Source organism: Pseudomonas sp. FG13 (assembly GCF_057809755.1).
On the sequence record NZ_JBMDKO010000034.1, the window covers coordinates 1 to 57,671 of the forward strand.

49 protein-coding genes, 2 tRNA genes, 2 pseudogenes and 1 riboswitch (1 of these 54 running past the window's edge) are annotated in these 57,671 nt (G+C 61.0%); of the genes and pseudogenes, 27 read left to right on the forward strand and 26 right to left on the reverse strand.

The window, feature by feature from the left end:
• From ACODTO_RS21920 to ACODTO_RS21945, 6 genes and pseudogenes are all read right to left on the reverse strand, one after another.
• Positions 1–721, reverse strand: a pseudogene (locus ACODTO_RS21920) (hypothetical protein); the annotation flags it as partial.
• 85 nt (positions 722–806) lie between these two features.
• Positions 807–2,432: a hypothetical protein gene (locus ACODTO_RS21925; RefSeq protein ID WP_489107039.1), complete on the reverse strand. Its 1,626-nt coding sequence runs from the start codon at positions 2,430–2,432 to the stop codon at positions 807–809.
• A gap of 17 nt (positions 2,433–2,449) precedes the next feature.
• Positions 2,450–4,093, reverse strand: coding sequence for a hypothetical protein (locus tag ACODTO_RS21930; protein WP_489107040.1), 1,644 nt, complete (start codon positions 4,091–4,093; stop codon positions 2,450–2,452).
• Between the two features lie 14 nt (positions 4,094–4,107).
• Positions 4,108–6,201 (reverse strand): RCC1 domain-containing protein, encoded by a 2,094-nt coding sequence (locus tag ACODTO_RS21935; RefSeq protein WP_489107041.1) that lies wholly within the window; start codon positions 6,199–6,201, stop codon positions 4,108–4,110.
• Positions 6,202–6,228: 27 nt separating this feature from the next.
• A complete protein-coding gene (locus ACODTO_RS21940; RefSeq protein ID WP_139649651.1) occupies positions 6,229–7,149 on the reverse strand; it encodes an immunoglobulin-like domain-containing protein in 921 nt (306 codons plus the stop codon).
• Positions 7,150–7,220: 71 nt separating this feature from the next.
• Entirely contained in the window at positions 7,221–9,710 is a 2,490-nt protein-coding gene (locus ACODTO_RS21945) for an RCC1 domain-containing protein (RefSeq protein WP_489107042.1), read from the reverse strand.
• Between the two features lie 297 nt (positions 9,711–10,007).
• On the opposite strand from ACODTO_RS21945, the gene ACODTO_RS21950 reads away from it, so the two are divergent.
• The 3 genes from ACODTO_RS21950 to ACODTO_RS21960 are packed head-to-tail and all read left to right on the forward strand — an operon-like array spanning position 10,008 to position 14,188.
• Positions 10,008–10,448 (forward strand): hypothetical protein, encoded by a 441-nt coding sequence (locus tag ACODTO_RS21950; RefSeq protein ID WP_489107043.1) that lies wholly within the window; start codon positions 10,008–10,010, stop codon positions 10,446–10,448.
• A gap of 30 nt (positions 10,449–10,478) precedes the next feature.
• Complete coding sequence (locus ACODTO_RS21955) at positions 10,479–13,409, forward strand: DUF4132 domain-containing protein (protein ID WP_489107044.1); 2,931 nt, start codon at positions 10,479–10,481, stop codon at positions 13,407–13,409.
• The gene (locus ACODTO_RS21960) at positions 13,409–14,188 is read left to right on the forward strand and encodes a LysE family translocator (RefSeq protein WP_489107045.1); all 780 of its coding nucleotides are present in this window, start codon (positions 13,409–13,411) and stop codon (positions 14,186–14,188) included. The genes ACODTO_RS21955 and ACODTO_RS21960 overlap by 1 nt, the downstream gene beginning before the upstream one ends.
• Before the next feature lie 112 nt (positions 14,189–14,300).
• Here the strand turns inward: ACODTO_RS21960 and ACODTO_RS21965 are convergent.
• From ACODTO_RS21965 to dapA, 5 genes are all read right to left on the reverse strand, one after another.
• A tRNA-Ser gene (locus tag ACODTO_RS21965) sits at positions 14,301–14,390 on the reverse strand.
• Between the two features lie 83 nt (positions 14,391–14,473).
• On the reverse strand, positions 14,474–15,187 hold the full coding sequence (gene purC / locus ACODTO_RS21970; protein ID WP_016963914.1) for a phosphoribosylaminoimidazolesuccinocarboxamide synthase: 714 nt from the start codon (positions 15,185–15,187) through the stop codon (positions 14,474–14,476).
• Positions 15,188–15,215: 28 nt separating this feature from the next.
• The gene (locus ACODTO_RS21975; RefSeq protein ID WP_139649661.1) at positions 15,216–15,974 is read right to left on the reverse strand and encodes an MBL fold metallo-hydrolase; all 759 of its coding nucleotides are present in this window, start codon (positions 15,972–15,974) and stop codon (positions 15,216–15,218) included.
• Between the two features lie 4 nt (positions 15,975–15,978).
• Positions 15,979–17,094 carry an NlpB/DapX family lipoprotein gene (gene bamC / locus ACODTO_RS21980; protein WP_139649663.1) on the reverse strand — a complete coding sequence of 372 codons (1,116 nt, stop codon included), beginning with the start codon at positions 17,092–17,094 and terminating at the stop codon, positions 15,979–15,981.
• A gap of 17 nt (positions 17,095–17,111) precedes the next feature.
• Complete coding sequence (gene dapA, locus ACODTO_RS21985; protein WP_489107046.1) at positions 17,112–17,990, reverse strand: 4-hydroxy-tetrahydrodipicolinate synthase; 879 nt, start codon at positions 17,988–17,990, stop codon at positions 17,112–17,114.
• Between the two features lie 315 nt (positions 17,991–18,305).
• On the opposite strand from dapA, the gene ACODTO_RS21990 reads away from it, so the two are divergent.
• Positions 18,306–18,866: a glycine cleavage system transcriptional repressor gene (locus tag ACODTO_RS21990; RefSeq protein ID WP_041020812.1), complete on the forward strand. Its 561-nt coding sequence runs from the start codon at positions 18,306–18,308 to the stop codon at positions 18,864–18,866.
• A gap of 10 nt (positions 18,867–18,876) precedes the next feature.
• Positions 18,877–19,350 carry a peroxiredoxin gene (locus tag ACODTO_RS21995; protein WP_175386890.1) on the forward strand — a complete coding sequence of 158 codons (474 nt, stop codon included), beginning with the start codon at positions 18,877–18,879 and terminating at the stop codon, positions 19,348–19,350.
• Positions 19,351–19,469: 119 nt separating this feature from the next.
• Here the strand turns inward: ACODTO_RS21995 and ACODTO_RS22000 are convergent, their stop codons facing one another.
• Both ACODTO_RS22000 and ACODTO_RS22005 read right to left on the reverse strand, forming a co-directional pair.
• Positions 19,470–20,540 carry an AI-2E family transporter gene (locus ACODTO_RS22000; protein ID WP_041020814.1) on the reverse strand — a complete coding sequence of 357 codons (1,071 nt, stop codon included), beginning with the start codon at positions 20,538–20,540 and terminating at the stop codon, positions 19,470–19,472.
• Positions 20,541–20,570: 30 nt separating this feature from the next.
• Positions 20,571–20,810: a sulfurtransferase TusA family protein gene (locus ACODTO_RS22005; RefSeq protein ID WP_139649671.1), complete on the reverse strand. Its 240-nt coding sequence runs from the start codon at positions 20,808–20,810 to the stop codon at positions 20,571–20,573.
• A gap of 98 nt (positions 20,811–20,908) precedes the next feature.
• Here ACODTO_RS22005 and ACODTO_RS22010 point away from each other — a divergent pair, with 98 nt between their 5' ends.
• Positions 20,909–22,342 (forward strand): M48 family metalloprotease, encoded by a 1,434-nt coding sequence (locus ACODTO_RS22010; RefSeq protein ID WP_175362514.1) that lies wholly within the window; start codon positions 20,909–20,911, stop codon positions 22,340–22,342.
• Positions 22,343–22,555: 213 nt separating this feature from the next.
• Here the strand turns inward: ACODTO_RS22010 and ACODTO_RS22015 are convergent, their stop codons facing one another.
• From ACODTO_RS22015 to rpoE, 4 genes are all read right to left on the reverse strand, one after another.
• Positions 22,556–23,986, reverse strand: a complete 1,431-nt coding sequence (locus ACODTO_RS22015; protein ID WP_139649674.1) for a DegQ family serine endoprotease — start codon at positions 23,984–23,986, stop codon at positions 22,556–22,558.
• A 208-nt stretch (positions 23,987–24,194) separates the two neighbouring features.
• The gene (locus tag ACODTO_RS22020; RefSeq protein WP_139649676.1) at positions 24,195–25,139 is read right to left on the reverse strand and encodes a MucB/RseB C-terminal domain-containing protein; all 945 of its coding nucleotides are present in this window, start codon (positions 25,137–25,139) and stop codon (positions 24,195–24,197) included.
• A 9-nt stretch (positions 25,140–25,148) separates the two neighbouring features.
• Complete coding sequence (locus ACODTO_RS22025; RefSeq protein WP_139649678.1) at positions 25,149–25,736, reverse strand: sigma-E factor negative regulatory protein; 588 nt, start codon at positions 25,734–25,736, stop codon at positions 25,149–25,151.
• A 31-nt stretch (positions 25,737–25,767) separates the two neighbouring features.
• Positions 25,768–26,349 (reverse strand): RNA polymerase sigma factor RpoE/AlgU, encoded by a 582-nt coding sequence (rpoE, locus tag ACODTO_RS22030; RefSeq protein WP_003172477.1) that lies wholly within the window; start codon positions 26,347–26,349, stop codon positions 25,768–25,770.
• 560 nt (positions 26,350–26,909) lie between these two features.
• Here rpoE and nadB point away from each other — a divergent pair.
• Positions 26,910–28,526: an L-aspartate oxidase gene (nadB, locus tag ACODTO_RS22035; RefSeq protein WP_139649680.1), complete on the forward strand. Its 1,617-nt coding sequence runs from the start codon at positions 26,910–26,912 to the stop codon at positions 28,524–28,526.
• Here the strand turns inward: nadB and ACODTO_RS22040 are convergent.
• Together ACODTO_RS22040 and ACODTO_RS22045 are read right to left on the reverse strand one after the other, a co-directional pair.
• On the reverse strand, positions 28,495–28,947 hold the full coding sequence (locus ACODTO_RS22040; RefSeq protein WP_175386900.1) for a protein YgfX: 453 nt from the start codon (positions 28,945–28,947) through the stop codon (positions 28,495–28,497). The two genes, nadB and ACODTO_RS22040, sit on opposite strands and share 32 nt — an antisense overlap.
• On the reverse strand, positions 28,931–29,185 hold the full coding sequence (locus tag ACODTO_RS22045) for an FAD assembly factor SdhE (RefSeq protein WP_003184348.1): 255 nt from the start codon (positions 29,183–29,185) through the stop codon (positions 28,931–28,933). Before ACODTO_RS22045 ends, ACODTO_RS22040 begins: the two co-directional genes overlap by 17 nt.
• Positions 29,186–29,334: 149 nt before the next feature.
• Between ACODTO_RS22045 and ygfZ the strand changes: the two genes are divergently transcribed.
• Together ygfZ and ACODTO_RS22055 are read left to right on the forward strand one after the other, a co-directional pair.
• Positions 29,335–30,276: a CAF17-like 4Fe-4S cluster assembly/insertion protein YgfZ gene (ygfZ, locus tag ACODTO_RS22050; RefSeq protein ID WP_139649684.1), complete on the forward strand. Its 942-nt coding sequence runs from the start codon at positions 29,335–29,337 to the stop codon at positions 30,274–30,276.
• A gap of 34 nt (positions 30,277–30,310) precedes the next feature.
• Positions 30,311–31,132 carry an HDOD domain-containing protein gene (locus ACODTO_RS22055; RefSeq protein WP_139649686.1) on the forward strand — a complete coding sequence of 274 codons (822 nt, stop codon included), beginning with the start codon at positions 30,311–30,313 and terminating at the stop codon, positions 31,130–31,132.
• A gap of 174 nt (positions 31,133–31,306) precedes the next feature.
• Here the strand turns inward: ACODTO_RS22055 and ACODTO_RS22060 are convergent, their stop codons facing one another.
• Entirely contained in the window at positions 31,307–32,698 is a 1,392-nt protein-coding gene (locus ACODTO_RS22060) for a sensor histidine kinase (RefSeq protein ID WP_139649688.1), read from the reverse strand.
• Complete coding sequence (locus ACODTO_RS22065; protein WP_139649690.1) at positions 32,691–33,362, reverse strand: response regulator; 672 nt, start codon at positions 33,360–33,362, stop codon at positions 32,691–32,693. The genes ACODTO_RS22060 and ACODTO_RS22065 overlap by 8 nt, the downstream gene beginning before the upstream one ends.
• Positions 33,363–33,803: 441 nt before the next feature.
• Between ACODTO_RS22065 and ACODTO_RS22070 the strand changes: the two genes are divergently transcribed.
• The 4 genes from ACODTO_RS22070 to ACODTO_RS22085 are packed head-to-tail and all read left to right on the forward strand — an operon-like array spanning position 33,804 to position 37,844.
• Positions 33,804–34,781, forward strand: a complete 978-nt coding sequence (locus tag ACODTO_RS22070; RefSeq protein ID WP_047701776.1) for a Bug family tripartite tricarboxylate transporter substrate binding protein — start codon at positions 33,804–33,806, stop codon at positions 34,779–34,781.
• A 55-nt stretch (positions 34,782–34,836) separates the two neighbouring features.
• Positions 34,837–35,298, forward strand: coding sequence for a tripartite tricarboxylate transporter TctB family protein (locus ACODTO_RS22075; protein ID WP_024781296.1), 462 nt, complete (start codon positions 34,837–34,839; stop codon positions 35,296–35,298).
• Position 35,299: 1 nt separating this feature from the next.
• Positions 35,300–36,814, forward strand: a complete 1,515-nt coding sequence (locus tag ACODTO_RS22080) for a tripartite tricarboxylate transporter permease (protein ID WP_139649692.1) — start codon at positions 35,300–35,302, stop codon at positions 36,812–36,814.
• Positions 36,807–37,844: an AbrB family transcriptional regulator gene (locus tag ACODTO_RS22085; RefSeq protein ID WP_175364047.1), complete on the forward strand. Its 1,038-nt coding sequence runs from the start codon at positions 36,807–36,809 to the stop codon at positions 37,842–37,844. Before ACODTO_RS22080 ends, ACODTO_RS22085 begins: the two co-directional genes overlap by 8 nt.
• A gap of 114 nt (positions 37,845–37,958) precedes the next feature.
• Here ACODTO_RS22085 and ung read toward each other — a convergent pair whose 3' ends face one another.
• Entirely contained in the window at positions 37,959–38,654 is a 696-nt protein-coding gene (ung, locus tag ACODTO_RS22090; RefSeq protein ID WP_162843645.1) for a uracil-DNA glycosylase, read from the reverse strand.
• A 127-nt stretch (positions 38,655–38,781) separates the two neighbouring features.
• On the opposite strand from ung, the gene ACODTO_RS22095 reads away from it, so the two are divergent.
• Positions 38,782–39,894 carry an enoyl-CoA hydratase/isomerase family protein gene (locus tag ACODTO_RS22095; protein ID WP_139649698.1) on the forward strand — a complete coding sequence of 371 codons (1,113 nt, stop codon included), beginning with the start codon at positions 38,782–38,784 and terminating at the stop codon, positions 39,892–39,894.
• A 167-nt stretch (positions 39,895–40,061) separates the two neighbouring features.
• Here ACODTO_RS22095 and ACODTO_RS22100 read toward each other — a convergent pair whose 3' ends face one another.
• The gene (locus ACODTO_RS22100; RefSeq protein WP_139649699.1) at positions 40,062–40,445 is read right to left on the reverse strand and encodes a hypothetical protein; all 384 of its coding nucleotides are present in this window, start codon (positions 40,443–40,445) and stop codon (positions 40,062–40,064) included.
• Between the two features lie 303 nt (positions 40,446–40,748).
• A riboswitch (guanidine-I (ykkC/yxkD leader) is annotated at positions 40,749–40,850 on the forward strand.
• Between the two features lie 60 nt (positions 40,851–40,910).
• Here ACODTO_RS22100 and ACODTO_RS22105 point away from each other — a divergent pair.
• From ACODTO_RS22105 to ACODTO_RS22160, 12 genes and pseudogenes are all read left to right on the forward strand, one after another.
• The gene (locus ACODTO_RS22105; protein WP_175364049.1) at positions 40,911–41,978 is read left to right on the forward strand and encodes a putative urea ABC transporter substrate-binding protein; all 1,068 of its coding nucleotides are present in this window, start codon (positions 40,911–40,913) and stop codon (positions 41,976–41,978) included.
• Positions 41,979–41,993: 15 nt separating this feature from the next.
• Complete coding sequence (locus tag ACODTO_RS22110; protein WP_041021088.1) at positions 41,994–42,809, forward strand: ABC transporter permease; 816 nt, start codon at positions 41,994–41,996, stop codon at positions 42,807–42,809.
• Positions 42,806–43,594, forward strand: a complete 789-nt coding sequence (locus ACODTO_RS22115) for an ABC transporter ATP-binding protein (RefSeq protein ID WP_041021089.1) — start codon at positions 42,806–42,808, stop codon at positions 43,592–43,594. The genes ACODTO_RS22110 and ACODTO_RS22115 overlap by 4 nt, the downstream gene beginning before the upstream one ends.
• 14 nt (positions 43,595–43,608) lie before the next feature.
• Positions 43,609–44,334: an urea amidolyase associated protein UAAP1 gene (locus ACODTO_RS22120; protein ID WP_139649705.1), complete on the forward strand. Its 726-nt coding sequence runs from the start codon at positions 43,609–43,611 to the stop codon at positions 44,332–44,334.
• An 11-nt stretch (positions 44,335–44,345) separates the two neighbouring features.
• On the forward strand, positions 44,346–44,987 hold the full coding sequence (locus tag ACODTO_RS22125) for an urea amidolyase associated protein UAAP2 (RefSeq protein WP_175364051.1): 642 nt from the start codon (positions 44,346–44,348) through the stop codon (positions 44,985–44,987).
• A gap of 298 nt (positions 44,988–45,285) precedes the next feature.
• Positions 45,286–48,927, forward strand: a complete 3,642-nt coding sequence (gene uca / locus ACODTO_RS22130; protein WP_489107047.1) for an urea carboxylase — start codon at positions 45,286–45,288, stop codon at positions 48,925–48,927.
• A gap of 22 nt (positions 48,928–48,949) precedes the next feature.
• Positions 48,950–50,728, forward strand: a complete 1,779-nt coding sequence (atzF, locus tag ACODTO_RS22135) for an allophanate hydrolase (RefSeq protein WP_489107048.1) — start codon at positions 48,950–48,952, stop codon at positions 50,726–50,728.
• Between the two features lie 257 nt (positions 50,729–50,985).
• Positions 50,986–51,597, forward strand: a pseudogene (locus ACODTO_RS22140) (GGDEF domain-containing protein); the annotation flags it as partial.
• Entirely contained in the window at positions 51,590–51,808 is a 219-nt protein-coding gene (locus ACODTO_RS22145) for a cysteine-rich CWC family protein (protein WP_139649717.1), read from the forward strand. The pseudogene ACODTO_RS22140 and the gene ACODTO_RS22145, both read left to right, overlap by 8 nt.
• A 35-nt stretch (positions 51,809–51,843) precedes the next feature.
• The gene (locus ACODTO_RS22150; RefSeq protein ID WP_489107049.1) at positions 51,844–52,536 is read left to right on the forward strand and encodes a pseudouridine synthase; all 693 of its coding nucleotides are present in this window, start codon (positions 51,844–51,846) and stop codon (positions 52,534–52,536) included.
• A gap of 310 nt (positions 52,537–52,846) precedes the next feature.
• The gene (locus ACODTO_RS22155; RefSeq protein ID WP_139649721.1) at positions 52,847–53,731 is read left to right on the forward strand and encodes an alpha/beta fold hydrolase; all 885 of its coding nucleotides are present in this window, start codon (positions 52,847–52,849) and stop codon (positions 53,729–53,731) included.
• Between the two features lie 154 nt (positions 53,732–53,885).
• Positions 53,886–53,959: transfer RNA gene (locus tag ACODTO_RS22160), tRNA-Gly, on the forward strand.
• A gap of 153 nt (positions 53,960–54,112) precedes the next feature.
• Here ACODTO_RS22160 and ACODTO_RS22165 read toward each other — a convergent pair.
• On the reverse strand, positions 54,113–54,892 hold the full coding sequence (locus ACODTO_RS22165) for an SDR family NAD(P)-dependent oxidoreductase (RefSeq protein WP_139649723.1): 780 nt from the start codon (positions 54,890–54,892) through the stop codon (positions 54,113–54,115).
• A 254-nt stretch (positions 54,893–55,146) separates the two neighbouring features.
• A complete protein-coding gene (locus tag ACODTO_RS22170; protein WP_139649725.1) occupies positions 55,147–55,623 on the reverse strand; it encodes an Lrp/AsnC family transcriptional regulator in 477 nt (158 codons plus the stop codon).
• A 141-nt stretch (positions 55,624–55,764) separates the two neighbouring features.
• On the opposite strand from ACODTO_RS22170, the gene ACODTO_RS22175 reads away from it, so the two are divergent.
• The gene (locus ACODTO_RS22175) at positions 55,765–56,394 is read left to right on the forward strand and encodes a LysE family translocator (RefSeq protein WP_464710626.1); all 630 of its coding nucleotides are present in this window, start codon (positions 55,765–55,767) and stop codon (positions 56,392–56,394) included.
• A 134-nt stretch (positions 56,395–56,528) separates the two neighbouring features.
• Here the strand turns inward: ACODTO_RS22175 and ACODTO_RS22180 are convergent.
• The coding region annotated (locus tag ACODTO_RS22180) for a beta strand repeat-containing protein (RefSeq protein WP_489107050.1) crosses the window boundary (this coding region is incomplete at its 5' end): on the reverse strand, positions 56,529–57,671 show 1,143 of its 2,340 nt. The annotated region continues 1,197 nt past the right edge of the window.

A 57,671-nucleotide genomic window follows, 5' to 3' on the forward strand; every position in this document is an offset into this window, starting at 1 on the left:
GCTGGTTGCGTTGGGCCACCCGCAGTCCGCCGGACCGGGATGTGTCGTAGAACAACGCTTGCACGGGTACCTGCCCCGGCACCCCGGCGTTCCAGTTACGGATCTGCAACTGGTTGGGCTGGGTCACCCAACTGCCGCCCAATTGCTCATGGGCCAACAGGCTGGCACGAAACTGCGCCGCGATCCGGCTGCTCAGCGAGCATTGCAAAGCCGGTTGCTGGCCTTGCTGCTGGAAGTGCGTCAACCAGCCCGCCGCATCACTCACGCCCAATGCCGCGCAGGACCCCGGATCATCCGCCGTACCTCCGGTTCCACATCCATAATTGCCTTGAATCGACGCCACCAGCGGATAGGCGCAGAGCACGTCCACCGATTTGCCCTGGCTGATGGCCGTGAACGGATCACTGAAGACCATGCCGCTGTCCTGGGTCAGGCTATGGATGCCCTGGTCGCTGCGAAGATAGGAGAAACTGCGGGCGCCCAGGGCGATGGCGCTGTCTGTATGTTCCCAGAACCGGATCGGCAATCCACTCATCAGGCCACTGACCAGCACGCCGCTACAGAAATACGCGGCCTGGTTGCCGGGGCACGCCTGAGGGGTGTTGCTATAGCGGGTATTGAGCAACTGAGCGACTTCCGGTCCGGTTGCTGCGTGGGCCGTTACTCCCAACAGGATCAAGACCAGATACAGGAACTTGCCAAACAGAAGACGCCGTTTCATGAAACCTCCTTGGCACGGGATTCATCAAGTCATGCAAAGCCCTGAACAGGGACAGGTGGGATCGCGACTGAATGAAGCGACGTTGTTATGGGTCTAGATACCGTTCCAGTTTCGGACCAAAGCGCTGTCTACCCATGACCGCTACCCGAGGTGCCGGGCAACTGCTCTCCAGGCATTGATCTTCGGGAGTGAACCTGAATACCTGGCCATCCGGTGCGTCCAGGCGCAATTCGACGATGGGTAAGAATCGCCCCGTTGCCTTGAAATAATCATCCTGCAGGTAACGAGAACCCACGGGACCGTCGCCAGGAAAAAGCGCCTCGCCATAGAACACGGCATCGATCGGTAATTGCTCGGGAATGTCTTGCGGCCAGGTCCTGACCATGAATTCGTTCCAATCCCAGTCTCCCAGACGTACACGAATGTCGAGCGTCAGCTGGATCTGCTCCGGGGTCGTTGAAAAACTGCAGGATACGTAGGGATTGCCGGCATAACGGGCCATCCAGATATCTACATTGTCGATACCCATTTGCAGACAGACGCCATGGGATGAACACGCCTCCGCCAGGTTGGAGGTTCCGGCATCGACAGGGTAAGCGCAGCCCATGGTCAATGGATAAGCGGCGGGGGCCGACCATTCCTTGAAGATAAATCCCTGACGCCAGACCGGTTTCAGGACTTGTGAATCGACCCTGATAAAGGTGGTGGATACCCCATTGTTGCCCTGGGAGATGGGACTGGGATTCCAGGATCGGTAGGCCTCGGTTGCATCAGTCCCTCTCAATACCACTCCATTGCAATAAAACGAAGCTCTATTCCCCGGACAGACAGTTGCCGTATCGAAATAACGGGCATTCAACCGCTGGGCCACTTCGTAACCGACATACAACTGATCCTGCAAATTGAAACCGAACACGGCCCCCTCGGCGCCCGCCAGATCCAATCGCAGAATCGGCAGCCATTGACCCGTAGCCGCGTGATAGTCGCGCTGGTTGCGTTGGGCCACCCGCAGTCCGCCGGACCGGGATGTGTCGTAGAACAATGCTTGCACGGGCACCTGCCCCGGCACCTCGGCGTTCCAGTTACGGATCTGCAATTGGTTGGGCTGGGTCACCCAACTGCCGCCCAATTGCTCATGGGCCAACAGGCTGGCACGAAACTGCGCCGCGATCCGGCTGCTCAGCGAGCATTGCAAAGCCGGTTGCTGGCCTTGCTGCTGGAAGTGCGTCAACCAGCCCGCCGCATCACTCACGCCCAATGCCGCGCAGGACCCCGGATCATCCGCCGTACCTCCGGTTCCGCATCCATAATTGCCTTGAATCGACGCCACCAGCGGATAGGCGCAGAGCACGTCCACCGATTTGCCCTGGCTGATGGCCGTGAACGGATCACTGAAGACCATGCCGCTGTCCTGGGTCAGGCTACGGATGCCCTGGTCGCTGCGAAGATAGGAGAAACTGCGGGCGCCCAGGGCGATGGCGCTGTCTGTATGTTCCCAGAACCGGATCGGCAATCCACTCATCAGGCCACTGACCAGCACGCCGCTACAGAAATACGCGGCCTGGTTGCCGGGGCACGCCTGCGGGGTGCTGCTATAGCGGGTATTGAGCAGTTGAGCGACTTCCGGTCCCGTGACGGCCTGGGCCGTCAATACAAACAGGAACGCTATCAGAGTCAGGATCTTGCCAGGCCAGAATGAAGGCGTTTGCATCGCGGCCGTCCGTGTAGTCATTGTCCGTGCTCGCGAAACCAGGACTCCATACTCTGGACTCCCGCAGCTTGTGGGGGAGGTGGACAACTGTCAGCCAGGCACTGGTCATCCGGTGTAAAACTGAATACCAGGTCATCCGTTGCCCTCAGGTCCAATTGCACAATGGGCCAGAAGCGCCCCGTCATCTTGAAATAGTCATCCTGGAGATACCGCGCACCGGCCAAACTATCATTGGGGTAATAGGCCTCGTGGCTGTAAAAAACCGCATCGATCGGTAACTGCTCGGGAATATCCTGCGGCCAGGTCAACAAGATGAATTCGTTCCAATCGTAAGGTGGCATCGTGGCTGTCTTGCGCACCTCCATCAGCAATTGAAGGTCATCGGCCGTGGGGGCAAAACTGCAGGATTCGTAGGGTCGCGTTTGATATAGCTGCATCCAGGTTTCTAGGCTGTTGACCCCCAAGTCGGCACAGCGGCCATAACCCGCGCAGGGATCAGGCATCAGCCCTGTGTGGCCATCGTACGGATAACCACAACGCAAGGTCGTAGGATGGATCGCCGGAGCGGCGACTTCCTTGAAGAGAAAACCTTGGGGCCAGACAGGCCGTGGCACCCGGGAATCCGCGCGTAAGAACGTGGTGGAAACACCACCGTTGGCGATGGAGTAATGGCTGGGGTTCCATGAGTGATAAAGCGCGGTGGCATCGGTTCCTCTCAATAGGACGCCATTGCAATAGAATGAGGGCCGGCCATCCGCACACGTGATCGCCGTATCGAAGTAACGGGCGCTGAGTCGCCGGGCGACTTCATAACCGAGGTACAACTGATCCTGCAAATTGAAGCCGAACACGGCGCCATCGACGCCCGCCAGGTCCAGTCGCAGAATCGGCAGCCATTGGCCTGTAGCCGCGTGATAGTCGCGCTGGTTATGCTGGGCCACGCGCAATCCACCAGGCCGGGTCGTGTCGTAGAACAACGCCTGCACAGGTACCTGTGCCGGAGCCTGGGCATCCCAGTTGCGGATCTGCACCTGATTGGGCTGGGTCACCCAACTGCCGCCCAATTGCTCATGGGCCAACAGGCTGGCACGAAACTGCGTCGCGATCCGGCTGCTCAACGAGCATTGCAAAGCCGGTTGCTGGCCTTGCTGCTGGAAGTGCGTCAACCAGCCCGCCGCATCGCTCACGCCCAACGCCGCGCAAGAACCGGGGTCGTCCAGAGAGCCTCCAGTTCCACATCCATAATTGCCGTGAATCGAAGTCACCAGCGGATAGGCACACAACACATCCAGCGATTTTCCCTGGCTGATGGCCGTGAACGGATCGCTGAACACCATGCCGCCGTCCTGCGTCAGGCTGCGGATGCCCTGGTCGCGGCGCAGGTAGGAAAAACTGCGGGCACCCAGGGCAATGGCGTTGTCGGTATGCTCCCAGAACCTGATCGGCAATCCACCCATCAGGCCACTGACCAGCACTCCGCTGCAGAAATAGGCCGCATGGTTGCCGGGGCACGCCTGCGGGGTGCTGCTATAGCGGGTATTGAGCAACTGAGCGACTTCCGGCCCGGTTACGGCCTGGACCATCGAGCACTGCAGTAGCAATAACAACAGCAGGGGCTTGACCACCCGACGGACTATTCCAAAGCGCAAGCAAGCGTTCATGATCGGGCCTCCTGTCACACGGATTCCGACCTGGACCGATAGTAGGAAACCCGACCCTGGAGCAAGGACTGAACGGCTTCACTGTCACCGCCACCCGCGGCATGCCCCCACGTCACCATTCGGCCATCGGCGGTCAAGGCAGTAAACCCATGGGAGTTGCCATAGATTGCCCGGACATTGACCAGCACTCCGGCCACCGGTCCCACATCCCCACCGACGGTGACGTCCCCCCAAGCCACGACGCTGCCATCGTTACGCAGAGCGGCGAAAGCTTTGGAGGATCCTGTGACCTGGACGATGTCATTCATCCGGGCAATCTCATCGCTGACCTCTCCTCCGGTCTCCACGGTTCCCCAGGCCACCACATGACCATTTTTCCGACGTGCGACAAAAGACTGCCAATTGGAGGTCACTTCGATGATATCGTCCAGATCCTGAATCAGCTCCGGCAGCACGCCACCGTGTGTCGCGGCCCCCCAGGCGATGACATGTCCGCTGGCACACCGAGCGACGAAGGCTTGTGCAGTGGCGCAACTGAGTTCAATGACATCATCGCGATAGGCAATTTCTTGCGGTAGCGTTCCGCCTTGCTCAGCGCCACCCCAGGCAACCAGCCGATGATTGCCACGCAAGGCAGCGAACGCCGCATAATTTCCGATCACCTCTTCGACGTCGTCCAGTTGCCCGATGTCTTCGCCCAGCTCGCCGCCATTGGCCACGGCTCCCCAGGCCAGCACTTGCCCCGTGCTGCGCAGGGCCGCAAAAGCCAACGAGCCGCCACACACCTTGACGATATCGCTGCATTCCTCGACAGGCTCTGGCAGCAGACCACCGCTGGCCGCATCGCCCCAGGCCGCCAACTGCCCGCCGTCCCTTATGCCGGCAAAGGCTGCGCCATTACCCACTACCTGGGTGAATCCGGTTCTCGGCACACCGCCCATAGTCGCCCCATGGGTCGTCATCCCCCAGGTCACTACATTGCCATTGACACGGCGCGCGGCGTAAGCGCCCATCGTGGCACTCACCTCGGCGATATCATCCATGCTGATAATGGTCGCCGGGATCTTCGCACCCTCGGCGTCATTGCCCCAGCCCACCAGATCGCCAATGTCCCGACGGGCAATAAAGGCCGCATCGCCGGTGAGCACGCCATCGAGGCCACTACCGAAGATATTTCCCGGGTTCAAAGTGACCTGATAATCGGTGGAACGTACATGCAAGGGCCTGGAAGAGTCGCGGTCCTGAAAAGTCGTGCCGGCCACCCAACCATCGTCGCCCTCGTATTGCCACTGCACCAGGACGGGCCGTCCGGTCGACGTCTGGAACGCACTCAACCGCCGCGAACATCCCGAACATCGATACAGGCCACGGTTATAACGTGCCCCCATGACCCGTATCTCACCGGAGCCGATATCGCGCTTGACCTCGTACCGGGCCTCGGGGCCCGGCTCGCCTCCGTTGACGGTATAGGTCAGCACGATGGAGCGGCCTTCGTTGGCACTGATCACCGTGTAGGGAATATCGATGTACAGTGCGCCTCCCGCCTCGCTCGGCAACACTGAATGCGTTAATACAGTGCTGCCCGTGCCCGCCGCTCCCGCCAGGGTTACCTGAACCACATCAGCGGATTTCAACCAGGCTTCGGGAGCGATCCGCAGCGTCGCACCGCTGGACAGATCCTCCGGATTCAACTGATCGCCCTTGGCCTGAACGATGATGGGCATCGGCAACGGCAGTTTGGTGATTCGCAAGCCGAAGTCTTCGGAGTGCTCATTATCGCCTCCGGCGAGGTGTTCCACTTCGTAAGTCAGGGTCACGGCCAGTTCCAGAAACCGCCGGACCTGCGCCTGGGGCACGATGAAAAACAAAGGTTTGCCTATATCGTTACGCGAATAAGGCTTCTCATCGGTGTATGCCGTCACCCCCCCCGCCGTATCTGCCCAGGTAAGCCACACAATGTCGCCTTCGATCAGGCCATCCCGGGGTACAGTCACCTGGGCGCCCTGCGGAACCGACTCGGGATCGAGCACAGCGTTCTGCTCCATCCCCATCATAGAGGGGGGCGGCAGCAAAGCGCCTTGCCTGGCGTCGGCATGGATATCGTTCATGGCAAAAAACTCCTCTGAGGCGAGTCTTCAAGACGTACCGCGCGAAGCGCCCAGAACGGGCAGGAAGGTATCGGTGGTCAATGCCGTGGCATTGGCGTTGACATCCCCGCCATTCAGGTCATAGGCCCAGGCAGTACCGGCGCCCAATGTGTCGCCGGTCCAGAATGGATAATTCAGCCAGCCCAGGTACTGCGCCACGGGGCCGTTACCGGCGGAATACAAGGACCAAAGTCGCTTGATGTCCACCAGGGTGACCGGGTCCAGGCTGGCGCTGGCGCAGACCCGGACCATCCCCTGCCAGTCAGCACCAGAACTCAAGTAATACAGTTGCCGGATACCCGAGATCGTCAGCGAATAGGCACGCGGTTGATTCAGGCTGTCGGTGGCCGTGATCGTGCATTGGCCATTGCCCCTGGCGGTCACTTCACCTGTCTGGGGATCGACATCGGCCACATAGTCGTCGCTGCTGGCATAGCGATAAGGCGGGCTGCCCCAGGTTGCTTCCCGTGTCATCCGGGCATAGGCCGGTACCGTCAATGGGGCTTTGTCGGCGACGGCGACATAGTGATGCTCGCTGAGATCGAGTTCCGCCGCGTCCCCGAACCCCACCGCGATTTGCAGCGGCAACTCATCCGAGGGCTGCGTGCTGCCATCGAGCATCAACACCTCATAACGGATGGGCACGACCCCCTCGGCGTCGGCAACGAAATATTCAGCGTCGACGTAGAACACCACGTCCTTGATGTTCGTTCCGACCGGCAGCTCGTTCTCATAGTCGGGCCCGACAAACACGAACACTCTCTGCCAGTTGACGTCGGCGGCATCACGCCTGATCCGGACACGAGCCCCGTCCGGTGGGATATCGACAGGATCCAGGACGCCGTCGGGCGCTTCATCCACGGAGGGAGGCGGTAGGTTTACCACACGCTGGCCAGGGGTATCGGACATGGTGACACCTCGCAAAGACAGGAAGCCAGGCGCCCAGAGACGCCTGCTCGGATAAGCACGGAATATTCGGTTTACGAACCTACAGACGCATGCTCGGCCTGCGCCGCCAGCACCCTCGGTGCCGGTGGCGAGCGATAGTAGGACACGTTGCCCCGCAACTGTCCGTACACCGAATCGTTGTTGCCACCGCCAGTCGCATGTCCCCAGGCAACCACATCGCCACTGGCCGTCAACGCGACAAAGCCATGGGAATTGGCATAAAGGGCCTGAACATTGACCAGTCGTTGGGACGTGGCGCCGGGAATCGTTCCACCCACCACCGGATTACCCCAGGCAACGACGGTGCCGTCACTGCGCAACGCCGCAAACGCCTCGGAACTGCCGGCGATCTGTACGACCCCCGTCAACCCCGCCGGAGCGACGCCCCCCTCGTTGGGTCGTCCCCATGCGTCTACGGAACCATCACCACGACGCGCGGCAAACGCCCGCCATGTGCTGACCACTTCGACAACACCGCTATTGGGCTGCGGCGCGCCGCCTCCGCCATATTCCACCGAGCCCCAGCTCACCACCTGCTGGTTGGTATTCAGAACACAGAACGCCTGGGCATTGGCGCAAGCAAGCTGGGCGACTCCGGACAGCCCGCCAGGTAAGCTACCGCCGTAGGCGGGATTGCCCCAGGCCTCCACTCTGCCGCCGGTACGCAGGGCTGCGAAGGCCGCGAAAGAGCCTATGATGTCCACCACGTCATTAAGCCCTGGAGGAGCCGTTTCACCGTAACCGGCAATCCCCCAGGCCGCGACCGGATTGTTCAGACGACGGACCGCGAAAGCCTGGGAAGTGGCATAGACATTAGAGATATCGAGGTAGCTATTGATCGGTGCCGGCACCAGATCGTTGTCCCGGTTCGCCCCCCAGGCCACGACGCTGCCGTTGGTCTTGCGACCGCCGAAGGCGTTGCCATTGCCGACGATCTCGGCAAAGCCTGCAGCCGATACGCTTCCCATCCGACCACCTGCGGTCGGATCGCCCCAGACCCGCACCGTGCCCGAGCGGTCAACGGCCGCATAGGCGCTCTGGGTACAGCTCACATCGACGATATTGTTCAAAAGCGGAGCCGCGCCACCAAACGCCGGGTTTCCCCAACTCACCACATCGCCCCGATCGAGCAGGGCAGCAAAAGCCGCGCCGCCCTCGGTCAAGGTATCGACCCCATTGCCGAAGATATTCGCCGGGTTCAGCATCGCTTCCTGACTGCTCGAACGGACCTGCAACACCTTGGACGGCTGGATGTCGCGCCAAGTGGTAGCCGGCGCGCTCCAGGTGGGCTCATCCGCATACTTCCATTCAACCGCCAGCGGCTGCTGCGTGTTGGCATGCAAAGCACTTAACAACCTGGAGCATCCTGAAGCCCGGTAGGTTGTGCGGTTGAAACGGGCACCCATGATCTTGAAGGGCTCCAGAACCACCGGTACGCCAACATGCATATTGAACGGCTGGGATGGCCCGGTGAGGGTTCCATTGCGATTGCGGGTATAGGTGACGGTCACGTCCGTGTTGATAAATCGCTGGACGTCAGTCGATGGAATCAAGAAGCGCAGGTAATTATTAGGCAGGTCATTCGCTGTGTAGGGTTTTTCTACAGAATCATAGCGGGCGACCACACCGTTTTTATCCGTCCAGGTCACCACGATCCCATCGCCGACCAGCAACGCATTCCCCGGGACACGGGTCCAGACTTGCGTAATCAGCGAAGGATCCAACGTACCACCTTCAGCCACCCCCTCCACGAGGGGAGCTGGCAGGTCCTGATCGGGTAGGCCGAGATGAATGTCCAGGCGCTTGACCGACGACCGGCTGAAGTTACCCAATTGATCGAACACCAGGAACTCTACCAGCGTGTTGGGATTGTCGCCCGCCTGTTGGAAGGTGTCGGTGAACAGAGTGTTCACTTCCGGTATCGAGGCGTCGGCAATCTCCCACTCAACGGTGGCATTGCCCAGCAGGAAACGAATACGGTCGTAGTCACGGCGGTTGCTGTAGTTGAAACCGAATGCCACCCCTTGGGCCGCTCGCTCGGCGTCGACGCCATTGCTGACGACGTCGGGAGGAATCACCAGGTCCAGTCCATCGGGCGCCGGCTCACCGGGAGCCCGCAGGTGATAAAGCACGTTCAAATCCCTGGAAAGGTCGGTATCCCCACTCGGGCGGGTCGCTCTGTAGTACAACCGGTTGACGCCATTGAGCAACCGTCCCTGGGGCACATACAAACGCATGCGCAGTTGTTCCTCTCCCGGATTGACGGTGCCGCCTGCCACCGGAGTGGGACCGGCATTGACATACAAGTCGACACGATCGCCTTCCGCCATTGTCCAGCCACGACGCTGAAGCTCGTTCCACGGATCGATCAGGCACTCAAGGCCCCGGGGTTGGTCGTCGTAGAGACTTTTCGGAATGCCGCCATGAGCGAGATCGGGCGGTTTGATTGGAGACACCCAACCCGGAACGATCACAGGGTATAGTTCGAACAAATCGTTCAATGTGCTGGATTGGATATCCATCATGATCTCCTGGTGAGTGGCAGGCCGTTATCCTCTCGGGACGCCGTTATCACACTCCAGACCGGGGAGACTGGCTACTGTCAGAACTAACAGGTGTGGGGATATTCAGGACAAATGGTCGGTTGAATGGCTCATGGCTGTCATCGAGTTGAGCAAATCGTTGGCGAATCGGGCGCTGGATAACGTTGATCCACGCTAGGGTTCGCTCCCTCACCACGGACCCACTCCAACTTTAGGCACACTGACCGCAAGATGCTAAGCTGCTGCCCGGCTGGCCTGGCTTGCGAGAGGTACCTCATGGAATTGGTGGTTCATAGCTATTGCCTGAAAGGCGCACGTCAGGAGCCTCTGCTTCCCCCCGTCACCCTGACACCGACCTCGTCGACCCTGACGGTCGCCGAGCTCATTCGCCTCACCGTTGCCGAACAGATCGCCGCGCTGTCGGTCCAGCACTGGCTGGAACAGGCGGCCGTGCGCGAGGTGCTTGATCGCCAGTACCTGAGCGAGCGGGACATCCGCCGGCAAGCCGGTGAAGGCGCAATCGTCATGCCGCAAGCCAAGGCATCCCCCCAACTGGACCTCGACGTCGAGATCGAGCGCGCCTTGAAGGGCTTTGAAAGCCTCGCATTCCGCGTCCTGCACAATGGCGTCATGCTGCAGAACCTGGATGACCTCATCGATGTGAGCCCCCCTTCCACGATTGCGTTTATCCGTCTGATGCCGCTGATTGGCGGTTGATTCCTGTCGTTCATTTCTTCGGAACCCCTCATGCAATCACGTCGTCCTGTGCCCGACCAAGCCATACGCCTCGCTGCACTGGGAGCCTTCTGTGACAGCGCATTGGATACCTATCCCGAACTCAATCGCCATGACGAATGCGAGCTCGATTTCTGGGATGGCATCGACTTCCTGCGCATTGCCAACGACTGGGTCAGACAGCAGCCAGAGGAAGGCGCCAGGGCACTGGCCGACGGTTTTGTGTTCCCGACCGTCTGGGATGACTTGAAAGACCGCCGCGACCAACAGCGCTACGGCCTGCAATATCGCATCTGCGATGCGTGGATCACTGCTTACCCCGATGCTTACGCACTGGAGCAGATCGGTGCACGGCTGCAACACATGCTGCAATTCGCTTTCGAGGACAGCGACTATCCACTGCCCACCGGTGACGACGATCCTGCCTATTACCGAAGACGTCCGGAACACGCCTGGGCCTTTCCCGATGTGTCGGACTGCATCAACCGCCTGAGCAACTACCCGCCCACTCCGGCCTGGCAGACGTTCGCCGAATGGTTGCTGGACGGCAGCTGGAACCGTGTGCAGCCACCTTCCCCGCCTGATGAAGAGCAAAGGAGAGTCGCCGACGCGTATACCTACGTGCACAAGGACATCGAGCGCATTGCTTTGGGCCTGATGGAGGCTGGCCAGTTCGATTACCCTCGCTTCGTCCGGGCAGCCAACACCTGGGGGCGCGCCATGATGTTCTATACAGACGACACGGGGCTCGACAGCGATGACATGGAACTGAATCGGTACGCTGGTGAAACGTTCGACGAGGACGCGCCAGATGACGGGGCCCCTGAGGACGAGGGATTCAAGGCGGAACAACCTCTAAGTGAACATCCCCTGATTGAAGGGTCGGCCGACGTGCCACCCGAACTGGCGAATTTCACCGTTCGTTATGTCGAGGACGCCCTGGCCGGATTACCCGATAATGCCGAGAAGCTGGCCGACACCTTCCGTTCGGTGGAGGTCTATCAGACCCGCTGGGTGCTGCTGGCCCTGGCGGTCATCGAACGGCTGGGCATGACACCTGACACCTTTCATGACAGCTTCGGCAATACGGCCGCGGTGCTCGAACGTTTCCTGTCGCTCCAGGCATTGCCCAGAGAGCAATCGGCAGAGCTGCTCGCGTCGCTGGCCGGTTTTTCAAGAAATACCCTGCTGACCGCCCTGCCCTACGCCGGGCACGCCAGCCGAGTGGTACTCGACGCGCTCGGCTGGGGTGATCTGCAAGCCTTCCAGCGTGAATACCTGAACATCGCCCTCGCACCTCAGTCCGGCTGGGGCAGCGACCTGCCCAATACGTTGGATGCAACCGTGGGTGTGGTGGACCGCTACCTGCTGGACAAGGCGCTGACGGAAGCCGACCCGGAGCACTTGCGCGAATACCTTGCCGTACTCGCCCCCTCGCACTGGGCGTTTCCCGAAACCCGCGTGCTGCTCGACGCCTATCAAGGTATCGGACGACCCGCACTGGAAAAGAAGTTGACCCGCCACGCTCAGCCGGCTATGCGCATCTATGGGGTATTCCCTGTCACGCATTCGGACGACGTACGCCAGCGCTACCTGACGCTCAAGAAATTGCACAAGGAGGTGCGTAAATACGGCCCCCAACGACAGGCAAACTCCCACGCGGCGATTCAGGCGGGGCTGGAAAACCTGGCGCGTGTGGCCGGTTATCCCTCGGCGATTCGCCTGGAATGGGCCATGGAATCGGAGATCGCCGAATCCGCCCTGACAGCCACCACCGTCGAGGGCTATGACGTCACGCTGGTGATCGACGGCTTGTCGCCCACGTTGCGCATCTGCAAAGCCGGAAAGACGCTCAAGAGCGCACCGCCGGCGATTCGCAAAAACGCTGACTTCGTCGCCCTCAAAGCCCAGCAGACCCAACTCCAGGAACAGATCGCACGCTTCTGCCGCACCCTGGAAACGATGATGAGCAGCGGCGAAACCCTGACCCTGGATGTCCTGAAAACCCTGCTGAGGATGCCCGCCGTTCGCCTGCTGCTGGAACAGCTGATCGTGCAAGCCGATGACGCGGTGCTGGGCTGGCTCGACAGCGCAACACTGACGGTGACCGACCTTGAGGGCCGTCAATACGCCATTGAACAGAACCTGCGCATTGCTCACCCTTTTCATCTGTTCACCGCAGGACAACTGTCGGCCTGGCAGAAAGAAGTCGTCAGCCGTCGCCGCGTACAGCCGTTCAAGCAGGCCTTTCGCGAGCTGTATCTGCTGACCCCCGCCGAGCGCAGTACGCGCTTGTGGTCCAATCGATTTGTCGGCCACCGCCTGAGAGGCAAAGTAGCCGCGCGGTTGCTGCAGGTCCGCAACTGGTCGACCTCAAGCGTCGACGATATCTATTACGAGAGCAAGGAACACGGCATCTACGCCACGTTCAACTTTCTGGATACCGGTCACTACCTGTCAGAAACGGAACACTTCACTTTCGACACGATTGCGTTCTATCGCGACCAGAAAGCGCTGCCGCTTGAACAGGTACCGCCCCTGCTGTTTTCGGAAGTCATGCGTGATGCCGACCTGCTGGTTTCCGTGGCCCACGCCGCGGACGGCTACAGCACCAGTCACGAAACCCTGCAGCGACGCGCCGAACTGATCGGCGAACTGATTCAGGGGCTGGGACTGCAAAACGTCAAATGTGAGGGTCATTTCCTGCACATTACCGGCCAGCGCGCGAACTACCGCATTCATCTGGGCAGCGCAGCCATCCATATCGAACCCGGTAACTACCTGTGCATCGTCCCTGCCGGCGGCAGCGCTCCCGAGCTCTACCTGCCGTTCGCCGACACCGACCGGAAAATGACCGAAGTGCTGAGCAAGATGTTTTTGCTGCAAGACGACATGAACATCACTGACAGCCAGATATTGGAGCAGATACAGCGGGGGAGCTGATGGCGGGGTTTGTTCTGCCAACTTACCCCGGCATTGTCGCCCTTATTGAGAAGTACCTTCAGCCACTGCCTGGCAGCGATTCCACAAAGCAGAGCCTATATTCACTTGCCGGTTTTACGCCCTGGTGCAACGATCTGGCTTTTCGCCAAAACATCTGGAGTTTCGCCGTGCTGGCTCAGTCTTCAATCTGGTTTTTTGTGGTTCCGTTTGCTATCGCTGCGGCTATTCCTGGGCCTGCTCAAGGCGCACTGCTCGGTCAAGTGGTGTCTCGGGGCGCCAAATCGACCCTGCCGTTCATCATAGGCATGGTCTTGGGTAACGCCGTCTGGCTGCTTGTCGCGACTCTTGGCCTTGCTGCATTGGCGCTCCAGTTCGAGCAGGTTTTCGTCGCAATCAAGTGGCTTGGCGTTGCGTTCATTCTATTTATCGCATGGAACCTATGGTCGAAAAATATCCATCAACCTCAAGCTCCTGCCCCGCGATCAGCAGGCCGAGGTTTGCTATCCGGTGCTCTTTTGACACTGAGAAATCCAAAAGCAGTGGTTTTTTTCGGCGCAGTCCTGCCCCACGCCTTCGATCTCACTGCGCTTTCCACGTCAGAGGTTGTATTCATCACCGCCCTAGGCATTGGCATTGATCTCACTGTCCAGATGGCTTATCTCCTCATGGCCTCTCGTATCAAACGCGCAGTTCAATCACCTAAGGCCATGAAACGCCTGAATCGTACCTCTGCCGGTGTCATGACTGGATGCGCCGGGTGGATGGCCATCTCGCGGTAATCGCCGGATGAGCGTGCAGCCAGAAGCCCTGGATTTGCCCTGGACCAAACGTCAGAAACGAAAAAGCCCCTGAAATGTTCAACCATTTCAGGGGCTTAGTCGTATTCAATAATGGCGGAGAGATAGGGATTTGAACCCTAGGTACTGTCGCCAGTACAACGGATTTCGAATCCGTCCCGTTCGGCCACTCCGGCATCTCTCCAGTGGCGCGCATCATACCAGCACATTCGCCGGAAGCGAACCCCCGAGCGAATTTTTTTCCGTGCTATCAGATGCTTGCGTCGATTACAGCGGCACACCCAGGCGTTGGGCGACTTCTTCGTAGGCTTCGATGACGTCACCGAGGCCCTGGCGGAAGCGGTCCTTGTCCATCTTCTTCTTGGTGGCCTTGTCCCAGAGACGGCAGCCGTCCGGGCTGAATTCGTCGCCCAGGACAATGGAGCCATCGCTGAACACGCCGAACTCAAGCTTGAAGTCCACCAGCAGCAGGCCGGCGTCGTCGAACAGCTTGCTCAGCACTTCGTTGACCTTGAGGGACAGCTCCTTCATGCGCGCCAGTTGCTCGGCGGTGCCCCAGCCGAATGCCACGACGTGGGATTCGTTGATGAACGGGTCGCCCTTGGCGTCGTCCTTCAGGAACAGCTCGAAGGTGTAAGGATTGAGCTTCATGCCCTCTTCCACACCCAGGCGCTTGACCAGGCTGCCGGCGGCGTAGTTACGCACGACGCATTCCACCGGGATCATGTCCAGTTTCTTGACCAGGCATTCGTTGTCGCCCAGCAGCTTGTCGAACTGGGTCGGCACGCCGGCGGCTTCGAGTTTCTGCATGATGAAGGCGTTGAACTTGTTGTTCACCATGCCCTTGCGGTCCAGCTGTTCGATGCGCTTGCCGTCGAACGCCGAGGTGTCGTTGCGAAACAGCAGGATCAAGCGGTCAGCGTCGTCGGTCTTGTAAACCGATTTGGCTTTGCCGCGGTAGAGTTCTTCACGTTTTTCCATGATGGGCTCCGCTTGCTAAGTAGATGGGCTAGGCGATATGTCGCCAGTCGAGCCCTGAATCTTGATCGGCCAGTTGCAGCCAGTCCGGGTCGCACCCAAGGGTGTCGACAAAACATTGCCGGGCCAGCTGCGGCAGGTTGTTCTTGCTGCTCAGATGGGCCAGGACCAGGTGTTGCAAGCCCTGCCAGCCCAACTCGGCCACCAGGTACGCCGCCTGGTGGTTGTTCAAATGTCCGCGTTCCCCGCCTACCCGTTGCTTGAGAAAGTACGGGTAATAACCACGAGCCAACATGTCGCGACAGTGGTTGGATTCGATCATCAAGGCATCGAGATCCCGATAACTGTCCATGACCCTGTCGCAATACGACCCCAGGTCAGTCAACAAGCCGAAACGCCGCTCGCCGTCGCTGAACACATACTGCGTCGGCTCTCGGGCATCGTGGGCCACGCTGACCACATCGATGTCCAGGGCGCCGATGCGCAGTTGCTCGCCACCGGCCACGAAACCGGCTGGCTCGATGGGCTTGCGCAGGCCCTCCGACGTTCCACGACTGAGGTAGACCGGCAGATTGTAGCGCCGGGACAGCAAACCCACGCCATGCACGTGGTCGGCATGTTCGTGGGTCACGAGTATCGCGCTCAGTTGCGCCGGATGCACACCCAGGCGCAGCAGGCGTTTCTCGGTTTCCCGCAAGGAGAAACCACAGTCGACCAGCACATACGTACCGGCGCTGGCTACCAGCGTGCCGTTCCCTTGGCTACCGCTGCCGAGAACGGCAAAACGCATCGGATCAGCCCAGGTTGTCCTGAATCACACCCAGCACCTTGCGGGCCACTTCGGCCGGCGCCACGGTGTTGATATTTTTCTCGACGGTCACCTGGACGTTGTCGCCCACTTTGCTCAGACGAACCTGATAGCGCTCGGCACGGGCCTCGATTTCTTCCTTGTTCGGCTTGCCGCCGAACAGACCACTGAAGAAGCCGGGCTTCTCGTCTTTCTTCTCGGCTTTTTCGGCGAGGTTGATGTAGTACAGGCCCAGGCTGCGGTTGATATCTTCAACCCGCCATTCGCCCTGCTCCAGCGCACGGCCAACGCTCGACCACGCACGGTCCAGGTCGGAGCCGACGTTGAGCACCGGGTTGCCGCTGCCGTCTTCGGTCAGGCTGACACGGCTCGGCGTGTCGAAATCCCGGGAAGCCAGCATCGAAACCGAACCGCCCTGCTCTGCGGAACGGCTCATGCTGGCAAGCATGTCGTCCACCAGCGCAGCGTCGAGGCCGGTATTGACCGAACGGTTGGTGAACGCCACGTCGGCGGTGCTGCCGGCAGGACGTTCGGCACTGACCACATAGATTTCACTGGTATTGCGCTGCACGCCCGGCTCGATACGCACCCGCACGCGGGATTCACTGTCGCTGGCGACACCGGCGGCACTCAGACGCTTGCCCATGGCGGCGGACAGTTCATCGGCGTGTTGCCAGGTGGTGGTGAACTCGCCGGTCTGCGGACGCTGTTCATCGATGCGGAAACCGTTGTCCTGGAAGAACTGGATCGCCACTGGCCAGACTTCGGCCGGAGGGTGCTGGGCCATGACCCAACGTGAATCGCCACTCTTCTGCAGGGTGTAGTCGCTGGCATCGGCGATGGCCGACAGCGGCTGCGGACGAGGAACCTCGTATTCGCCCTTGGTGGTGTCGTCGGCCACGTTACGTGGGATCGGCAGCAGCGGATCCAGACGCTTGGCGACATGGACATCCGGCGGCAGTTGCATCGGTGCAGTCTGTTGCGCGTTCAGGTAATCGCTACCACGATCGCGGAAGTAACCTTCCGGGCCCCAGATCCATCCACAGCCACTGGTGCTGGAGATAATCAAGGCAAGTGCGGAAAGTCCGGCAATTCGCTTCATGCGGTGTACTTCCTCAATTAAACCAGGACGCCGGACTGGCGCATGGCCTGCCGCAGCGGTTCGTGACAGGCGTTGCTCAGCCAGGTAAGCGGCAGGCGGATGCCTTCGTGCATCAGGCCCATTTCCACCAGCGCCCACTTCACCGGGATCGGGTTGGCTTCGATGAACAGGTCCTTGTGCAGCGGCATCAGTTTTTCGTTGATGGCCCGTGCGGTCTCTGCGTCGCCCTTGAGCGCGGCTTCACACAGGTCGGCCATTTCACGCGGCGCGACGTTGGCGGTGACGGAAATGTTGCCCTTGCCGCCCATCAGGATCAGCTCGACCGCCGTCGGATCGTCACCGGACAGCACGATGAAGTCCTTGCTCACACCATCGAGGATGGCCTTGGCGCGCTTCAGGTCGCCGGTGGCTTCCTTGATGCCGATGATATTCGGGACGGTCGACAGGCGGATCACGGTCTCGGCCTGCATGTCGCAGGAGGTGCGGCCGGGAACGTTATAGAGGATCTGCGGGATGTCGACCGCTTCGGCGATATGCTTGAAGTGCTGGTACAGGCCTTCCTGGGTAGGCCGGTTGTAGTACGGAACGACGAGCAGGCAGGCGTCGGCACCGGCTTCCTTGGCGTTGCGGGTCAGCTCGACAGCTTCGCGGGTCGAGTTGGCGCCAGTACCGGCGATGACCGGAATGCGACCGTTGACCTGCTTGACCACGGCACGGATGACTTCGATGTGCTCGTTGACATCGAGGGTCGCAGACTCGCCGGTGGTACCGACGGCGACAATGGCATGGGTGCCGTTTTCAAGGTGGAAGTCCACGAGTTTGCTGAGGCTGGCCCAGTCAAGACGCCCTTGTGCATCCATGGGTGTGACCAGTGCCACCATACTGCCCGCAATCATGAAACCGCTCCTGCCGGAAAAAGAGAGCCGTAATGGTACTGGCGCCAAGATGCTTGTACAAGCGAACTCCCATTCCCCTTGGCGATGGTTTTCGCTACCCTTCAGACTTTGATCGGTACCGACACGCTCACAGGCCGGTTCCCAGCCTCCGTTTTCGTCGCCACAAGCCCCGATCCTGCGTTTGCCCTGGCGTATTCCCCCCTGTTGCGGAATGCCGCGCAACCCCAGGCACCGGGCTTGAGTCGTTCGCTTTCGCAGGCCGGCGCCGTGCAGGGTGGTGTAGGTATCGACCGCTCATCGCTTTAGGAATGCTGCATGTCCACCCCCACAGTCCGCGAACAATTCCTTGTCATCAGTGCCCTTGGCGCCAACCCCATGGAGCTGACCAACGTCCTGTGCCGCGCCAGCCATGAAAACCGCTGCGCCGTCGTGACCTCACGCCTGACTCGCCACGGCGAATGCAGTGCGCTCGTGCTTGAGGTTTCCGGCAGTTGGGACGCCCTGGCCCGCCTGGAAGGCAGCCTGCCGGTATTGGCCAAGAAGCACACCTTCACCGTCAACGTGGTGCGCAGCGCAGCGCTGGAAAACCGTCCACAGGCCCTGCCCTACGTGGCCTATGTGAGCTCGGCCTACCGGCCGGACATCATCAACGAGCTGTGCCAGTTCTTCATGGACCACCATGTCGAGCTGGAGAACCTCACCTGCGACACCTACCAGGCTCCACAGACCGGCGGCACCATGCTCAACGCCACGTTCACCGTGACCCTGCCGGCCGGCACCCAGATCAGTTGGCTGCGCGATCAGTTCCTGGACTTCGCCGATGCGATGAACCTGGACGCCCTGATCGAACCGTGGCGCCCACAAAACCCAATGTAAGGAAGCGCTCATGGCCGTTGCCATCGACCAGCCGGTTACCGATTTCCAGGCGCCCGCCACCAGCGGGCAGACCGTCAGCCTCGCTGCCCTGAAAGGCAAGCAGGTGGTGATCTACTTCTACCCGAAGGACAGCACCCCAGGCTGCACCACCGAAGGCCAGGGCTTTCGTGACCAGTACCCACAGTTCAAGGCGGCCAACACCGAAGTGTTCGGCGTCTCCCGGGACAGCCTCAAGTCCCACGAGAACTTCAAGTGCAAGCAGGAGTTTCCGTTCGAGCTGATCAGCGACAAGGACGAAGCCATCTGCCAATTGTTCGATGTGATCAAGCTGAAAAAGCTCTATGGCAAGGAATACCTGGGCGTGGATCGCAGCACATTCCTGATCGACAAGAACGGCGTACTGCGCCAGGAATGGCGCGGTGTGAAAGTGCCTGGGCATGTGGATGCCGTGCTGGCGGCGGCTCAGGCGCTCGATAAGGCCTGAGGCTTTTTATTGCCTGTCGGGCCCCATCGCGAGCAGGCTCGCTCCCACAGGGTTCTACACAATCCATGTGGGAGCGAGCCTGCTCGCGATGAGGCCATCAGCCTCACCTGATCAGTCAGCTAGAGCAACGGCGCCACAATCGGTTCCTTGCTCGGCCACGCATCCAGCACAGCCTTGAACAGCGTCGCCAGGGGAATCGCAAAGAATACCCCCCAGAAACCCCACAGCCCACCAAACAGCAGCACCGCGCAAATGATCGCCACCGGATGCAGGTTCACCGCTTCGGAGAACAGCAACGGCACCAGCACGTTGCCGTCCAGCGTCTGGATGATGCCGTAGACCGCCATCAGATAAATGAACTGATCGCTCCAGCCCCACTGGAACAGCGCAATCAAGGCCACCGGTACGGTCACCACCACCGTGCCGACATAAGGCACCACCACCGAAATCCCCACCAGCAGCGCCAGCAATGCGGCGTAATTGAGCCCGAGGGCCACGAAGCCGATGTAGGTCACGCCACCGCAGATGAACACCTCGATGACCTTTCCGCGAATGTAGTTGGCGATCTGGCGATTCATCTCCTGGGCCACCCGGGTAATCAGCGCCCGCTCACGCGGCAGGTAGCCACGAACCCAGCGCCCGATCATTTCCCGGTCCTTGAGAAAGAAAAACACCAGGATCGGGACCAGCACCAGGTAAATCATGATGTTCACCAGCAGCGGCAGGCTGGACAACGAAAACGTCAGTGCCCACTGGCCGAACTTGCCGATCTGGCCGCGCACCACTTCGATGGTCTGGAGTACCTGCTCGTCCGATACCAAATGCGGATATCGCTCGGGCAGCAGCAATAACAGGGACTGCCATTTGGCGAGCATGCCCGGCAACTCGTTGAACAGCGTCACCAACTGGTGCCAGAGCAGTGGCACGATCATCACGATGAACACCACCAACAGCCCCATGAACAGCGCAAATACCAGGCCCACCGCCACGGTGCCGGGCAGCCGCAGGCGTTCCAGCGTCGTCACCAGTCCTTGCATCAGGTACGCCAGCACCATCCCCGCCAGCACTGGCGCCAGCATGCCACCCAAGGTGAGGACCGCGGTGAACCCCAGGAATAGCAGCACTGCCAGCACCACCGCCTCTTCGTCGGAGAAGTAGCGCTGAATCCAGTCGCGTAACACTTTGAACATTAAAATTCCTTAAGCAACGCCATCGATTATTCAGGCTTTCTTCAGCCAGTAACGGTAGACACCGTCATCGTCTTCTTCATGCAGCAGCGTATGACCGGCCAGCCGGGCGAAGGTGCGGAAATCACGCTGGGAGCCCGCGTCCGTGGCGATGACCTTGAGCACGGCGCCACTGGCCAGGCGGTTGAGCTCCAGCTTGGCCTTGAGCAATGGCAACGGACAATTCAGGCCGCTGGCATCCAGTTCGGCATCGTGGGCTACAGCATCGGTCATGGGTTCACTCCGCAGCAGGTCGTAGAGCCGTCTAGAATATCTGGTCCCGGGCCCGGTGTCCGGCTACAGTAGGGTCTTTGTCGACTAAGGCCCCGTGCATGACATTTCTGCGCCCCACCCTGCTGACGCTCGCTTGCCTGCTCGCCTCACCAGGCTTCGCCGACGACCTGCCGTCACTTGGCGATGCCAGTTCTGCCGTTGTCTCGCCGGAGCAGGAACACCAGTTGGGTCGCGCCTGGCTCGCCCTGTTGCGCAGCCAGGTCGCACAACTCAACGATCCACAGCTCAAGGATTACGTCGAGACCAGCGTGTACAAGCTGGTGGAAACCAGCCAGGTCAACGACCGCCGCCTGGAATTCATTTTGATCAACAGCCCGCAGCTCAACGCCTTCGCCGCACCCGGCGGGATCGTCGGGGTCAACGGCGGCCTGTTTCTCAACGCCCAGACCGAAGGCGAATACGCCTCGGTGATGGCCCACGAACTGGCTCACCTGTCACAACGCCACTTCGCCCGTGGCGTCGAAGCCCAACAGCGCATGCAGGTTCCGATGATGGCCGCGCTGCTGACCGGTATCGTGATCGCCGCTGCCGGCGGTGGCGATGCGGGGATCGCAGCCATTGCCGGGACCCAGGCGGCCGCCATCCAGGAACAACGGCGTTTCTCGCGCCAGAATGAGCAGGAAGCCGACCGCATCGGTATCCAGAACCTGGAAAAGGCCGGCTACGATCCACGCTCCATGCCGACCATGTTCGAACGCCTGATGCGCCAGTACCGCTTCGACGCGAGACCTCCTGAATTCTTGCTGACTCACCCGGTCACCGAGTCGCGGATCGCCGACACCCGCAACCGTGCCGAACAGGCCAAGCCGGGCGGCACGGAAGACAGCATGCGCTATCAACTGATCCGCGCACGCGTCCAGTTGATCTATGAGGAAACCCCTGGCTTGGGCGCCAAGCGTTTCCGAGCGCAACTGGATGAAAACCCCAAGAATGACGTGGCCCGCTATGGCCTGGCGATTGCGCAGATCAAGGGCGGCCAGTTGAACGAAGCCCGGGAGAACCTCGCGCCACTGCTGGCCAAGTCACCCAACGAAATCATCTACAACCTGGCCCAGGTCGATCTGGACATCACCAGCAACAAGCTGGCCGACGCTCAATCTCGCGTTGACCGGATGCTGACCCAATACCCGGGCAACTACCCACTCAATCAGGTGCGGGTCGACCTGCTACTCAAGCAGAACCGCCCCGCCGACGCCGAGAAGGCTTTGGAAAACCTGCTCAAGACCCGTCCGGACGATCCGGATGTCTGGTACATGGTGGCCGAGACCCGCGGCCTGTCGGGGAACATCATCGGTTTGCACCAGGCCCGCGCCGAGTACTTCGCCCTGGTGGGCGACTACCGCCAGGCCATCCAGCAACTGGACTTCGCCAAGCGGCGCGCCGGCACCAACTTCCCGCTGTCGTCACGCATCGATGCGCGCCAACGGGAGCTCATGGAACAGGAGCGCATGGTCAAGGACATGATGGGTTAAGAAGACCGGTATCCACGGCCAGGCACTGTCCTCCTGTGGGAGCGAGCCTGCTCGCGAAAGCGGTGGGTCAGCTTGCAATGTTGTTGGATGTGCCAGCCCCTTCGCGAGTAGGCTCGCTCCCACAGGGGCCACATATTCGCCAATGGGTGCCCATTCACCGGGCACAAAAAAACCGCCTCTCTCGAGGCGGTTTTTCATTGAGCCGCTAACCGATCATTCGGCCAGCTTGAAGGTGATGAAGCTCGCACGCCCTTGGCGCAGAACCCGCATAGAGACCGAGCGATTCTTCGGCAAGGCCTTGGCGATCTCGGTGAACTCCTTGGTGGAACCAATCGCCTGGTTGTTCAGGTGCGTGATGATGTCACCGGGTTGCAGGCCGATGAGGGCGGCAGGACCGTCCTGCACTTCCTTGATCACCACCCCACCCTGCAATTCCAGGGCTTTCTTCTGCTCGGCCGTCAGCTCGACCACCGCCACACCCAGGCGATTGCTGCTGCGCTCGACGCCGGACTTGGGTTGCGATTCCAGCTCCGCGCCCTCTTCAGGAATGGCACCGACCGTCAGCTCGACGTTCTTGCGCTTGCCCTCGCGAATCACTTCCAGGTTGGCCTTGGCACCGGCCTTGAGCGCACCCACCAGGTGCGGCAGGTCCGCGGACATGATGATCGGCTGATCATTGAGCTTCAGGATCACATCACCAACCTGCAGGCCACCCTTGGCAGCCGGACCACCTTCCTGGATCTGCGCCACCAGCGCACCGGCTGGTTTTTCCAGCCCGAACGACTCGGCCAGATCCTTGTTCACCTCTTGGATGACCACGCCCAACCAGCCGCGACTGACCTTGCCTTCGCTTTTCAACTGGTTCGATACGTCCATGGCCACATCGATTGGAATCGCGAAGGACACGCCCATGAAACCGCCCGAACGGGTGTAGATCTGGGAGTTGATGCCCACCACTTCGCCGGACAGATTGAACAACGGACCACCGGAGTTGCCCGGGTTGATCGGCACGTCGGTCTGGATGAACGGAACGTAGTTTTCGTTCGGCAGGCTGCGACCGATCGCACTGACGATGCCCTGGGTCACGGTGTGGTCGAAGCCGAACGGCGAGCCAATGGCCACGACCCACTGACCGGCCTTGAGGTCCTGGGACTTGCCGAGCTTGAGGACCGGCAGGTCCTTGCCGTCGATTTTCAGCAGCGCCACGTCGGAACGCGGGTCGGTACCGATCAGCTTGGCCTTGAGCTCACTGCGATCGGCCAGGCGCACCAGGATTTCGTCGGCATCGGCGATCACATGGTTATTGGTCAGGATGTAGCCATCGGGCGAGATAATGAAACCCGAGCCCAGGGACTGCGCTTCACGCTGACGGCCACCGCCTGGCGAACGCGGCTGCTGCGGCATTCCGCGCTCCAGGAACTCGCGCAACATCGGGGGTAACCCTTCGAGATCGGGCATCTGCTGGTCCGAGACACGGCGATCCGGCAGCTTCTGGGTGGTACTGATGTTCACCACCGCAGGCGAGGCGTTTTCGACCAGCTGAGTAAAGTCAGGCAAGCTGTCCGCCACGGCCGGAACGGCCTGGCCGAGCACCAGCACGGTGGCAAGGATGGAGAAATAGGTTTTCAAGCTTGGTATCGACATACGGCTCCCGTTACGACGAGCAGGGTTAAGCGATATGGAACAAGAAATACCGGTGGAATGACACGCCGGTATCAACGTCCCGGAAAAACAGGCAAGGCCAGAGCCGAGCGGCTCTGACCTAATAGAAAAAAAACAGAAGTTTTGCAAATGAAAATGCTGACAGGAAGTTTCGGCATTTCGATCAAGACCGAACCACCGCGCCAGCACGTTACTGAGTCGCCGTGGCATCGGAACGCATCGAAAGCGCGATCCGTTCCGCCGTACCGATAGGGATCTCGCCGACCACGGTCACCATCATTTCGCCCTGCGGCGTCGTGAGGCGACGAGAGACGGCCGCCGTCGGGCCAAGCTGGGTACGCGTGTCGGTGACGTTTGCGCCATTCAGCGGTTCCAGGAATACCGAGAAACGGGCCAGACCATCGTCGTACATCAGGCTGCTGACCTGAACGTTGGTCTCCGGGTCTTTGCGCACAGCGCTGTTGGTCAACTCGAAGCCGGGGGGAAGCCAATCAGAATGCCATGTAGCCTTCGCCACAGCAGCCTTACCGACTTCCTGGACGACTGCCTTGCACTCGGCGCTGGCTTGCAGGTCGCTGTCCGCCGGCTCCGCAGTATTCAGTCGCGTAAACTGGAAGCGCTCGAGCAACTGACCCTTGTCGTTAAGCAGCAAGGACTTGAGCGGCAAGCCGGTCTCTTTGTCCAGGTGCAACTCGAAGCCGTAGCGATGCTGGTCCTTGGGCGTCAGGGAAACGATAACAGTCGGTCGCCCGGCCACGCGCGACTTGCCGATAACGGCAAGGTCGTACCAATTCTTGAGTTTTTGCGGATCAAGCGCACGGGCAGTGCCCTCGGTATTCCCAATCCCTGGGATCAGGGCACCGCTGACGCATTGAGTATGTCCATCAATGCGCAGGACTTCCTGTGCCGAGCCGTCCTGCTGGAGCAACCGCTCGCGTACTTTGCCATCCTGGGCGCGATGCCAGATGTTATGGGTAGAAAAACTACCGTTGCGCTCGTAGACGAAGGTGCCTTGAAAGCTTTGCTGTTGCTCGGCCTGGCCCATACGATTCAGCCAGTCCTGAGCCTCATCGGCGTACGCTGGGCCAGCACACCAGCCACCCAGCAGCAGCGTGAATAGAGGTATGGCGCGCAAGGGTTATCCTTAACGGTTTTCCAGACTGGCGGCACGGGCGTAAGGCAATGCGCTTTCAGTTCCCTTCAGGGCAGCCTGTTGGGCATGCTGACGCAGGTAGTTGGGCAGACGCTGATCATGCCAACCTGGCTGACCTTGCAGAACACCATTGACCATGGGGCCAGCAGCTTCCGAGCTTTCGCTGTAACCGGCCAGTACCGCCGGGCCCTTGACCTGTGGAGCGACCAGGCCTGGCTGGCTGGACTGCTGCGCCATCTGTACACCGGCGATCTCATCCTGGTTATACAGACGTACACCGGCCAGAACGGCGACGGTCACCGAAGCGGCCACTGCCAGACGACCCAGGTTGCGCCATGGGCTGCGGGATACTTTTGCCGGTACGGCTTCGTCAGCCAATGCAGCAGAAACGGCCGCAGCGATGTCCAGGCGCGGAAGCAGCAGGTCCTTGTGCATGACAGCCCGGGCGATCTGGTAACGCGCCCAGGTCTCACGGGTTTCAACATCGTCAAAGGCATTCAATACCCGACGCAATTCCAGTTCGTCCGCTTCGTTATCCATCACTGCGGACAGCGATTCCTGCAGGGCTTCACGACTCATGGCGTTCCTCTCTTGGCTGTCGCCGCTGTCTCTAGTTTTCCTGCAACAACGGCTGCAGGGCTTTATCGATGGCCTCCCGGGCGCGGAAGATCCGGGAGCGCACGGTGCCTACCGGACACTGCATCACGCTCGCAATGTCCTCGTAACTCAGACCGTCGAATTCACGTAAAGTTAACGCCGTACGCAAATCTTCAGGCAGTTGCTGGATGGTCCGATGGACGGTGCCCTCGATCTCATCCCGCAGCAATGCTCGTTCCGGGGATTCGAGATCCTTGAGGCCATGATCGCCGTCGTAGAACTCTGCATCTTCGGAACTCACATCGCTATCCGGCGGCCGGCGGCCGCGTGAAACCAGATAGTTTTTCGCCGTGTTAATGGCGATGCGGTAAAGCCACGTATAAAACGCGCTGTCCCCGCGAAAATTACCAAGTGCGCGATAGGCCTTGATGAAGGCTTCTTGAGCGACATCCTGGGCTTCATGGGTGTCGTGCACAAACCGCACGATCAACCCGAGAATTTTGTGCTGGTATTTCAGCACTAGCAGATCGAAAGCTCGCTTGTCGCCGCGCTGAACACGTTCGACCAGCTGCTGATCCTCTTCCTGGGTTAGCATGAACACTCCTCGATAAGCTCGAAGGAGGCTTGCATGACTAATTGACCGGACTTGCAAACATAGACTCGGGCTTTTCGCAAAAGTTCTCCCCCTTCCAAGCAAGTTTCCGGCGTGCTCTGATCCCGGCACGCACGAAAAACGCAGCACGAGATTCCCCGGCTGCGCGAATAATCTGTCACCGGGCCTGCTGGCAAGGACTCTCAATCGAAGTCTTGCACCAACCCGACGCTGTTCCCTTTTGCAGACAACCGTCTATTGAACGTAGGCGCTTGGCAAAAGTTCCCGCCATTTATAGCCATTCAAGGCAGACATTGGTCAACCGTGACGAGATCAACCGCGTTTGTCCTCGAAAAGGCGCTTTTGTCATCCATCGGCGAAAAAACCGATCCGACGAAACGCGGTGCTTTTCTGTCACGTTGGTTTCACATTGCCATGAATGCCCGACTATTGTGCCGTTCCACCCCTCTATATACTAGTGGGCTGCGTGGCTGCCTGACTCCGCTGAAGCGGATCTCTCGCGCCAACCCCGACCCGGGTCGCCTTGAGCGGAAACCTATCGAATGAGCCAACAGTTTCAACACGATGTTCTGGTAATCGGCAGCGGTGCCGCCGGATTGAGCCTTGCACTGACGTTGCCGGAGCACTTGCGCATCGCAGTGCTGAGCAAAGGCGACCTGGCCAATGGCTCGACATTCTGGGCACAGGGCGGCGTTGCAGCCGTGCTCGATGACACCGACACCATCGAGTCCCATGTCGACGACACCCTTAACGCCGGCGGCGGCCTGTGCAACCCTGAAGCGGTGCGCTTCACTGTCGAGCACAGCCGCGAGGCCATCCAGTGGCTGATCGACCAGGGCGTGCCCTTTACTCGCGACGAGCAATCCGGCACGGAAGACGGCGGGTTCGAATTCCACCTGACCCGTGAGGGCGGCCACAGCCATCGGCGCATCATCCATGCCGCCGATGCCACCGGTGCGGCGATTTTCAAGACGCTGCTGGCCCAGGCACAGCGGCGACCGAATATCGAGCTGCTGGAGCAGCGAGTCGCCGTCGACCTGATCACCGAAAAGCGCCTGGGCCTGGCCGGCGACCGCTGCCTCGGCGCCTACGTGCTCAACCGGGGCACCGGCGAAGTCGACACCTATGGCGCACGCTTCGTGATCCTGGCGTCCGGTGGCGCAGCCAAGGTCTATCTATATACCAGCAATCCCGACGGCGCCTGCGGCGACGGTATCGCCATGGCATGGCGCTCGGGTTGCCGGGTCGCGAACCTGGAGTTCAATCAGTTCCACCCCACCTGCCTCTATCACCCACTGGCGAAGAGCTTCCTGGTCACCGAGGCCCTGCGTGGCGAAGGCGCGCACTTGAAGCTGCCCAATGGCGAGCGCTTCATGCAGCGCTTCGACTCGCGCGCCGAGCTGGCACCGCGGGACATCGTCGCCCGGGCCATCGACCATGAAATGAAACGCCTGGGTATCGACTGCGTTTACCTGGATATCAGCCATAAACCCGAGGCGTTCATCAAAAGCCATTTCCCGACGGTCTACGAGCGCTGCCTGGAATTTTCCATCGACATCACCAAACAGCCGATCCCGGTGGTGCCGGCGGCGCATTACACGTGCGGCGGCGTGATGGTCGACCAGCAGGGCCGCACCGACGTACCGGGCCTGTACGCCATTGGCGAAACCAGCTTCACAGGCCTTCATGGCGCCAACCGCATGGCCAGCAACTCGCTGCTGGAGTGTTTCGTCTATGCCCGTTCAGCCGCGGCGGACATCCTCGAACAGTTGCCGCAGATTGCCATTCCCGCCGCCCTGCCCTCCTGGGACGCCAGCCAGGTTACCGACTCGGACGAAGACGTGATCATTGCCCACAACTGGGATGAACTGCGACGGTTCATGTGGGACTACGTGGGTATCGTGCGCACCAACAAGCGCCTGCAACGGGCCCAGCATCGGGTGCGCCTGCTGCTGGACGAGATCGACGAGTTCTACAGCAACTACAAGGTCAGCCGTGACCTGATCGAACTGCGTAACCTGGCCCAGGTTGCCGAGCTGATGATTCGCTCGGCCATGGAACGCAAGGAAAGCCGAGGGCTGCATTACACCCTCGACTATCCGAACCTGCTGCCCGAGGCATTGGACACTATCCTGGTGCCGCCCACCTACGCCGACTGAACCTGAGCCGCACCCGCAGGCGCCGATGAAGATCGGCTGCCAGCGCGTCGCGGGGCACGCACAGCGAGCGGATCCGCCGCTCACCCTTCAAGCGAAAGCGCAGTATCACGATCAATGGCAGTGCCAGGCTGTCGGGGCGCAACTGCACCGCCTGCCAGCCATCGGCCTTGTTCCAGAGCTGCCAGCCATCAACGTCCCGACGCAAGCCGCGGAATGCCTGGCGATGAGTCAGCAACACGTGTCGCGGTATCGTCCAGGCAGCATGGACCAGGCACAGCACAACACCAAGCCCTGCAAACCCTGGAGGGACAGCCATCAGGAACAACGAGCCCAGCGCGAAGAGCTGGGCCAGGAGATAGGCCGCCAGCAGTTGCCCGGAGGCCTGCCAGCGGCATTCGAAGCGATTACTTCGGCTGGACACGGTCCAGGATCATCCGGACCATGCGTTGCAGTTCCGGATCTTCGGATTCGCTGCGCTCCATGAACCAGCCGAACATGTCCTGGTCTTCACATTCGAGCAGGCGGACATAGCAGGCACGGTCCACTTCATTAAGATGGGGGTAGACCTCTTTCACGAATGGCACCAGCAAGACATCAAGCTCAAGCATGCCGCGGCGGCTGTGCCAGTAGAGGCGATTCAGTTCTACATCTTCGACCATGGAGCGCTCCTCAAATAGAGCGCAAGTATACAGGCACCGCCGCGGTGAAACAGACAGCTTTGGTCGGTCGCCACCGATCCTTTGTGAACTACCCATTTCAAGGGCGCGCCCTTATGATGTCCACCAGACTTTTTATCCTGCGATGACTCATGGCTGATTCCGCTTTTTTCTGCACCCTGTCCCACGAAGGCGTTCTTGCGGTCCGCGGCGTGGACGCCGGCAAATTCCTGCAGGGCCAATTGACCTGCAACCTCAACTACCTGAGCGACAGCCGGGCCAGCCTCGGTGCCCGTTGCACCCAGAAGGGCCGGATGCAATCGAGCTTTCGGATCCTGCTCGAAGGCGACGGTGTGCTGATGGCAATGGCCACCGAATTGCTCGAGCCGCAATTGGCGGACCTGAAGAAATACGCGGTATTTTCCAAATCCAAGCTCACCGACGAAAGTGCAGCCTGGGTTCGCTTCGGTCTGGAGAATGCCGACACGGCGCTGACTCAACTGGGCCTGGCGCTGCCGGCCGACATCGACAGCGTGGCGCGCCACGAGTCCTTGATCGCCCTGCGCGTGTCCCCCGGTCGAGTCGAGCTGTGGGCGCCTGCCGAACAGGCCGACATGCTCAAAACCCGTCTGCGCGCAACCTTGGCCGAGACGGACCTGAACCCGTGGCTGCTGGGCCAGATCCGCGCAGGCATCGGCCAGGTCATGCCTGCCACCCGCGAGCTGTTCATTCCGCAGATGCTCAACCTGCAAGCCGTCGGCGGCGTGAGTTTCAAGAAAGGCTGCTACACCGGCCAGGAAATCGTTGCCCGCATGCAGTACCTGGGCAAGCTCAAGCGACGCTTGTATCGGCTGCAGCTGGATGCCAGCGAACTGCCGGAACCCGGCACGGCATTGTTCTCTCCCGCTCACGGCAGCGCCATCGGTGAGGTGGTGATCGCAGCGCAAGCCGAGCGAAACATTGAACTGCTGGCGGTGTTGCAGGCCGAAGCAGCAGAAGAGGGCAATGTACATCTCGGTAGCCTGGAAGGCCCGATACTGAAATTGCTGGACCTGCCTTACGAACTGGATCGCGACCGCGAAATCCAGCGCTGATCGCAGCATTTGTCGCAATACCTAGAGAATCGAAATGAGCGATTTGGCGGATAAGGTCCAACGGGACTTGGTAGAGGCCATCGATAACGATGACCTGGTTCTGCCGACATTGCCGGAAGTGGCCCTGCAGATTCGCCGGGCCGCCGAGGACCCGGAAATCAGCGTCAGTGACCTGAGCAAGGTGATCGGTCGCGACACGGCACTTTCGGCGCGCCTGATAAAAGTGGTCAACAGCCCATTGCTGCGCGCCACCCAGGAAGTTACCGACCTGCACACGGCCATTACCCGGCTGGGCGTCAATTACAGCAGCAACCTGGCCATCGGTCTGGTCATGGAGCAGATCTTCCATGCCCGCTCCGAGGTGGTGGAGCAGAAGATGCGCGATGTCTGGCGTAGAAGCCTGGAGATCGCCGGAGTCAGCTATGCGTTGTGCCGCACTTATACACAGCTCAAGCCCGATCAGGCCGCGCTGGGAGGGTTGGTGCACCAGATCGGCGTACTGCCGATCCTGACCTACGCCGAAGACCATAACGAACTGCTGTCAGACCCGGTCAGCCTCAACCATGTCATCGAAACGATTCACCCCGTGCTGGGAGACAAGCTGCTCAGCGTCTGGGAGTTTCCGGAGAGGCTGGTGAAACTCCCAGGCCTGTACCTGGATTTCGCCCGGGAATCCCGGCAACTCGACTACGTCGACCTGGTGCAGGTCGCTGCGCTGTACTGCTACAAGGACACTAATCATCCCCTCGGCAGGATTGACGCCTTCAAGGTGCCATCATTCCAGAAGCTGGGTATCGACCCGGACGACAAGGAACGATGCGCTCATCTCGAAGAAGCGCGATCGATGTTTTACTAGACCAGGCTGCTCACCTGTGGCGAGGGGATTTAGCGAAACTTCGCACCGCCCCGTTGGCGAAGCGGCCCTCCGCGTTCTGTCTGATACAACGTAGGGGGCCGCTTCGCAGCCCAGCGGGGATGAATCCCCTCGCCACAGATAAATCCCCTCGCCACAACCGGGTTAGCTTCAGGATCAGTCTGAGCCTGGGATAAAACTCACCCGCACCTTCAACCCACCCTCTTGCCCGTCATGCAGGCTGATCTGGGCCAGGTGGGCGCGGCAGATTTCTCCGACGATGGCCAGCCCAAGGCCAGAGCCGGCGACCTGCTGGTTGCGTCGGTAGAAGCGCTCGAAGACACGGTCGCGCTCGTGCAATGGAATGCCGGGACCATCGTCCTCGACCTCCAGCACCGCCGGCGCGGCGACCCGCAGAATCACGTTACCGCCCGAAGGTGTATGGGCCAGGGCATTGTCCACCAGATTGCTCAACAGCTCGTTCAACAAGGTCGGTTCACCGCGCAGCCACACCGGCTCGTCGGCTTCCAGGGCCAATGCCACACCCCGCGCATGAGCCAGCGGCGCCATGGCCATGCCCAGCTCACGGGCCAACTGGCTGAGATCCAGCAACTGCGCGCCCCCTTCGGCGATGGCCCGCGCACCGTTTTCCACCCGCGCCATGGACAGCAGCTGGTTGGCCAGATGCGTCAGCCGATCAGTGCCCTGGGCCGCGGTTTCCAGGGTTTCCCGCCAGGTTGCCGGTTCACTGGCGCGCAATCCCAGTTCAAGCCGCGCCTTGAGCGCAGCCAGGGGCGTGCGCAATTCATGGGCGGCGTCAGCGATGAATTGCGCCTGGCGTTCGAACTGCCCGCGCAAACGCTCGGTAAAGTGGTTGAGGGCCCGCACCAGAGGCCATAACTCGTGCTGCACCTCCACCAGTGGCAACGGCCGCAGATCGTCCGATTGGCGTTCCTCCACCGCCGTACGCAAGCGCTCCAATGGGCGCAATGCCGCGCTGACCGCGAACCACACCAACAACAGGGCGCCCACGGCCAGCATGCCAAGGCGCAACAGCGTGTCGGCCATCAGGCCCCGGGCCATGCTGACACGTGCCTCTTCGGTTTCCGCCACACGGATTTCCGCCATGCCGTTCATGTTCGGCTCGCTCACGGCCTTGAGCAGGCTCACCACGCGCACGTCCTGGCCCTGATAGCGGGCGTTGTAGAAGCGAGCCAGGGCCGGATAATCGTCCGTGCGCGGCGTGCCGGGTGGCGGGCCGGGGAGGTTCTCGTAACCGGAGATCAGTTTCTTGTTGATGTCGTTGACCTGGTAGTAAATGCGCCCGGCGCTGTCGTAGGCGAAGGTGTCCAGGGCCACGTAGGGCACATCCGCGCTGAGGCTGCCGTCGCGTTGCGACAGACCGGCGGCGATGGTCCGGGCCGAGGCCAGCAAGGTCCGGTCATAGGCCGTGTCCGCGGCCTCACGACCGTTCCAGTAGGCGCTCAGGCCGCTGGCCAGCATCAACACCACCAGCAACAGCGCCAGGTTGCGCAGCAGTCGCCAGCGCAGGCTGTCAGGTTTATGCATCGCGGGTTTCCAGCAGATAACCCAAGCCCCTGAACGTCACGATCGCCACGGCATGCCCGTCGAGTTTCTTGCGCAGCCGGTGAACGTAGATTTCAATCGCATCGGGACTGGCTTCTTCGTCCAGCCCGAACACCTGGGCAGCCAGTTGCTCCTTGCTCATCACCCGCCCCGGCCGCGCGATCAAGGCCTCCAATACGGCTTGCTCGCGGGACGTCAGGCTCAACAATTCGTCGTCGAGGGTAAAGCGGCGGGTGTCCAGGTCATAGATCAGCCCGCCACAGCGCTGCTGGCGCTCGCCGCCCAGTACGCTGCGCCGCAACAGTGCCTTGACCCGCGCCTCAAGCTCGGTGAGTTCGAAGGGCTTGGCCAGGTAATCGTCGGCACCGAGGTTGAGGCCATGCACCCGGTCCTTGACGTCGCTGCGAGCCGTCAGCATCAACACCGGCAAGGTCTTGCCTCGGGCTCGCAGACGGGCCAGCACTTCAAAGCCGTCCATGCGCGGCAGTCCGACATCGAGCACTGCCACGGCGTATTCCTCGCTGCTCAGCGCCAGGTCGGCCGCCACCCCGTCGTGCAACACATCCACAGTCAAACCGGTGCTCTTGAGCGCTTGGGCGACGCTTTCGGCGAGCTGCAAATGGTCTTCGACGAGCAGAACACGCATGTTTTTTCCTCAATTCAGGAACAGTCGGCACCATTCACTGGCGCGGAGTTTACAGCCGCATCCGCTGCTGTGAAGCCTAAAAACATCCTGAAAGCTTTTGAAAGGTTAGCGAAAGGTTGGGCTATTAGAGTCCTCTCACGGACAGTTTCGACTGCCGATCGCCAAACACAATCGCGAACGAGAAACGCCCCGATGCGTTTTCACATAAGAACAATAAAGCGGAGTATCCCCATGCTGTCCATGCAGCCCCAGGCGCCCATGCCTGCTCGCTTTTCCCGCCCCAACCCGCCCCCCCGTGGCCAGTGCCGCCAGCGAATACCCGGACATGTGCCGGTGGGTCAGCTATAGATTCAAGTTCCTGCGTTGGACCTGTTGCCCGACCCAAAGGGTTCGGCAGCGCAACGACTGCAATACACAACAACAACTCCTGTGGAGACGAGAATGAACCTATCACTGCGTAAAGTAGCCCTGGCCGTCGGATGCCTGATGTTCACCGGACAATTGCTCGCCGAGCCGAAACGCCCGGAGTGCATCGCCCCCGCAGCGCCCGGCGGTGGTTTTGACCTGACCTGCAAACTGGCGCAAAGCGCGCTGGTGAACCAGAAGCTGTTGACCAAACCGATGCGTGTCACCTACATGCCCGGCGGTGTCGGCGCGGTGGCCTACAACGCCGTGGTCGCACAACGTCCGGCGGACGCCGGCACATTGGTAGCGTGGTCCAGTGGTTCATTGCTGAACCTGGCACAAGGCAAGTTCGGTCGTTTCGACGAAACCAATGTGCGCTGGCTGGCAGCCGTGGGCACCAGCTACGGCGCCATCGCGGTGAAGAGCGATTCGCCCTACAAGAACCTCGATGATCTGGTGCAGGCCCTGAAGAAGGATCCTGGATCCGTCGTCATCGGTTCCGGCGGTACCGTCGGCAGCCAGGACTGGATGCAAACCGCACTGATCGCCAAGGCTGCGGGTATTGATCCACGCAAATTGCGCTACGTGGCACTCGAAGGCGGCGGTGAGATCGCCACTGCCCTGCTGGGCGGTCACATCCAGGTGGGCAGCACCGACATTTCCGACTCCATGCCCCACATCCTGAGCGGTGACATGCGCCTGCTGGCCGTGTTCGCTGAGAAGCGCCTGGACGAGCCGGAAATGAAGGACATCCCCACCGCTCGCGAGCAAGGCTACGACATCCTGTGGCCGGTGGTGCGCGGCTTCTACCTCGGGCCGAAGGTGAGTGATGAAGACTACGCCTGGTGGAAAGACGCGTTCGACAAGCTGCTGGCTTCCGAAGAGTTTGCCAAGCTGCGTGACCAGCGCGAACTGTTCCCGTTCGCCATGACTGGCCCGGAACTGGACACCTACGTGAAGAAGCAAGTGGCCGATTACAAGGTGCTGGCCAAAGAGTTCGGCCTGATCCAGTAACCGTCTCTGTTCTCGCGGTGGCGTCGGTTCCCCCGGCGCTGCCCAGGAGTTAGTCATGCTCACCCTCCAACGTATTTTTGCCGCGGTGCTGTTGCTGGTCTGTATTGGCCTCGCGCTGATGGCTTGGCCGTACCAGGCCGCTTTTTCCTACGAACCAGTGGGCCCCCGTGCCTTTCCCTTGCTGATGCTGGGACTGATGGGCCTGGCACTGCTGTACATGGTGTTCCGCCCTGTTCCCATCGTGCACAGCGAAGACGAACCGCAACTGGACCGTGAAACCCTGCAAAAGATCGGCATCTGCGTGGTGCTGCTACTGGTATTCGCCGGAACCTTCGAGCCCTTGGGCTTCATCCTCTCCAGCATCCTGATCGGGGTGCCGATGGCTCGCCTGTATGGCGGCCGCTGGGTGCCGAGCGTGGTGATCATCAGCCTGATGGCCATCGGTCTTTATCTGTTGTTCGACAAGCTGATGGACGTGCCGCTGCCCCTGGGCCTGCTCGACGTCCTGGAGAATTGATATGGATACCCTGAATTATCTCGGCCAGGGTTTCGGTGTCGCACTGACGCCTTATAACCTCGTCACAGCGCTGACCGGCACCCTGATCGGCACCGTGGTCGGCCTGCTGCCCGGCCTGGGGCCGATCAACGGCGTGGCCCTGCTGATCCCGATTGCGTTTGCCCTGGGCTTGCCGCCGGAATCGGCGTTGATCCTGCTGGCAGCGGTGTACCTGGGTTGCGAATACGGCGGGCGCATCAGCTCGATCCTGCTCAACATCCCGGGGGAAGCTTCCACTGTGATGACCACCCTCGACGGCTACCCGATGGCCCGCCAGGGCCTGGCTGGCGTGGCGTTGTCGCTGTCGGCGTGGAGTTCGTTCATCGGTGCGTTCATCGCCACCTGTGGCATGGTGCTGTTCGCTCCGCTGCTGGCCAAATGGGCGATTGCCTTCGGACCGGCGGAATATTTCGTCCTGATGGTGTTCGCCATCGTCTGCCTCGGCGGCATGGCCGGCGACCGCCCGCTCAAGACGTTTATCGCGGCGTTGATCGGTCTGTTCCTGTCTTCTGTCGGGATCGATGCCAACAGCGGCGTGTACCGCTTCACCGGTGACAGCGTCCACCTGGCCGACGGCATCCAGTTCGTCGTGCTGGTACTGGGTCTGTTCTCCGTCAGCGAAATCCTGTTGATGCTGGAAAAAACCCATCGCGGCCAGGAAGCGGTGCAAGCCACCGGACGGATGATGTTCAACTTCAAGGAAGCCGCCTCGGTGTTCGTCGTGAACCTGCGATGCGGCGTGCTTGGTTTCATCATGGGTGTGCTGCCGGGTGCCGGCGCGACCCTGGCCAGTGCCGTGGCCTACATGACCGAAAAGCGCATCGCCGGTGCCAGCGGTACCTTCGGCCAGGGCGACAAGCGTGGCCTCGCCGCGCCGGAAACCGCCATCGGTGGCGCGGCCTGCGGCGCGCTGGTACCGATGCTGACCCTAGGCGTTCCCGGTTCGGGCACCACGGCGGTCATGATCGGCGCGCTGTCGCTGTACAACATCACCCCCGGCCCGCTGCTGTTCCAACAACAACCGGACATCGTCTGGGGCCTGATCGCATCGTTGTTCGTGGCCAACATCATGCTGGTGATCCTCAACATCCCGATGATCCGCGTGTTCACCCGTATCCTGGCGGTGCCGAACTGGGCACTGGTGCCGGTCATCGCCATCATCACCGGCATCGGTGTCTACGCGGTGCACGCCACCACGTTCGACCTGTTCCTGATGACTGGTATCGGCATCTTCGGCTACATCCTGCGCAAGCTGGACTTCCCACTGTCGCCGGTCCTGCTGGGGTTCATCCTTGGCGGTCTGATGGAACAGAACCTGCGGCGCGCGCTGTCAATTTCCAACGGTGCATTGGAAATCCTCTGGTCGAGTCCGATCACCTTCGGCTGCTGGATCCTGACGGCGATCATGCTGTTCATGCCACTGCTGCGGATCTGGCGTCGCCGCGCCGCCCAACGACGTGCAGTGGCCAATGTCTGAAACAACCTTCAGACAATGGTGGGGAACACCGCTGGTCGGTCTGGCCGGCGGTTATCTGGCCAGCCTGATCGGCTGGCCTTTGCCCTGGATGGTCGGCTCGTTGCTGGCGATCATCCTGGTGCGTTGCCTGACGCCGTGGCAATTGAAGGAAATCCCCGGCGGCCGTAAATGCGGCCAATGGGTCGTGGGCATCGGTATTGGCCTTCACTTCACCCCGCTGGTGATGGAGCAGGTCCTGGGCCACTTCGGCCTGATCTTTTTCGGCGCGCTGATCACCAGCGTGTCCAGCGTGGTGAGTGTGTGGCTGATGCGCCGCACCGGCGAGGACCGCGCCACCGCTTTTTTCTCCAGCATGCCGGGCGGCTCCGGCGAAATGGTCAACCTTGGCTCGCGCAATGGCGCAGACCTGAGCCGCGTCGCCGCGGGCCAGAGCTTGCGAGTCCTGGTGGTGGTGCTGTGCGTGCCTGCTGCCTTCAAATACCTGTTGGGTGAAGGCGCACCGGTGCAGCACGCCACCACCGTGGATTGGCTGTGGCTGGTGCTGTTGTTCCCGGCGGGCGCCCTGCTCGCCTGGATCTGGGAACGCCTGCGTCAACCCAACCCGTGGCTGTTCGGACCGCTGTTGGTAAGTGCGGCGGTCAGTATCGGTTGGGACCTGCACATCGGCTTGCCCCATGGCGGCAGCCAGATTGGCCAGTGGCTGATCGGCAGCGGTCTGGGTTGTCATTTCAACCGGCAGTTCTTTCGACGAGCTCCGTCGTTCATGGGGCGTACCCTGATCGGCACCGTGTTGACGATGCTGATCGCCACCCTCGCGGCACTGGGCCTGAGCACCCTGACCCGCCTGGACCTGCGCTCACTGACCCTCGGCATGATGCCCGGCGGCATCGCGGAAATGAGCCTGACGGCAGAGACGCTGCAATTGTCGGTGCCGTTGGTGACGGCATTGCAGGTGATGCGGCTGCTGTTCGTATTGTTTCTGGCGGAGCCGTTGTTCAGGTATTGGATGCGACGATCGGGTCCCGACTGATCATTCGTGTCGCCCTTTTCGCGAGCAGGCTCGCTCCCACATTGATCTGTGCCAGCGCCGCACATCCTCTGTGGGAGCGAGCCTGCTCGCGATGAGGCCCGCACTGTCGAACACTTAAACTGGCGGCAATCGCCAATCGATCGGCGCCTCGCCGTGTTGTTCGAGAAACTTGTTGGTCCGGCTGAAATGCCCGCATCCCAGGAAGCCACGATAAGCCGACAGCGGCGACGGATGGACCGAGGTCAGCACCAGGTGCTTGGTGGCATCGATCAGTTTCTGCTTGCTCTGGGCATGAGCGCCCCATAGCAGGAACACCAGATGCGGCTGATGCGCGCTGACCACTTCGATGACCCGGTCGGTAAAATGCTGCCAGCCCTTGCCCGCATGGGCGTTGGCATTGGCGCGTTCCACGGTCATGGTGGTATTGAGCAGCAACACGCCCTGGTCGGCCCAGCTTTGCAGGTAGCCGTGGTTGGGGATGTCGATGTTCAAGTCGCGCTTCAATTCCTTGAAGATATTCACCAGCGACGGCGGCGCAGGGACGCCCGGCTGCACCGAAAAGCACAGGCCATGGGCCTGGCCCGGGCCGTGGTACGGGTCTTGCCCGAGGATCACAACCTTGACCTTGTCCAGTGGCGTGGAATTGAGGGCATTGAAAATCAACGAGGCCGGTGGGTAGATCTCTTTGCCAGCGGCGTACTCCTGACGCAGGAATTCGCGCAACTCTGCCATGTAGGGCTGGTCGAACTCGGCACGCAGCGCCTGCTTCCAGCTCGGTTCGAGTTTGATACGGTCGTCAGCAGTCATGATTGCACCCAGTAAAAACAATGGGCGCACCCTAGGAAAGCCTACATGGCTTGTCAATTGATCTGACGCAGAACCGGCACTTTCCCACACAGCGTTCATACTGAACATTCAATTTCTGATCGAGGTCACGATGAATCTGCACTTCGAAGAACTCACGGGCATCACGGGGGCCCGTATTGGCATCGCGACCCTGGATGCCGAAAAATCCTTGAACGCCCTGTCCTTGCCGATGATCAACGCGCTGCGCGATCGTCTCGATGCCTGGGCCCGGGAACCGCAAATCGTTTGTGTATTACTGCGTGGCAACGGCGCCAAGGCCTTCTGCGCCGGCGGCGAAGTACGCAGCCTGGTGGAGGCTTGCCGCGCCCATCCCGGTGAAGTGCCGCCGTTGGCGGCGCAATTCTTCGCGGCGGAATATCGCCTGGACTTCAACTTGCACACCTACCCCAAGCCCTTGGTGTGCTGGGGCCACGGCTATGTGCTCGGCGGCGGCATGGGCCTGTTGCAGGGCGCAAGCACCCGGATCGTCACACCGAGCAGTCGCCTGGCGATGCCGGAGATCAGCATCGGCCTGTACCCGGATGTCGGCGCCAGTTGGTTCCTGTCGCGCCTGCCAGGCAAGCTCGGGCTGTTTCTCGGCCTGACCGGCGCCCACATGAACGCCCGGGATGCCATCGACCTGGACCTGGCCGACCGTTTTTTGCTGGATGAACAACAGGACGACCTGATCGAAGGCCTGCTGCAGCTCAACTGGCAGGAACAGACCGATATGCAACTCAACAGCCTGCTCAAGGCCTTGCAGCGCGAAGCCCTCGATCGGTTACCCGAAGCCCAATGGTTGCCACGTCGACAGCAAATCGACGAATGGCTGGATGTCAGCGACGTGCGCTGCGCCTGGAAGGCCCTCAGCCTGCTGGTGGATCATCCGGATCCGCTGATCGCCCGGGCCGCCAGGACCATGACCGAAGGCTCACCGCTGACCGCTCATCTGGTCTGGGAGCAGATCGCCCGAGCCCGGCACTTGTCCTTGGCCAGCGTGTTTCGCATGGAATACACACTGAGTCTCAATTGCTGCCGACATCCTGAATTCAGCGAAGGCGTGCGGGCCCGGTTGATCGACAAGGACCAGAAACCCCACTGGCACTGGCCGGACATCAACCATGTGCCTGAAGCGGCGGTGGAGGCGCATTTCCACAAAGCCTGGGAGGGGCGGCATCCGCTGGCGGATCTGGCCAATGAGTAGAAGTCCCGAGCGAAACCGGGTGGGAGCGAGCCTGCTCGCGATAGCGGCGTATCAGCCAACTTTAATGTCACTGACCCGACGCTTTCGCGAGCAGGCTCGCTCCCACAGGTTTTGTTGCCGGCAAAAAAAAAGCGGCGCTCGATGCGCCGCTTTCAATTATCTGGAGATCAGCGATGGCTGCCCCGTCCATCGTGGTCGCCCCGTCCTCGATGATCACGCCCGCCACGCCGATTATCATCCCAACCACCCCGGTCACGGCCGTCCCAGCCGCCCCGACTCGGATAAGACCGATAGGCCGCCCGCGGCGGTGAATAGTAGCGAGGGCCGGGTTGATAGTAGCGCGGTGCCGAATAGTAGCGTGGCGCCGGTTGGTAATACCTTGGTGCCGAATAGTAGCGCGGCGCCGAGTAGTAGCTCCCACCGCCGTAATAGACCGGCGCTGGTGAGGTATAGACCTCGGAACGGTAATAGCTCGAGTCTCCGTCGTAGTAAGGCACGCAGGCCGAAAGAGTCAAACCGAGAAACGCAATGAGCAGCAGTCGTCGATACATGGCGGCCTCCTGGACCGCGGATGGGCCACATCAGCGACGCTGATGGGCGGCAGTCAACGTTGTGTGACTGACGCATATTCAGACAGCAAAATCGGAATCTGGTGCGATGTGGCAACAACTGGAAACATGTCGCTCGTCGCCCTCTTCCGGTGCGCGACGGCACCACAAGCACGCACAAATCCGCCCTCAAGCATCCCTTCTCAACACCCGCTCTCTCTAGTCCGGGCCTTTGCCCGAATTGGCACGGCTCTCGCTTTAATAATTCCGTGCAGGAGTCATCACAGGTTCGCGGCACCACAATTTGCAATGGCTGACTAGGGTTCCGGCTCGCTTCTGGCGAGTGGCTGGTCCGAGAGTTGGCGACCTCCAGTTGAGGTTACACGGCGGGACAAAAGCCCGGGAGACAAGCCACCGTTCGCGGTGCCGCGTTGCTCCTGTCCGCCCTTGATCAACTGGAGAACCACCATGCTCAAGCTTCGTCTGTCCGCCCTGCTCCTCGCCGCCCTTTCGGCCCTCGCGAGCTTCTCGTCCATCGCCGCCCAGAAAGACCACTTCAGCGTCTGCTGGACTATTTACGCCGGCTGGATGCCCTGGGAATACGCCGGTAGCCAAGGCATCGTCGATAAATGGGCAAAAAAATACGGCATCAAGATCGATGTCGTGCAGCTCAACGATTACGTCGAATCCATCAACCAGTACACCGCCGGTCAGTTCGACGGCTGCACCATGACCAATATGGACGCCCTGACCATTCCCGCGGCCGGTGGCGTGGACAGCACGGCGCTGATCGTCAGTGATTTCTCCAACGGCAACGACGGCATCGTCCTCAAGGGCGAAGGCAAGAAAGTCGCCGACCTCAAGGGCATGGACGTCAATCTGGTGGAACTGTCGGTGTCCCATTACCTACTGGCCCGCGCCCTGGATTCCGTTGGCCTCGCCGAGAAAGACCTGAAAGTCGTCAACACCTCCGACGCCGATATCTCCGCCGCCTTCAACACCGACCAGGTCAAGGCCGTCACCACCTGGAACCCGATGCTCTCGGACATCAAAGCCCAGCCAGGCGTGAGCGAAGTGTTCAATTCCAGTCAGGTTCCCGGCGAAATCATGGACATGATGGTGGTCAACACCCAGACCCTCCAGGACAACCCAGCCCTGGGCAAAGCGTTGACCGGCGCCTGGTTTGAAGTGGTCGCCCTGATGAACGCGAAAAACGCCGGCAGCAAGGCAGCGCTGGAGCACATGGCCAAGGCCTCGGGCACTGACCTGGCCGGCTTCCAGGCGCAACTGGACACCACCAAGCTGTTCGCCACGCCCAAGGAAGCCCTGAGCTTCGCCACCAGCGAGCAACTGCCCGCCACCATGGGCAAAGTGGCCAAGTTCTCGTTCCAGCACGGCTTGTTGGGCGAAGGCGCCAAGAGCACCGACGCGGTTGGCATGACGTTCGCCAATGGCGTGACCCGCGGCGATAAGGCCAACCTCAAGCTGCGCTTCGACCCGACCTACGTACAGCTGGCCGCCGACGCCAAGCTGTAAACCGGAGGACCTGGCATGCGCCTGATCAACCGCTACCCGGATCGTCCCAGCCGCTTGTTGCTGGTGATCCTGCCATTCGCGCTGGTGTTGTTCGCCTACTTCATGGGCTCGGCCGAACGGTTGACGGACAACCCCAACGACAAGCTGCTGCCCAGTGCCGTGCAAATGGCCGATGCGGTCGAACGCCTGGCCTTCACACCAGATGCCCGCAGTGGCGAATACCTGCTCTGGCAAGACACCGCGTCGAGCCTGCGCCGGTTGGCCATCGGCCTGGGCATCAGCGCCCTGGCCGGGTTATGCCTGGGCATGGCTGCCGGGACGCTGCCACTGTTTGGCGCACCGTTATCGCCGTTGCTCACGGTGCTGTCGATGGTGCCGCCGCTGGCCATCCTGCCGATCCTGTTCATCGTCTTCGGCCTGGGGGAACTGTCGAAAGTGATGCTGATCGTGATTGGTATCACACCGTGCCTGGCCCGCGACCTGGAACAACGCGCCCGGGAAATTCCATCCGAGCTGCTGATCAAGGCCCAGACCCTCGGCGCGTCGACCTGGACGCTGATGCTGCGGGTGGTGCTGCCGCAACTGCTGCCGCGCCTGTTGATTTCCCTGCGGCTGATGCTGGGTTCGGCCTGGCTGTTTCTGATCGCCGCCGAAGCCATTGCCTCCACGGATGGACTGGGCTATCGGATTTTCCTGGTGCGTCGTTACCTGGCGATGGACGTGATCCTGCCGTACGTGGTGTGGATCACCCTGCTCGCCTGGCTGATGGACTGGGGCCTCAAGCGCCTGACCCGGCAAGCGTTCCCCTGGTACGAGGGGGCGAAGGCATGAGCTTCATTACGGTGAACAATGTCTGGCAACAGTACGCCGATCAGGTGGTACTGGAGCGTTTGAACCTGAAGGTCGCCGAGGGTGAGTTCTGCACCCTGGTGGGCGCTTCGGGTTGCGGCAAGTCGACCTTCCTGCGTCTGCTGCTAGGCCAGGAACGCGCCAGCCGCGGGCAGATTCTACTGGACGGCGAGCCCTTGGCCGGCGAACCGGATGCCAGCCGGGGCGTGGTGTTCCAGCGTTATTCGGTGTTCCCGCACCTGAGCGTGCTGGACAACGTGACCCTGGGCCTGGAGTTGCCGCGCTCGCCGCTGCTGGGCCGCCTGTTCGGCAGCGCCAAGCGCCAGGCCCGCGAAGACGCCGCGCAACTGCTGGACAAGGTCGGCCTGGGCCATGCGCTGGATAAATACCCGGCGCAACTGTCCGGGGGCATGCAACAGCGACTGGCGATCGCCCAGGCACTGATCATGAAGCCGCGTGTCCTGCTGCTGGACGAGCCCTTCGGCGCCCTCGACCCGGGCATTCGCAAAGACATGCACAGCCTGTTGCTGGAGCTGTGGCGCGAAACCCGGCTGACGGTGTTCATGGTCACCCACGACCTGAGCGAAGGTTTCAGCCTCGGCACGCGCCTGCTGGTGTTCGACAAGGTCCGTGTCGACCCGCACGCCCCCGGCGCCTACGGCGCACGTATTACCTACGACATTCCATTGAACAGCGACCGCCGCACCGCCCGTGCCGCCGTCGACGCCCTGCCCGCCGAACTGGCCGGCACGTTGCGTATCGCTTGAAAGGAGTTTTTGCCATGACCGATTCGACCCAATTGTTTACACCTTTCGCCGAAGAACTGCTGCCCGGCGGCGGCCACCGTTCCTTCGTGCTCAAGCGCGGCCAACTGCTGCGCCTGACCGATCTGCGCGGCGGGGCCAACGTGAGCCTGACACTGCTCAATGCCAACGAAAAAACCGAACGCCTGAACCTGCCCGACAGCCTCAAATGCCAACACACCGCCAAGCTCACCGCCGGCCATTGCCTCTACTCCGACATGGGCCGGGTGCTGGCGGCCATCACCGCCGACACCTGCGGCTGGAGCGATAGCCTGGGCGGCGTGCTCTGTGCCGAGGAAGTCGCTGAAAAATACGGTCAGGGCCGCTATCAGGAACTGCGCAACGGGTTCTTTCGCAACGGCACCGACAACCTGCTGGTGGAGCTGGGCAAATGGGGGTTGGGCCTGTCCGACCTGCTGATGACTCTCAACCTGTTCAGCCGGGTCAACGTCGATGAGGCCGGCCGCTTTCACTTCGTCGAAGGCCATTCCAAGGCCGGTGATTACATCGAGCTGTACGCCCCGATGGACACCCTGGTGGTACTGACCGCGTTGCAACACCCGATGGACCCGAACCCGCAATACGCGCCACAACCGCTCAAGCTCAGCTGGATGAACGCCGACGCCAGCGTCGCCGAGCACTGCCGTCATTCGCGCCCGGAAAACCAGCGCGGCTTCATCAACACCGACCGCCTGTTCGCCTGAGGATCGCCGCCATGTCACTCGCCATCGCCACCGTACAAAAGCAGCCTGACGCCGCCATCTATCGCGCCACCATCCCCGCCGGGGAACCCTGGCTGGTGGAGGTCAAGAAGGGCCAGACCCTGCGCATCCTCGACCTGGAAGGCAACCAGGCGGTCGATACGCTGTTCTACAGCCTGGCCAACCCCAAGGAACGCTACGACGTGCAGCGCACCCTGCGCCGGCAGAACTGCGTTTACCTGAGCACCGGCAGCGTGCTGTATTCCAACCTCGGCCAACCGATGCTGACCATCGTCGAAGACACGTGCGGGCGCCACGACACCCTCGGCGGCGCCTGCGCCCAGGAAAGCAACACCGTGCGCTATGCCCTGGAAAAACGCTACATGCACAGCTGCCGCGACAACTACCTGCGGGCCTGCGCCCACGACGGTCGGCTGGGCAAGGGCGACATCGGGCCGAACATCAACTTCTTCATGAACGTGCCGGTCACCGCCGATGGCGGCCTGACCTTCGAAGACGGTATCTCGGCGCCGGGCAAATATGTCGACCTGCGGGCCGAGATGGACGTGATCGTCCTGATCTCCAACTGCCCGCAATTGAACAACCCGTGCAACGCCTACAACCCCACGCCAGCGGAGCTTTTGATATGGAACTGAAACTCACCCGCCTTCGCCGCTGGCTGTTCGCGTTGTGCCAGAGCCGGTCGGGGCAGTGCATCAAATAGCACTAACACCCACAACCTCATGTGGGAGCGGGCTTGCTCGCGAAAGCGGTACGACAGTGACATTGATGTTGACTGACACACCGATTTCGCGAGCAAGCCCGCTCTCACAGGGTTCAGCGGTGTTTGTTGATTGATTATTTCGCTCACGGGGACGACCCCGGCGGCCATCGAAAACTGCGGGACGGCCCGCATCCCAGTTCAGGCAGCACGCATGCCTGAGGGGTAATGCCATGTTCGAAAAAATCCTGATCGCCAACCGTGGCGCTATCGCCTGCCGCATCCTGCGGACCTTGCGTGAACTGAAGGTCAAGGGCGTGGCGGTGTATTCCCAGGCCGACGCCGCCAGCTTGCATATCCTCCAGGCCGATGAAGCCCACTGCCTGGGCGAAGGCGCGGCGGCCGGTACTTACCTGGCGGTGGATAAGCTCCTGGCGGTTGCTAGAAGCAGCGGCGCGACCGCGATCCACCCCGGCTACGGCTTTCTCTCGGAAAACGCCGCCTTCGCTGAAGCTTGCGAGGCTGCCGGAATTGCCTTCATCGGTCCGACGCCAGAGCAACTGCGTGTGTTCGGTCTCAAGCACACCGCCCGCGACCTGGCGCGCCGGCACGGTGTGCCACTGCTCGAAGGCACCGAACTGCTCGACAGCCTCGACGCCGCGCTCTTGGCGGGTACAAAGCTCGGCTATCCGGTGATGCTCAAAAGTACCGCGGGCGGCGGCGGCATCGGCATGCGCGTGTGTCGCAGCGCCGCCGACCTGAGCGAATCCTTCGAAGCGGTCAAGCGCCTGGGCCAGAACAACTTCAGCGACGCCGGGGTGTTCATCGAAAAGTACATCGAACGCGCGCGGCATCTTGAAGTGCAGGTATTCGGCGATGGTCTGGGCCAGGTGATCGCCCTGGGCGTGCGCGACTGCTCGGTGCAACGGCGCAACCAGAAAGTCCTCGAGGAAACCCCGGCGCCGAACCTGCCCGAGGGCATGGCCGACGAACTCTGCGCTGCGGCGATCCAACTGGCCCAGGCCGTGAACTACCGCAGCGCCGGCACCGTGGAGTTCGTGTTCGACAGCGACGCAGGGCGCTTCTATTTCCTGGAAGTGAACACCCGCCTGCAAGTGGAGCACGGCGTCACCGAGCAGGTGTGGGGCGTGGACCTGGTGCGCTGGATGGTGCAACTGGCGGCCGGTGACTTGCCGCCACTGAGCGAGCTGGGCCGAGGTTTGAAAGCCGAGGGCCACGCGATCCAGGCGCGCCTGTATGCCGAGGACCCCGGTCGGGATTTCCAGCCAAGCCCGGGGCTGCTGACCGCCGTGGCATTTCCCCATGCCGACGGCAAAGCACTGCGCATCGACACCTGGGTCGAGGCCGGTTGCCAGATCCCGCCCTACTTCGACCCGATGATCGCCAAGGTTATTCGTTGGGCGCCCACCCGCGAGCAGGCACGCCTGGGCTTGCATCAAGCACTGGACGAAAGCCTGCTGTACGGCGTCGAGACCAACCGCCAGTACCTGCAACAGATTCTCCTCGACACACCGTTTGCCAGCGGCCAGCCCTGGACCCGCTGCCTGGAAGCGCTGATCTATCGCGCCAACACCGTCGAAGTGCTCAGCCCCGGCACCCAGACCAGCGTCCAGGACTATCCCGGCCGCCTCGGCTATTGGGCCGTGGGTGTGCCGCCGTCGGGGCCGATGGACAGCCGTTCCCTGCGCCTGGGCAATCGCCTCTTGGGCAACGAAGAAGGTGCGGCGGCATTGGAAATCACCATGAACGGGCCGCTGCTGCGTTTCAACTGCGCAGCCCGGGTGGCGGTGACCGGTGCGGTGATTGCCCTCACGCTCGACGGCGAAGCGGTGCCGATGAATACACCGTTGTCGATTGCTGCCGGCGCCACCCTCGCGATCGGCAACATCTCTGGCGCCGGGGCACGCAGTTACCTGTGCCTGCAAGGCGGCGTGCAAGTGCCGGATTACCTGGGCAGTAAAAGCACCTTCACCCTCGGCCAGTTTGGCGGCCACGGCGGACGAGCGTTGTGTACTGGCGACGTGTTGCACCTGGCATCGCTGGACGAGCACGCGACACTGCCGCCAACGCGCGCGCCGATCCTGGAACTGCCAAGCGTGCGGCAGATCCGCGTGATCTACGGTCCCCACGGCGCACCCGAATATTTCACCGAACGCTACATCCAGACGTTCTTCGACACGGCCTGGGAAGTGCACTTCAACTCCAGCCGCACCGGCGTGCGCCTGATCGGGCCAAAACCCGAATGGGTCCGTGCCGACGGTGGCGAGGCCGGGCTGCACCCTTCCAATATCCATGACAACCCCTACGCCATCGGCGCCGTGGACTTCACCGGCGACATGCCCGTCATCCTTGGCCCCGACGGCCCGAGCCTGGGCGGCTTCGTCTGCCCGGTGACGGTGATCGAAGCGGACCTCTGGCAGTTGGGGCAACTCAAGGCGGGAGACAAGGTGCGGTTTGTGCCGGTGGATATCTCCACCGCCCGCTCACTGGCCCTGAAATGGGATCAGTGTGGGAGCGAGCCTGCTCGCGAAGGCGATCTTTCAGTCATTGCATCATCGACTGTCAGGCCGCTATCGCAAGCAGGCTCGCTCCCACAGGGGATCGTGTCGCCTGTGGTATTGGATATCGGCCAAGGCGACACCCGGATGGTGGCGAGATTAGCCGGCGACACCCACCTGCTGCTGGAAATCGGCGCCCCCGAATTGGACCTGGTGCTGCGCTTTCGCGCCCATGCCTTGATGCAGGCGTTGGAACACAAGCAACTGGCCGGCGTGATCGACCTGACGCCAGGCATTCGCTCGCTGCAAGTGCATTACCAACCCGAGCAAATGCCCCTGGCAGATCTGCTGCCCCTCATCGTCGGTGAATGGGACGCAGTGTGCGCCGCCCAGGACCTGCAAGTGCCGTCGCGCATCGTCCACCTGCCGCTGTCCTGGGATGATCCGGCCTGTCAGCTGGCCATCGAGAAATACATGACTACGGTGCGCAAGGACGCGCCCTGGTGCCCGAGCAATCTGGAGTTCATCCGGCGCATCAACGACCTGCCCAATCTCGATGAAGTGCAGCGCACAGTGTTCGACGCCAGCTACCTGGTGATGGGCCTGGGGGACGTCTACCTCGGCGCACCGGTCGCCACGCCACTGGACCCACGACATCGACTGGTGACCACCAAATACAACCCGGCCCGAACCTGGACCGCGGAAAACTCGGTGGGCATCGGCGGCGCCTACATGTGCGTATACGGCATGGAAGGGCCTGGCGGCTATCAGTTCGTCGGGCGCACGTTGCAGATGTGGAATCGTTATCGGGACGTCGCCGCCTTCGACGGCAAACCCTGGCTGCTGAGGTTCTTCGACCAGATCCGCTTCTACCCGGTCAGCGCCGACGAACTGCTGCGCATCCGCCGGGACTTCCCCCTGGGTCGCTTCGACCTGGAGATCGAGCAGAGCCAGCTCAATCTCGCTGACTACCAGCATTTCCTGACCCTGGAGGCTGACAGCATCGCCGCGTTCCGCCGCCAGCAACAAGGCGCCTTCGACGCTGAGCGCGAGCGTTGGATCGCCAGTGGCCAGGCGCACTTCGACAGTGAAGAACCGGCTATCGCGCCGAGTGAAGATGCGCAGCTGACTGACGGTCAACTGAGCGTCGACAGCCACATCGCCGGCAACCTCTGGCAGGTTCAGGTGAAGGTTGGCGCTCGGGTCGCCGCCGGCGATGTGTTGGTCATCCTGGAGTCGATGAAGATGGAAATACCGGTGCTGGCACCCGTGGCCGGGGTGGTACACGAGGTGCGCGTCCAGCCCGGTTCGGCGGTGCGCGCCGGACAGCGCGTCGTGGTGCTGGAACATGACTGAACTCAATCAAAGGATTAACACCATGAACCTTTCGCTTCGCTTGGACGACCTGCGTAATGCCTACCGCAGCGGCGAACTGACGCCTCGGAAATTGCTGTTGGACCTGCGGGAAAAAGCCGCGGCACTGAACCCGGACTATCACCTGTTTATCCACCTGCTGACGGCCGCGGAACTGGAACCCTACCTGGCCGCGCTGGAAGGCCGCGACCTGGAGAGCCTGCCGCTGTACGGCGTACCGTTTGCCATCAAGGACAACATCGACCTGGCCGGCATTCCAACCACCGCAGCCTGTCCGGCATTTGCCTACGTACCGGACCGTTCGGCCACCATTGTCGAGCAGTTGCTGGCACTGGGGGCGATCCCTCTGGGCAAGACCAACCTCGACCAATTCGCCACCGGACTCAATGGCACTCGCTCGCCCTACGGTGCCTGCCGCAACAGTGTGTTGCCCGACTATCCGGCAGGCGGTTCGAGCGCCGGTTCGTCGCTGGCCGTAGCCTTGGGCGTGGCAAGTTTTGCCTTGGGCACCGACACCGCCGGCTCTGGTCGGGTGCCAGCGGCGCTGAACAATCTGGTGGGGTTGAAGGCCACCCTGGGGTTGATCTCCACGGCGGGCGTGGTTCCGGCCTGTCGCACGCTGGACTGCGTCACCACCTTCACAGGAACGGCGAAAGAAGCCAGCCAGCTCTTGGCGCTGACGGCCCGTCCAGACCCTCGTGATGACTACAGTCGTCACAACCCGCAGTGGAACGATGGCACCGCGTTCGGCACGCCCCGGCGCTTTCGCTTCGGTGTGCCGCGCCAACAGGACCTGGCGTTTTTCGGCTGTCCTGAAGGTCCGCAACTGTTTCTGGATGCCATTGAGCGCCTCGAACGTCTGGGCGGCGAAGCCGTGGAACTGGACCTGTCGCCGTTCCTGGAAGCGGCGCGGCTGCTTTATGAAGGCCCGTGGGTGGCCGAACGCTACAGCGTTGCCGGCCCATTGATGGAGCGCGAGCCCGACGCCGTACTGCCCGTCATCCGTGCCGTATTGGCGAAAGCACCTACGGTGGATGGCGTACAAACCTTCCGCGCCCGCTATCGCTTGCAAGCGCTCAAAGCCCAATGCGACCGGGCCATGGACGCGCTCGATTGCGTACTTACCCCGACCATCGGCCGGCCGGTGACCCTCGCAGAACTGGCCGCCGAACCCGTGTTGCGCAACTCGGAGCTGGGGTACTACACCAATTTCATGAACCTGCTGGACTACGCCGCCGTCGCCGTGCCCAGCGCGTTCATGGCCAACGGTTTGCCCTGGGGCGTGACGTTGTTCGGTCGAGCGTTCACCGATCAATACCTCTTGAGCGTGGCCGACGCCTTGCAGCGTCAACAGGGCCAGGCCTTGCCCGTTCTCGGCCATCCGGCCCGCCATGACCGGGCGCGACTGGTGGTGTGTGGCGCACACCTGGACGGGTTGGCATTGAACTGGCAGCTCAAGCAACGCGGTGCCCGGCTGATCGAGGCCACCCAAAGCTCGCCGGACTACCGCCTCCATGCCTTGGCCGGTGGCCCACTCTTGCGTCCCGGCATGGTTCGGGTTCGTGAAGGCGGCGTGGCGATCGAGGTCGAAGTCTGGGAGCTGCCGAGCAGTGAACTGGGCTCGTTCCTGACTGGCATTCCCGCACCGTTGGGGCTGGGCAAGGTGCAACTGGCCGATGGGCGCTGGGAAAGTGGATTCATCTGCGAGTCGTATGGCCTGGAGGGCGCTCAGGACATCAGCCATCTGGGGGGATGGCGGGCTTATCTGACGACCCTTGAGTAAACATTGCCCTGTGGCGAGGGGATTTATCCCCTCGCCACAATCTTGCAAACCGGCAAATCTGAATGTCTTTTCCCACAAGGCCACTAAACTGACTTCATTGGGTCTGTGCCAAGGGAATCGCCATGTCGCTCCGTTCGCCGTTGTATTCCCAGCGCAAGCCGCTCCTGGCGGTGGTGGCGCTGCTCGGTACAGGCTTCCTGATCATTGCGTTGCTGGGTTATTACGCAGCCCATGCCTCTGTGCGTGACCACATGCTCAAAACGCTGTACTTGAACCTGCTGATCGGCGTGCTCGTGACGCTGGCGGTCCTGGCCATCCTTTATCGGCTGATCAATCACTACCAGCAGCGCATCGACGCCCAATCCACCCTCGACAGCCTGACCGAATTGCCGAACCGTCGTGGCTTCGACCTGCTGGCCGTGCAAACCCTGCACGAAGCCCAGCGCGAGCCCAAACCCTTGACGGCGCTGCTGGTGGAGCTGGACGATTTCAAGCGACTGGACACCACCCATGGTCACATCGTCAGCGACCAGCTGCTGAGCGGATTTGCCCGCGACCTGAGCGATAGCCTGCGGCATTCGGACATCGTGTGTCGCTGGAGTACCGACACCTTTGTCGTCCTGCTCAAGGACACCGACGGACAGACAGGTCTGAAAATCGCCGAAAAGATTCGTCAGCACATCGAGAGGCAGCGCTATTTCTGCAGTGGCAAGCAACTGTTGGCGACCATCAGCATCGGCCTCACCACCTTGCAGGACAACGACACCTTGCACAGCCTGCTGTCGCGGACCGATCATGCACTGCAACGTGCCCGACAGACCGGAAGCAACCGAACCTGCGTTGAGATGCCTCACTCCAGTTATGAATAAACCCGACCTGTGCCCTGCCTGCGGCAGCGCCAATGACTGCACCCTGGCCAACCCGAAAACAGCCGACCGAACCTGCTGGTGTTACGGCGTGAGTATCGACCCGGCCGTGCTCGAGGCATTGCCGGTCGAGCTGCGCGATCAATCCTGCCTGTGCCCGCGCTGTGCCCAGGTCGAGAACCAACTGCGCGCCAAGCAGCAGCCGATCCAGTAAGATTCCCGCCCTCCGCTCCCAGGCCTGAATGCCCCATGCGCGTCGACCGTTTCCTCAGCAATCTGCCGCGCTTCAATCGCCAACAGGTCCGGTTGTTGTTGGTGGCGCGCCGGGTGCGCATCGACGGACAGGTGATCAGCGACCCGCACGCCCAGGTCCGCGAGTTCAGCCGCGTCGAAGTCGACGAGGAACTGCTGCAGGCAGGCCGATCGGCGCGGTATTTCATGTTGCATAAACCTGCCGGCTGCGTCAGTGCCACGCGCGATCCGCAGCATCCCACCGTGCTCGATTGGCTGGACGAACCGGACAAGGACGACCTGCACATCGCCGGGCGCCTGGATTTCAACACCACCGGGCTGATGCTGATCACCAATGACGGCAGTTGGTCGCGACGCCTGACCCAGCCGCAAACGAAGCTGCCAAAGGTCTACTACGTCGAGACCGAGCAGACCATCACTGCCGAGTATGCCGTCACCTTCGCCCGTGGCCTGTACTTTGCCTTCGAAGACCTCACCACCCAGCCTGCGGAGTTGACGCTGCTGGGGCCGAAGTCGGCGCGACTGAGTATCGTTGAAGGGCGCTATCACCAGGTCAAGCGCATGTTCGGCCACTTCGACAACAAAGTGTTGCGCCTGCACCGCGAACGCATGGGGCCGCTTTCGCTGGATGCAGATCTCGAGCCGGGCCAATACCGCGCCTTGACCCCGGAAGAGGTCTGCCTGATCTGAGCCGATGACCGCCGGGCAGAAGTGTCGAACAATTTTCAAAAGGACACTTGCGCAACGGCCGTCCCCCTGCTTGAATCAAACCGTCGGCCGAAATGTGACCGATGAGTCACCCCATACCTCTAAGAAACTTTTTGTCGGCCAGAACCCTCTGGTTCCGCCTTGCCCGCCGACAGACTGCCCGCCTAATAACAACACCCGTCGACCGGTCTGTATGGATCGACTTGGGCCTTATCTTCCAGGCGAATGCCTACCTGTCACATTGCCCGTGCAATCTCATTGCGCGCATACCCGCTTGCCAGGAGTCTATGACATGAGGCCAGAAATCGCTGTGCTGGATATACAGGGTCAGTATCGGGTTTACACGGAGTTCTATCGCGCAGACGCCGCACAAAAGACCATCATTCTGGTCAACGGCTCGCTGGCCACTACCGCGTCGTTTGCACAGACCGTCAAGAATCTTCATCCGCAATTCAACGTCGTGCTGTATGACCAACCGTACGCAGGCAAATCCAAGCCCCACAACCGGCACGAGAAGATGCTGACGAAGGAGGTCGAGGGCCAGATCCTGCTGGAACTGATCGACCATTTCGCCGCCGAACACGTGCTGTCATTCTCATGGGGTGGTGCCGCCACATTGACCGCATTGTCCCATCGTCCGCGGCGCATCGAAAAAGCGGTGATCAGTTCGTTCTCACCGATCCTTAATGCGCCGATGCGTGACTACCTCGAGCGTGGCGTCGATTACCTGGGCAACCTGGACGGCGACCGGGTGGGGCATCTGGTCAACAGCACCATCGGCAAACATCTGCCGCCGCTGTTCAAGCGCTTCAACCATCGCCATGTCAGCAACCTGGCCGAGCATGAATACGGGCAGATGCATTTCCACATCAGCGAAGTGCTCCAGAGCGACCTGTGCTGCTACGCAAGGGCGGCGAAAAACATCAACGTGCCGGTACTGTTCCTGAACGGTGAATGGGACGAGTACACCTCGGCCGCCGACGCGAGGCTGTTCGCCGACTATGTGCAACACAGTACGTTCAGCACACTGCAAGCCACCGGGCACTTCCTGGACATGGAACACAAGGCCGCCTTCCGGGATAGCCGCAACGCCTTGCTGGGCTTCCTCAAGCCGGGCCACCACGAAAGCCGACCACGCTACAGCCAGGTGCAGGGCTACCATGCACTGGCAATCTGAGACCGCGTCCTCGCGGGCAAGCCCCCCCTCGACAACGGGGCTTGCCCGCGAATGACCGCTCTGGTTTGAGGCTTGGGTCGACCCGGAACCTCACCCCAGGCAAAGAAAAACTTCAAATCCGCGCCCACATCTGGTACAAAGTCAGCCGCTCTGAGCGGGTGTCGTATAATGGCATTACTCCAGCTTCCCAAGCTGATAACGAGGGTTCGATTCCCTTCACCCGCTCCAATCGAATTCTGGTCTCGCGTCGTTGTGGTTTTGACGGGGGATATAAAAAACCGGCACTGAGTGGCCGGTTTTTTTTGGTCTGGTGTTTTTTGAATGGCCCGCCTTGGGCTGGCTGAACGGTTAACCCCTGCTCACCGCCGAAGTTCCCGGCGCTCATCTGGGGCTTTTGTTCTCGGAGAGGCAGTTGCCCCCATCCACCACGAGCACCTCGCCCGTAATGTAGCTGGACTCCGGGGAAGCCAGAAAAGCCACCGCTGCGGCGACCTCGTCCGGCCTACCGGCACGCCCGACAGGAACATACTGCGCTGCGTTCATCTCCTCCGCTGTGCTGGACTGCGTCGCGATCCACCCGGGGGCAACAGAGTTCACGGTGATACCGTAGGGCGCGACTTCCAGCGCCAAGCTCATATTCATGCCCACCATCCCCGCTTTCGCCGCCGCATACGCGGCCTCGCCAGGGTTGCTGACGCGGGTGCCGGTCGTAGAGCTGACATGGACGATGCGTCCGTAACGACGATTCTGCATCCCCGGCAACACCGCGCGGGTCAACAGAAAGGCAGTGGTCAGATTACGGGCAATCGAAGTGTTCCACAGCTCGACGCTCATATTGGCCACTTCAGAGAAGGTTTCAGGTTCACCCTGTATCGCCATGCCGGCATTGTTCACGAGTATATCGATTCGCCCCCAGAGCGATTCAGCCCAAGTCACCAGTTCGTCGACCTGAGCCGGCTGGGTAAGATCCGCAGCGCGTCCTTGCACCTCATGACCTTCCGCATTCAGTTGCGCGACGCGATCATGGATACGGCTACTGCTGCCGGTGATGATCAGCTTTGCACCCGCTTCTCCGAGCCGCCGCGCGATAGCCAGACCAATCCCGTGTTCACTGCCAGCGCCACTGACCAATGCGACCTGACCACTCCAGCTTTTGACCATTGCACGGCTCCACAGAACGACACAGGAAATAAATACTGTCTGACAGTCCAGAGTAGACGCTAGCGCCCGCACTGATGCACTAAAGATCAGTGAGCGGCGGGGAATGACCAGAAGCGGACGGTCTGTCTCCCCGAAGGCACCTATGCCGAAGGGCCGTATCACGAGTTTGCGATCGTCTGGAGCAGCATGGGCGTCATCAAAGACTCCGTTCTCCAGGCGCCGGAATTGCAATGGGCTCCATCGCCGGAGAAAACTCAGCCCACAGGCAAATGCCCCAACGGCAACGCCCCCGGCGTCTTCACGGTATGAATCGCAAAGTTACTGCGAATATCACTGACCCCTGGCAGTTTGAGCAGCCGCCCCGTCAGAAAGCGGTCGTACGCCCGCAAGTCCGGCACCACCACCTGGAGCAGAAAGTCTGACTCTCCCGATACCAGGAACGCTGAAATCACCTCCGGCAATGCCGTGACAGCCTGGTAAAACGCTTCGGCTTGTTCGTCGTTATGCCGTTCAACCTTGATACCGACGAATATCGTCAGCCCAAGGCCCACTTCGTCTCGGTCAAGGATGGCCTGGTAGCCACGAATCACGCCGGCCTCTTCGAGCATCCGCACGCGACGCAGGCACGGCGAGGGTGACAGGCCGATTTCCTCGGCCAATTGCACATTGCTCAGGCGGCCATCGCGTTGCAATGCGGCGAGGATCTTGCGATCGAAAGCATCGAGTTTCATGATTTAGCAGTATCCATTTTCTTTTATTTGATAATTGGCAGGTTATGCCAATTTTTCATGGCTTAGAAGCTGACTTCGCAAGCACCTGCCCTGCCCTCTCACCTTAGACTGGCACTCTCAAACGTATGAAGGGGGCGTGGCATGGCAGAGTTCTGGTTGTTCTTGATGGCCTTGACGGTGGTGTACCTGTTGCCGGGCCCCGACATGATCCTGTTGCTGCAAACCGGCGCACGTCAGGGCAAGGGCCCGGCATTGGCGACGGCGGCGGGTTTGGCAATCGCACGGGGATGTCATGTCGTATTGGCCGCGTTGGGGCTTTCGGCATTGTTCAAGACCGCCCCCTGGACGTTCGACGCGGTGCGCCTGGTCGGCGCTGCCTACCTGTTATGGATCGGCTTTCAGTGCCTGCGGACTCGTTTGTTGCCAAGCCTTGAAGCGGCCGGTATCGAACCCGCAAAGCAGCGCTGGGGCCAGGCGATTCGGCGCGGGTTGCTGACCAACCTGCTCAATCCCAAGGCATTGCTGTTCTGTTCGATCTTGCTGCCGCAGTTCATCGACCCACAGGGCGGCCCGGTACTTGGGCAATTTGCAACCCTCGGCGTGGCCCTGGTGGGCATTGGCTTGCTGTTCGACTGCGCCTACGCACTGATGGGTGTGGCGCTTGGGCGCTGGTTGCAGCGTTCCCCTTCCGCTCAGCGTCTGCAGCAGTGGCTGTTTGGGAGCCTGTTGATTGGTTTTGCAGTGCGGCTGACATTCGTACAGCAGTCATAGCGCTGTGGGGGGTCAGGGCTCGACCCTATAGGGGCCTGAATCGGGGGGAACGAGCGGTTGTGCCAGGTGGCGGTCCTGTGTGCAATACACTGGACCGTCACCTTCCTCTTCACTTACAAGGGACACTCAACTGTTCAGGAAAACAAGGCATCGGGAAACTCCTTGATGCCTGTCAGGCCGATGAGCTGCATGTCAGCTGTCTGGATCTGTTCGATGGTGTCGTAACCTGCGTACCAATCCTTGAGCCGCACACCTTCTTGTGGTGTCTGCCCTGGGGCGAAGCTTGATCGGTGCAGATAGAGGTCATCGCCGATGCGATCAACCAACAGTTCAGAGCTGCTGATATAGGACAAAACCAATTTGTCGCCAGTGCTGACACCGTCGTCCTGAATTGTCACCAACGTTGGAGTATTGATGGTGTAGATATCGTCGCCCTCACCACCGTTAGCAAAACCGCCGGCCTGCAATATCAGTCTGTCATCCCCCTGACCTCCTGACAGTGAAAAGCCCACGCCTGTACCGGTCAACAGGTCGTTGCCTTCCCCACCATCAGCCATGCCATGCGCCACAGTGATAGTGTCGCTTCCAGCCTCGCCATAGGCTTGGGTACCCTCGTCGCTGGCGGCCGTGACGATGGTGTCGTTACCACCGCCACCGTACAAAATGTCTGCTTGCGGCCCATTGGCTGAACTATCGACTTTGAAAGGTCCTATCGACGAAGTCAGCCCGCCATAGAGGTAATCATTACCATCCCCGCCATCAATAACATCGTTGCCCAATCCGCCCTCCAGATAATTGACACCCGCGTCTCCAACCAAGACATCGTTGAAGTGACTACCCAACACGTGTTCGATGTTGAGCAATACATCGCCTTCGGCATCACCACCTTGATTGATTTGAGTCTGCAAGTTGATCGAGACGCCTGTTGTGCTTGTGATATACCAAGCACTGTCCAGACCTGCACGCCCATCGATGACATCTGCCCCGGCTCCACCAACGAAGATGTCCTTCAAACTGGAGCCCGATAGCGTGTCGTTAAAACTGCTGCCTTGAAACATCTCAATATTGGTGTAGGTATGGCCAGCAGCCTCTCCTGTGTTAGCGCCGCCGTTGGTCAGGTCGATTGTCACCGCGCTATCAGACTGTTCATAAGTGACCAAATCCAGGCCGCCCGTGCCATCCACCATCATGGACGAACTACCGCCATAGAAGATGTCGTTGAAACTCGATCCTCTGATGACCTCGATACCGGTATAGGTATCACCTGCCGCGATTCC

Bases quoted from the DNA above. Each gene is read 5' to 3' on its own strand.
- ACODTO_RS21925 (WP_489107039.1), bottom strand. From the start codon at position 2,432: ATGCAAACGCCTTCATTCTGGCCTGGCAAGATCCTGACTCTGATAGCG.
- ACODTO_RS21930 (WP_489107040.1), bottom strand. From the start codon at position 4,093: ATGAACGCTTGCTTGCGCTTTGGAATAGTCCGTCGGGTGGTCAAGCCC.
- ACODTO_RS21935 (WP_489107041.1), bottom strand. From the start codon at position 6,201: ATGAACGATATCCATGCCGACGCCAGGCAAGGCGCTTTGCTGCCGCCC.
- ACODTO_RS21940 (WP_139649651.1), bottom strand. From the start codon at position 7,149: ATGTCCGATACCCCTGGCCAGCGTGTGGTAAACCTACCGCCTCCCTCC.
- ACODTO_RS21945 (WP_489107042.1), bottom strand. From the start codon at position 9,710: ATGGATATCCAATCCAGCACATTGAACGATTTGTTCGAACTATACCCT.
- ACODTO_RS21950 (WP_489107043.1), top strand. From the start codon at position 10,008: ATGGAATTGGTGGTTCATAGCTATTGCCTGAAAGGCGCACGTCAGGAG.
- ACODTO_RS21955 (WP_489107044.1), top strand. From the start codon at position 10,479: ATGCAATCACGTCGTCCTGTGCCCGACCAAGCCATACGCCTCGCTGCA.
- ACODTO_RS21960 (WP_489107045.1), top strand. From the start codon at position 13,409: ATGGCGGGGTTTGTTCTGCCAACTTACCCCGGCATTGTCGCCCTTATT.
- purC (WP_016963914.1), bottom strand. From the start codon at position 15,187: ATGGAAAAACGTGAAGAACTCTACCGCGGCAAAGCCAAATCGGTTTAC.
- ACODTO_RS21975 (WP_139649661.1), bottom strand. From the start codon at position 15,974: ATGCGTTTTGCCGTTCTCGGCAGCGGTAGCCAAGGGAACGGCACGCTG.
- bamC (WP_139649663.1), bottom strand. From the start codon at position 17,094: ATGAAGCGAATTGCCGGACTTTCCGCACTTGCCTTGATTATCTCCAGC.
- dapA (WP_489107046.1), bottom strand. From the start codon at position 17,990: ATGATTGCGGGCAGTATGGTGGCACTGGTCACACCCATGGATGCACAA.
- ACODTO_RS21990 (WP_041020812.1), top strand. From the start codon at position 18,306: ATGTCCACCCCCACAGTCCGCGAACAATTCCTTGTCATCAGTGCCCTT.
- ACODTO_RS21995 (WP_175386890.1), top strand. From the start codon at position 18,877: ATGGCCGTTGCCATCGACCAGCCGGTTACCGATTTCCAGGCGCCCGCC.
- ACODTO_RS22000 (WP_041020814.1), bottom strand. From the start codon at position 20,540: ATGTTCAAAGTGTTACGCGACTGGATTCAGCGCTACTTCTCCGACGAA.
- ACODTO_RS22005 (WP_139649671.1), bottom strand. From the start codon at position 20,810: ATGACCGATGCTGTAGCCCACGATGCCGAACTGGATGCCAGCGGCCTG.
- ACODTO_RS22010 (WP_175362514.1), top strand. From the start codon at position 20,909: ATGACATTTCTGCGCCCCACCCTGCTGACGCTCGCTTGCCTGCTCGCC.
- ACODTO_RS22015 (WP_139649674.1), bottom strand. From the start codon at position 23,986: ATGTCGATACCAAGCTTGAAAACCTATTTCTCCATCCTTGCCACCGTG.
- ACODTO_RS22025 (WP_139649678.1), bottom strand. From the start codon at position 25,736: ATGAGTCGTGAAGCCCTGCAGGAATCGCTGTCCGCAGTGATGGATAAC.
- rpoE (WP_003172477.1), bottom strand. From the start codon at position 26,349: ATGCTAACCCAGGAAGAGGATCAGCAGCTGGTCGAACGTGTTCAGCGC.
- nadB (WP_139649680.1), top strand. From the start codon at position 26,910: ATGAGCCAACAGTTTCAACACGATGTTCTGGTAATCGGCAGCGGTGCC.
- ACODTO_RS22045 (WP_003184348.1), bottom strand. From the start codon at position 29,185: ATGGTCGAAGATGTAGAACTGAATCGCCTCTACTGGCACAGCCGCCGC.
- ygfZ (WP_139649684.1), top strand. From the start codon at position 29,335: ATGGCTGATTCCGCTTTTTTCTGCACCCTGTCCCACGAAGGCGTTCTT.
- ACODTO_RS22055 (WP_139649686.1), top strand. From the start codon at position 30,311: ATGAGCGATTTGGCGGATAAGGTCCAACGGGACTTGGTAGAGGCCATC.
- ACODTO_RS22060 (WP_139649688.1), bottom strand. From the start codon at position 32,698: ATGCATAAACCTGACAGCCTGCGCTGGCGACTGCTGCGCAACCTGGCG.
- ACODTO_RS22065 (WP_139649690.1), bottom strand. From the start codon at position 33,362: ATGCGTGTTCTGCTCGTCGAAGACCATTTGCAGCTCGCCGAAAGCGTC.
- ACODTO_RS22070 (WP_047701776.1), top strand. From the start codon at position 33,804: ATGAACCTATCACTGCGTAAAGTAGCCCTGGCCGTCGGATGCCTGATG.
- ACODTO_RS22075 (WP_024781296.1), top strand. From the start codon at position 34,837: ATGCTCACCCTCCAACGTATTTTTGCCGCGGTGCTGTTGCTGGTCTGT.
- ACODTO_RS22080 (WP_139649692.1), top strand. From the start codon at position 35,300: ATGGATACCCTGAATTATCTCGGCCAGGGTTTCGGTGTCGCACTGACG.
- ACODTO_RS22085 (WP_175364047.1), top strand. From the start codon at position 36,807: ATGTCTGAAACAACCTTCAGACAATGGTGGGGAACACCGCTGGTCGGT.
- ACODTO_RS22095 (WP_139649698.1), top strand. From the start codon at position 38,782: ATGAATCTGCACTTCGAAGAACTCACGGGCATCACGGGGGCCCGTATT.
- ACODTO_RS22100 (WP_139649699.1), bottom strand. From the start codon at position 40,445: ATGTATCGACGACTGCTGCTCATTGCGTTTCTCGGTTTGACTCTTTCG.
- ACODTO_RS22105 (WP_175364049.1), top strand. From the start codon at position 40,911: ATGCTCAAGCTTCGTCTGTCCGCCCTGCTCCTCGCCGCCCTTTCGGCC.
- ACODTO_RS22110 (WP_041021088.1), top strand. From the start codon at position 41,994: ATGCGCCTGATCAACCGCTACCCGGATCGTCCCAGCCGCTTGTTGCTG.
- ACODTO_RS22115 (WP_041021089.1), top strand. From the start codon at position 42,806: ATGAGCTTCATTACGGTGAACAATGTCTGGCAACAGTACGCCGATCAG.
- ACODTO_RS22120 (WP_139649705.1), top strand. From the start codon at position 43,609: ATGACCGATTCGACCCAATTGTTTACACCTTTCGCCGAAGAACTGCTG.
- ACODTO_RS22125 (WP_175364051.1), top strand. From the start codon at position 44,346: ATGTCACTCGCCATCGCCACCGTACAAAAGCAGCCTGACGCCGCCATC.
- uca (WP_489107047.1), top strand. From the start codon at position 45,286: ATGTTCGAAAAAATCCTGATCGCCAACCGTGGCGCTATCGCCTGCCGC.
- atzF (WP_489107048.1), top strand. From the start codon at position 48,950: ATGAACCTTTCGCTTCGCTTGGACGACCTGCGTAATGCCTACCGCAGC.
- ACODTO_RS22145 (WP_139649717.1), top strand. From the start codon at position 51,590: ATGAATAAACCCGACCTGTGCCCTGCCTGCGGCAGCGCCAATGACTGC.
- ACODTO_RS22150 (WP_489107049.1), top strand. From the start codon at position 51,844: ATGCGCGTCGACCGTTTCCTCAGCAATCTGCCGCGCTTCAATCGCCAA.
- ACODTO_RS22155 (WP_139649721.1), top strand. From the start codon at position 52,847: ATGAGGCCAGAAATCGCTGTGCTGGATATACAGGGTCAGTATCGGGTT.
- ACODTO_RS22165 (WP_139649723.1), bottom strand. From the start codon at position 54,892: ATGGTCAAAAGCTGGAGTGGTCAGGTCGCATTGGTCAGTGGCGCTGGC.
- ACODTO_RS22170 (WP_139649725.1), bottom strand. From the start codon at position 55,623: ATGAAACTCGATGCTTTCGATCGCAAGATCCTCGCCGCATTGCAACGC.
- ACODTO_RS22175 (WP_464710626.1), top strand. From the start codon at position 55,765: ATGGCAGAGTTCTGGTTGTTCTTGATGGCCTTGACGGTGGTGTACCTG.